This is a genomic window from Flavobacterium sp. (genome assembly GCF_031422135.1).
GTDB lineage: Bacteria > Bacteroidota > Bacteroidia > Flavobacteriales > Flavobacteriaceae > Flavobacterium.
Window position 1 is genome coordinate 115,343 of the sequence record NZ_JANOQD010000030.1, and the last position, 57,671, is coordinate 173,013.

Genomic DNA, 57,671 nt, shown 5'->3' on the forward strand with positions numbered 1-57,671 from the left:
TGGATCAATATCAGTAATTAATGTGTTGATGATGTCATAACCATAAGTGGTCATTGCCTCGTTTAATTCACGTTTTACGGCAATGGCAATATCATCTTTTCTTTCAAAAACATCATCTAATTTTAGTTTTGGAACTTCGGCACGAACAACATCAAAAACGTATGCAGTAATCTGATCGTGAGGATATTCTAGTTTATAAAAGGCATCATATACATTATCTTTAATAACAGAAAATTGAACTGAAACTTTTATTTTTACGAAAACATTATCGTGCGTTTTGGTTTCGATAATTACATCAAGTTGTTGTATTTTAAGATTGATTTTACCCGCAATTCTATCAACAATTGGAATTTTGAGTTGCAATCCAGAATGACGAATGCCTAGAAATTTTCCGAATCGTTCAATAATAACCGACGTTTGTTGTTTGACTGTAAAAAAAGAAGACATAAAAATAAAAAAAGCGATGCCAATAAAGACATACAAAAAGAAATTTTCCATAGTTTTTAGTTTTGTTTATAGTAGTTGTACGTAAAAATTATAAGATTGTTACAATAAAAATTGTTTTGTGAATAACATATAATTTCTTTCAGCTTGTTTGCTAACTAATTTTAGTTATTTAAGCTCACTAATTTTATTTATAAATTGTTATTTCCTTCACATTAGCTTAATCTTTTTGATAACCAATAAAATTAATTTTACCCAATCAATTAAAGTTAATAGTTATGAAAAAGATTTTGTTTTTACTTCTCTTAATAAGTTTTAATGCAAATGCTGAAGATTCGTTTATTATTAAAAACGATGGATCGAAAGCCAATATAAAAAGTAATTCTTTTCGTGTGGATCAAAATAAAAAAATTATTTATTATAAACTTACTACGAATGATTCTGAAATTAAAATGAGTTTTAACGATTTTAGTTCAGTAGAATTCGGCGTAAACAAATTCAAAATATACAAGCTTAATAATTCTAAAGAAGTAAAAGGCTATTTTATTTTAACCGAAACTAATGACAAAACCTTGATTAGCATTTCAAAACCCGATGAAGATGAGGACAGTAAAAAAGTTAGCTACGAATTTCATATTCTAGACAATAAGAATCAAGTTCTTGAAAGTCATTTTTTTAACAATTCGGTAAATCAAAAAAATGCTGATTTGAGAGGTGAAATTTACTTGAAAATCAGGTTTTATTTTTCTGATTGTTTTGAATTATTGAAACGATTGGATATGTATGATAAGAACAATTCGGATATAAATAATACTACAATTCTAAGATTTTTTAATTCTCCAGTCTATCAAAAATGTATTTAAATTTCTATAATAAAAGCAAAAGCCTCCAATTTTGGAGGATTTTGCTTTTTATAATGTATTTATCGCTTTTTCAATCCTTTTAATACTTTCTTCTTTTCCAATTATTTCTACAATATCAAATAGATGTGGACCTTTAAGTGCTCCTACTAAACTCAATCGGAACGGTTGCATAACTTTTCCCATTCCAATTTCGTTTTGAGTCATCCAATCTTTTACAATGGTTTCAATATTTATAGAAGTAAAATCTTCGATAGAATTCATAACCAGTATTAATTGTTGCATTAAATCAGGTGTGTCTTCTTTCCAATTTTTTGAAGCTTTTTCATCATAAGATGTTGGAGCAACAAAGAAATAATCAGATAAACTCCAAAACTCATTTACAAAATGAGCACGTTCTTTAATTAAAGAGGTGATTTTTGTCATAACCGCCTTGTTTGTCATTTCGACGTAGGAGAAATCTCTTGACTTAAGATTTTGAACAAATGCTTCCGCTAAACTCTCATCACTTTGTTTTTGCAAATACTGATGGTTAAACCACTTGTTTTTCTCTGGATCAAACTTTGCACCTGCTTTGTTTACTCTTTTCAAATCAAATTTTTCCACTAATTCATTTAAAGAGAATATTTCTTGTTCTGTACCATCATTCCAACCCAATAAAGCTAAAAAATTAATCACAGCATCTGGGAAAAACCCTATTTCTTTGTACCCTAAAGATGTTCCTTCGTCTGTTTTCCATTGCAATGGAAAGACAGGAAATCCTAATTTTTCCCCATCACGTTTAGATAACTTTCCATTCCCTACAGGTTTTAATATCAAAGGTAAATGAGCAAACTCAGGTGCTTCCCAGCCAAATGAGCGATACAATAAAACGTGTAATGGCATTGAGGGCAACCATTCTTCACCACGAATTACATGTGATGTTTCCATCAAATGATCATCGACAATGTTAGCCAAATGATAGGTTGGCATTCCATCGCTTTTGAATAAAACTTTATCATCTAAAAGACTGGTTTCAAATTTTATATCGCCACGAATGATGTCTTGCAAGTGTAACGTTTCACCAACAGGTGTTTTAAAACGTATCACATAATCTTCGCCAGAAGCTATTCTTTTTTGAGTTTCCTCTTCTGAAATATTCAATGAATTGTCTAATGTTCCACGTACAGAATGATTGTAAATGAAAGTATTTCCAGCAGTTTCTGTTGTTTTTCTTAAGTGGTCTAAACTTTCGGCTGTATCAAAAGCATAATATGCGTTTCCTGAAGCAATTAATTCATCTGCATATTGCTTGTACAAATGTTTTCTTTCGCTTTGACGATAAGGACCAAACTTTTCGTTTTTCTCAACGGTTTCATCTGGTGAAATTCCCAACCATTCTAAAGCATCCAAAATATATTTTTCTGCTCCAGGTACAAAACGATTTTGATCGGTATCTTCTACTCGTAAATAGAAAACTCCGTTGTGTTTTTTAGCAAATAAATAATTGAATAATGCAGTACGAACACCACCTATATGTAAAGCCCCAGTTGGACTTGGTGCAAAACGCACACGAACTTGTTTAGACATTTTTGTAAATTTTGATGTAAAGATACAAATTCGATTTTTCGATTGCTTGATTTTTTGATTTTTCGAACATTTGAATAATCAAACATTCGAACAATCTATTTCATATCCACAGGAACTCTTTTGTTCATTATTGCAAACCATAAAGGTGGAATAAATGACATTACCATACTGGTTGGATAGCCATAAGGCATTTGTGGTGATATGTCGTGGTATTCTAAAATTTGATATTCTTTTTGAGATTTATAATGATGGTCACTATGGTGAGTCAATTCATACAATACAATTCGACCTAATACATGGTTTGAATTCCAAGAATGTTTCTCTGACACACGTTCAAATCTTCCAGAAGGTAAAAGATTTCTTTTTAATCCATAATGTTCTATATAATTCACCGTTTCAAGAACTAAAAACCCTACAATTCCTGCAAATAAGGCAACAATTGTTCCATTAATTCCAAAGAAATTATAAATTAAAATCATATAGCTTATTTGAATGATGGTAAACCAAAACATATCACTTTTGATGGAATAAAAGGTTTGTTTTTCCATTTCGTTTAGTCGGTTTTGTATTTTCCAAGCTTCTTTATATGTGCCTGTAACGGTTTGCCACCAAAACGCATATAGTGTTTGATTGTATTTTGCTGTCGATGGATCGTTTGGAGTGGAAACATGCAAATGATGTCCGTGATTGTGTTCTATAAAAAAATGAGTGTAATGACTTGGAATCAACAAAGTTTTCCCCAAAATTTTCTCAAACATCATTTTTCGATGTCCCAACTCGTGTGCCACATTAATTCCGTTGGCACCAAGAATAACACCTAGACTGAATATAATTCCAGCTATTTCAACATAACTCAAGTTATTATGTGTTACTATGTACAAGGAATATAGCAATGATCCATATACAATAGGCACATTTAAATACAACAAGAAATCAAAAAATTTGTTTTTCAGGCGACTTTCTATTTCTTCCTCAGAATAATTATCAGTATTCAATGGCATTACTATTTCTGCAATGGGAATCATTACAAAAGCATAAATCATTGCTGACCAACACCAAAATCCTTGATAATGAATGCCTAACATCCCAATTATTGGTACGGAATATGCCCATAAATATTTCATAGTTTTATATTTTTAAATAAAATTACAAAACTTTTTTTAATGTTTTCATATTCAACAAAAATTGTAACTTTATAGGTCATAAATTAAATAGATTTATTTTGGATTCTAAAGCAGCCATTTTTTCAAAATTAGAAGGATTTGTAAGGAAATATTATACTAACGAGTTACTTCGCGGAACCATTTTCTTTGTAGGTTTGGGATTGATATATCTTTTTGTAACCAGTTTTATCGAATATTTTCTTTGGTTGAAACCCAAAGGAAGAACTTTTCTTTTTGTTTTGTTTATTTTGGTTCAAGTATTCTTGTTGGCAAGATTTATTGTTTTTCCAATATTCAAACTCTTTAAACTTCAAAAAGGTATTGATTATAACGATGCTTCAAAAATTATTGGCAATCATTTTTCAGATGTAAATGATAAACTGACTAATTTTCTTCAGCTTTCTTCGGATGTAAATCAATCAGAATTGTTGTTAGCCTCTATAGATCAAAAAGCTAATTCATTGCAACCTATCCCTTTTGCGAATGCTATCGATTTTAATAAGAATAAGAAATTTCTGCCTTTGGCAATACTTCCAATATTATTTTATTTTATTTTAATTCTTTCAGGACGACAACAATTTATTACAGAAAGTATGAATCGTGTGGTTAATTACAAACAACAATTTTTGCCACCAGCACCATTTTCTTTTAAGATTTTGAATAATAAATTGCAAACAGAACAGAATAAAGATTTTATTTTAAAAGTTAAAACCGTAGGAAAGGTGTTTCCTGAAAAGGCTATGATTTATATTGATGATGAAAGTTATTTTATGGAACCAAAAAAAGCAGGAGAGTTTCAGTTTGTTCTTACTAAACCACTAGTCGATGTGAATTTTCATATTGAGGCCAATGAGGTTTCTTCAACGGATTATACTTTAAATGTGATTACTGTTCCAGCTATTTCTAACTTTGAAATGATTGTAAAGTACCCTAATTATTTGAATAGAAAAACAGAAACCATTAAAGGAACTGGGAATGCTATTGTTCCAGAAGGTTCAAAAATCACTTGGAAAATCAATACGATTGCCACTCAAAATATTAATTTAATTGAAAACAGCAAGGCTTTTTCTTTTGCTAATTATGGAGGTCTTTTTAGTTTGTCTAAAAATATTTTTCAAAATACCGAATATCAAATTTTAACATCGAATAATGCCATTACGAATTATGAAAAATTAAATTATGCTATAAATGTGGTTAAAGATCAATTTCCAACCATTAAAGTTTCCGTTGCGGCCGATAGTTTAAAAGGAGATAAAAACTATGTTTTAGGTCAAGTATCTGATGATTATAGATTGTCTAAACTGAACGTTATATATTTCCCAAAATCCAATCCCGAAGTTATTAAGAAAGGTATAATTGCTGTTAAGAAAGACAGTTTCGATCAATTTGTTTTTGCTTTTCCAAGCACCTTACCTATTGTTGATGGAGTAGCATATGAATACTATTTTGAAATTTTTGACAACGATGCAATTCACAATTATAAAAGCACTAAGTCCTCTTCTTTTTCTTATCGTGAATCAACAATCGAAGAAAAACAAGAAGAAAGTTTGCAACAACAAAACGATAACATCAACAGTTTGGAGAAATCTTTAAATGCTCAAGATAAGCAAATGTCGGAACTTGATAAATTACAGAAATCAAACAAAGAAAAGAAAAATCTAGATTATAAAGACCAACAAAAAATAGATGACTTCTTAAAACGTCAAGATCGTCAGGACGAAATGATGAAAGATTTTTCTAAAAAAATCAAAGACAATCTAGAGAAATTTAAAGCCGATGAAAAAGATCCTGAAAAAGAATTACTCAAAGAACGTTTAGAGAAGGCGGAAAAGGATTTAGAGAAAAACCAAAAACTTTTAGAGGAGTTAAAGGAACTAAATAAGAAATTAGAAAACGAAGAACTGTTTGATAAAGTAGAGAAGTTTCAACAGAAAAGTAAAAACCAAAAGAAAAATTTAGAACAATTAGTGGAATTAACCAAGCGTTATTATGTAGAAAAGAAAGCCGAACAATTGGCTGAAAAACTAGCAAAACTTTCAGAAAAACAAGAAGAATTAGCTAACGAAAAAATCGAGAACACCAAAGAGAAACAAGATGAAATCAATAAAGAATTTGACAAAATTCAAAAGGAGTTAGAAGAACTACAGAAAGAAAATGACGAGTTAAAAAACCCTTTAGACATTCCTTCGGATAAGGATAAAGAGAAGAGTGTAAAATCTGACTTGCAAGAATCGTCTAAAGAGTTGCAAAAAAACCAAAAGGAAAAAGCAGCTCCCAAACAGAAAAGTGCGGCTAAGAAAATGAAAGAAATGAGTGAGTCTATGGACGCTGGTATGGAAGGTGGAGAGAAAGAACAAATGGAAGAAGATGTCGAAATGATGCGTCAAATTTTAGACAATTTACTAGCTTTTTCTTTTTCTCAGGAAGCGTTGATTAAAAACTTCAAGTCTTTAAACAGCAACGCTTCGTCTTCTTTTTCTAAATATTTAAAAAACCAACAAGATTTAAAACAACAATTCAAACACGTTGACGACAGTCTGTTTGCAATGTCTTTACGCAACCCTAAAATTAGCGAAAAAATAACGGAAGAAATAGGTAAGGTATATTATAATATTGATAAGAGTATTGAGTCATTTACCGATAATAACATTTCCAGAGGCACGTCAAGTCAGCAATATTCCCTTACAAGTGCTAATAACCTAGCTAATATGTTAAGCGATATTTTGAACAGTATGCAAATGTCTTTGTCAGGAATGGGTAAAGGAGGGAAACCAAAACCGGGTAAAGGAGAGGGTATGCAACTTCCAGACATTATTAAAAAGCAACAAGGCTTGGGCGAAAAAATGAAAGAAAGTCAGAAAAAAGGAAACAAACCCGGAAACAAGCCGGGTGATAAATCTGGAGAAAAACCAGGTGAAGGGAAAGACGGAAAATCCGGTAAGGATGGTAAATCTGGAAAAGATGGCAAGTCAGGTAATGATGGTAAATCTGGTCAAGGTGGTGAAGGAGGCAAAGATGGAGAAAACGGTCAAGATGGAGAAGGCGATGCAAAAGCGGTTTTAGACATCTTAAAAGAACAGCGTCAATTGCGTGATGCGCTTCAAAAAGAATTAGAAAAAAACGGATTGGGTGGTGCGGGACAAAATGCATTAGACCAAATGAAGCAAATAGAAAGGCAGTTAATCAATAAGGGATTTAGCAATGATGCTATTCAAAAAGCACTGAATTTGAAATATGAATTATTGAAATTAGAGAAAGCCATTCAAGAACAGAATCAAGACACAAAGCGTCAATCGAACACAAACAAAAAAGAATTTCAGAATACTGCTTCGCCCCTACCACTGAAGCTACAAGAATATTTGAATAGCATTGAAATTTTAAACAGACAAACACTACCTTTGCGCTCGAATTTTAACCGCAAGGTTCAAGAATATTTTAAAGAAAATGATTAGTTTTAATTACGAATTGGATTTTGAAATACCAAACGAAGAACAATATTCTTGTTGGATTTCAAATGTCATTTTATCCGAAGAGAAATCAGAAGGCGAAATAAATTATATTTTTTGTGATGATGACTATCTTTTAGATTTGAATCAAAAACATTTGAATCACGACACTTTAACCGACATTATTAGTTTTGATTATTCATTAGGAAAAGAAATCCACGGAGATGTTTATATTTCTATTGAAAGAGTTCGTGAGAACGCAGAAGATTTTAAAGTATCTTTCGACGAAGAGTTAAGGCGCGTGATGATTCACGGCATTCTTCATTATTGTGGATTTAAAGACAAAACAGTGTCTGACGAACAATTAATGAGAACAAAAGAAGATGAAAAAATCAAAATGTTTCACGTGAAACAAAATTAATCACGACTCGATGGCGTTTTGCTCGAACAAGTGAAGAAATTTAAAATTACGAATTACGACTCTGTTCCACGTGAAACATTAATTCGTTATTCGCTATTCGTGATTTTTTAAATTAAGTTCCACGTGGAACAAACCATAATTTGAATTGCAATATCGGTTTTAAATCGTAATTCGTAATTCGCAATCCGCAATTAAAAAGATGTTTTTAGAAGAATATGATGTTATAGTAGTTGGTGCAGGTCACGCAGGTTGCGAGGCTGCCGCTGCTTCTGCAAATTTAGGTTGCTCCACCTTACTCGTTACAATGAGCCTGCAAAACATTGCACAAATGTCTTGCAATCCTGCAATGGGTGGAATTGCCAAAGGTCAAATTGTTCGGGAGATAGATGCGATCGGTGGCTATTCGGGAATAGTTTCCGACAAAACCGCTATTCAGTTCAAGATGTTGAACAAATCGAAAGGGCCAGCAATGTGGTCACCTAGAGTACAAAGTGATAGAATGCGTTTCTCGGAAGAATGGCGCTTGATGCTAGAAAGAACTCCAAACCTTGATTTTTATCAAGAGATGGTTTCAGGAATGCTTATCGAAAACAATAAAGTTTTAGGTATAAAAACTTCTTTAGGATTAACTATTCGAGGCAAATCAGTTGTGCTAACCAACGGAACATTTTTGAACGGATTAATACATATTGGCGACAAACAATTTGGAGGTGGTCGTGCAGGCGAAAGTGCTGCTTATGGAATTACAGAAGATTTAATTAAAGTAGGTTTTGAATCTGGAAGAATGAAAACAGGAACGCCACCACGAGTTGATGGTCGTTCATTAGATTATTCTAAAATGAATGTAGAATCTGGTGATGCTCGTCCTGATAAATTTTCGTATTCTGATGTTACAAAACCTTTAGCGCATCAAAGAGATTGTCACATGACTTATACTTCTCCTTTAGTTCACGATTTGTTGCGAGAAGGATTTGATCGTTCACCAATGTTCAACGGTAGAATAAAAAGTCTTGGACCAAGATATTGTCCATCTATTGAAGATAAAATAAACCGTTTTGCCGACAAAGACCGTCATCAATTATTCATCGAACCTGAAGGTTGGGATACTTGCGAAGTCTATGTCAACGGATTTTCAACATCACTACCAGAAGACATTCAGTTTAAAGCATTGCGTTCTGTAGTAGGATTTGAGAAAGTAAAATTCTTTCGCGCAGGTTATGCTATTGAATACGATTACTTCCCTCCTACACAACTCAAACATACTTTAGAAACTAAATTAGTAGAAGGGTTGTATTTTGCAGGACAAATAAACGGAACAACAGGATATGAAGAAGCCGCTTCTCAAGGATTGATGGCTGGAATTAACGCAGCATTGAAAGTCCAAGAAAAAGAACCAATGATTTTAAAGCGTGATGAAGCCTATATAGGTGTTTTAATAGATGATTTGATTACCAAAGGAACCGAAGAACCGTATAGAATGTTTACCTCTCGTGCTGAATTCAGAACCTTATTGCGTCAAGACAACGCCGATTTTAGGTTAACACCAATGTCTAATAAAATTGGTTTGGCATCTGATACTCGTTTACGACGAATGGAACACAAATTGAACGAATCAGAAAAAATGGTAGCGTTTTTTAAAGAAACCAGCATTACTCCTTCCGAAGCAAATCCTATTTTAATTTCTAAAGAAACTGCCGAAGTCAATCAAACAGATAAAATATTTAAGATTTTTTCTCGACCACAAATTGAATTACAAGATGTTTTAAAATTTGATAGTGTTGCTCAATATGTTTCCAAAAACGATTTAGATCAAGAAATACTAGAACAAGCCGAAATACAAGTTAAGTATTCAGGTTATATCGAAAAAGAAAGAAACAATGCAGAAAAGCTAACAAGATTAGAAGACATCAAAATACCCGAAAGTTTTGATTACGATAAACTAAAATCATTATCATACGAAGCTCGTGAAAAATTAAAAAAAATTCGTCCTGTAACTATTTCTCAAGCATCAAGAATTTCTGGAGTTTCTCCAAATGACATTTCGGTGTTACTGGTGTTTATGGGAAGATAATTTAATTGTGAATTCCAAATCACGAATTTCAAATCACGATTGATAATTATTCGCAATTAAAATGTTCCACGTGAAACGATAGTTACAAATACTTAATTCCTTAATAGTTCAAAAAACAATAATAAATCAAAAGTTAAATGGATTTTTCTACAAAACCAACATACATCAAAGTAAAAGATTTTACAGTATCCAACGAAGAGTTTGAATTAATTATCGACGAAGAGTTGCAATTATTAAAAACGTACCCACAACCGTCACCTGTTAATCTTCCTAAATATTACGAAAGTGAAGATTACATTTCGCATACTGATGGAAAACGAACCTTGTTTGAAAAAATGTATCAATTTATAAAAACACATTCTTTAAATAAAAAACTAAATTTAATAAATTCCCTTCTTCCACAAAAAGGGAATTTATTAGATATTGGAACAGGAACAGGTGATTTTTTAGCTTTAGCCAAAAATGCAGGTTGGAAAACCACAGGAATAGAACCAAGTCAAAAAGCAAGAGCTATTTCAATTTCCAAAGGAGTACCTTTTGTGGAAAATGTATCAGATATCAAAAAAACTACTTTCGATGTCATTACAATGTGGCACGTTCTAGAACATATTCCAAACTTAGAACAACAAATTTCAGAATTAAAGCGAATATTAAAACCAAATGGGACCATAATTATCGCTGTGCCAAATTTCAAATCCTACGACGCAAAACATTATGGAACTTTTTGGGCTGCTTATGATGTTCCAAGACATTTGTGGCATTTCTCTAAAACCGCTATCGAAAAATTATTTGCCAAACAAGATTTGAAACTTATTAAAACACTTCCAATGGTTTTTGATAGTTTTTATGTTTCCCTTTTGTCTGAAAAATATAAAACAGGTAGAATGAATTTTTTTAAAGCATTTTATATAGGATTAAAGTCAAATATCAAAGCCAAGCAAAATTTTGAATATTCGTCTCACATTTACGTCATAAAAAATAGCTAAAATCGGTTTTAAAACGATTTAAAGAAAGGTTTTACGACAAAACAGACAAGTTCATTCAAAAAAAGAAATTTTAGCTTAAAACGAGCTTAAAAAAGCACGTTTTAATAATAAAAAACAATAATAATTTCAAAAACTATTGCATTTAACTATAATCAAGAAAGCATCTGCAAAAATCTAGTTTTCGTAAATCGAATCAACAAAAAATCTAAGGACCTAACAATCCAACTAATCTAAAATTTATTACTTTTACCAAAATTTAAAAATCAACAAAAAATAAAAATGAAAAAAATCGTATTATTAGTAACAATTGCATTAACTATAATTTCTTGTAACGAAACTCCAAAAGCAAAAGATTTTAAAACGGCTTATGTGGATACAGGAAAAATGATGGAAGAATATACCGAAGCAAAAGAATTGGACGAAAAATATAAAACCAAAGGCGAAGTAATGGGTCGTGAGCTTGAAGTAGCCGCCAAAAACCTAAAATCCGAAATGGAAGGTTTCCAAAGAAATGCTATGGCAAAAGGGCAAGCTTGGGCACAACAAAAAGGAGCCGAATTACAACAAAGAGAGCAACAATTACAATACGCACAGCAAGGAATGTTGCAACAATTGCAACAAGAAAGCGGGAAAGAAATGGACACCTTGGTAAAATCTGTAAAACAATTAATCAAAGACTACGGAAAAGAAAAAGGATACGATTACATCTACGGAACTGGCGATGCTGCAACCGTTTTATATGCAAAAGACAGCTACGACATAACTAAAGATGTGGTAAAAATGATCAATGATAAGTATGCTGCAAAACCAAAAACAGACAAAAAAGAAGAAAAAGCAACAGAGAAAAAATAATTTTTTCTCAAACAAGATTATAAAACCTTTATCTTTAATTAGTTAAAGGTTTTTTTGTGCATTATTTTGTCATTTCGACGAAGGAGAAATCTCACTTAGTCATTCAGATTCTGAGATTCCTCCTTCATCGATATGGCAAACCGTGCGTTCCATTTTTTATTCAATTCTTTTTTGTAAAATAAATTCAATATTTTTGCCAAATAAATAAAGCCAAAATGGAAAAAATATCAGCCGAAGCCAATTACACATTACAATTCATCAATCAAACCCAGCGAAACATATTTCTAACTGGAAAAGCTGGAACTGGAAAAACTACGCTTTTAAGGGAAATTATTCAAACCACACACAAAAACTGTGTTGTTGTAGCTCCAACTGGAATTGCAGCTTTAAATGCTGGTGGTGTCACCATTCACTCTATGTTTCAGTTGCCTTTTGGCGGATTTATTCCAGACAATAATGTTCCACAATTCTCCGAATACATCAAATTTGAATCCAAAGCGACTTTAAATCGGAACTTTAGAATGAGCGGACTCAAAAAATCCGTAATCAAGAATATGGAACTCCTCATCATCGACGAAGTCAGTATGCTTCGCTCTGATTTGCTCGACGGAATCGATTTTATGCTACAATCCATTAGAAAGAAAAAAATCCCTTTTGGTGGTGTTCAAGTACTTTTCATAGGCGATTTGTTGCAATTACCACCCGTAATTCGGGATGAAGAATGGCGAACACTCAAAAATTATTACAAAGGAAAATTCTTTTTTCACTCGCACGTAGTGCAACAAAATCCACCGTTGTATATTGAATTATCCAAGATTTTTCGACAAACTGACGAAGTTTTTATTGCCATTTTGAACAATTTACGAAACAATCGAATTTCTCCAGAAGACATTCAGAATTTGAACCAATATGTAAAACCAAATTTTGACTTGAAAGCCAACAAAGGCTACATCACATTGACCACACACAACGCTAAAGCTGATGGAATGAATGCCAAAGCTTTGGAAGAGTTGGAAGGAAAACAATACCAATACAAACCAGAAATTACAGGTGATTTTCCAGACAAAATTTATCCGATTGACGAGAATTTGCAACTCAAAATCGGGGCACAAGTGATGTTTGTAAAAAACGATTTATCATTAGAAAAACGCTATTTTAATGGTAAAATGGGTGTCATCAAATCATTATCTGAAGCTGAAATTCTAGTTCATTTTCCAGAAGAAAACACCACCATTGAAGTCGAAAAATACGAATGGCAAAATATTCGATATTCGGTAAATGGCGATACCAAAGAAATTGAAGAAGAAACTTTAGGAACTTTTGTCCACTACCCTATCAAACTGGCTTGGGCGATTACCGTTCATAAAAGTCAAGGTTTGACTTTTGATAAAGCGGCACTCGATGTTTCACAAGTTTTTCAACCAGGACAAGCCTATGTGGCGTTGTCACGTTTGCGAAGTTTAGATGGTTTGGTTTTGCTTTCGCCATTGCAAATGAATGGCATTTCGAACGATATTGATGTAATGGATTATGCCGAAAACAAAGCATCGGAAGAAAATTTAGCCAAATCGTTGCAACAAGAAACAAAAAAATTCTTGCATAATTACCTAAAATCAAGCTTCGATTGGCATGATTTGTCCCAAGAATGGCGCAATCATCAATACAGTTACAATGAAAAAGGAGAAAGTTCAGAAAAATCCAAACATTATATTTGGGCAAAAACTCAAACCGATGTCGTAGCAGAAATACAAGAACCAGCAAGAAAATTTTTGAATCAATTAGATAAACTTTTTAACGCTGAACCTTTTGACATTCAGTTTATTAAGGAAAGAGTTGATGCAGCGTATCAGTACTTTTTCAATCAAATGGATAAAGTTGTTTATGATGTTTTATGGAAAATAGAGGAAGTAAAACGCATCAAAAAAGCAAAAATGTTGTTCGAAGATTTATCGGTTTTGGAAGAATTGCAAATCAAAGCCGTTTTACGATTGATGAAATCGAAATTATTAGTAAAAACAATAGCTTCAGGCGATGTGATTTCTAAAGAAAATTTGAGTTCCCAAGAAATTAAAGCTTACAAAATCAATAAAGTAGATGCCATTCAACAAGAATTCAAACGATTAAATATTTCCCTTATCGATGATGATCTTGATGTGGAACGATACAGTAAGAAAAAAGGCGAACCCAAAGAAGCCAAGAAATCGACCGTTCAGGAAACCTATGAATTGTGGCAGCAAAAAAACACCATTAAGGAAATTGCAGCCATTAGAAAACTCACGCCACAAACCATTGGTGGACACTTGGCAAAACTCATAGAATCTGGAACAGTAGCTATTACCGATGTGTTGCCAGAAGACAAAATAGCGGCTTTAGCGGAAGCTTTTTTTGGTTACAAAGAAGAAACGCTAAACCCTTTAAAAGAAAAATATGGTGACGAATTCACTTGGGATGAGTTAAAAATGTACAAATCGAGTTTGAATGCTGGTTAATATTAAACGATTTTTTTTAATGATTTACTTAAATTAAAACCTTAGCTTTTGTATATTTACTTCAAATTTAGATCTTATGAATGTAGAAACACAACGTAGAAATATTGTACATAGAATTTTAGATCTTTCAAACACAAAAGTATTAAATTCTATTGAAGCATTACTAGACAATGAGGCTTATACCTACTCAACTTCGGGAAATTCCCTTTCGGTAAAAGAGTTTAAAAATCATTTAAACAAAATTATGACCGCTTCAGACTCTGGAGAAAAAGGGTTTACTACAGACGAAGCTAAGAGAAAAATAATTAGAAAATGAAGCCAGTTATTTGGTCAACGGATTCAATCAAATCAATTCAAGATATTTACGATTATATTTCTTTTGAAAGCCCTCAAAATGCAGACTTAGTTATAGATACACTATTTGACATTGGTGATAAATTGAATATTCTACCAGAGAAAAATCCAGTGGAACCTTTGTTCAACTCTAATTTGATTCGCTTTTTCCCAAAATGGAATTACAAAATAATCTACAGGATTGAAGCAGAAAGAATTTACATTCTTGATGTTTTTTCGACTAAACAAAACCCTAAAAAATTCAGAATATAAATTCAACTGATAACCAGTTTTAATTGCAATTCAAAATAGCTTAAAAAAACAAAACCCATTCAATACGAACAGGTTTTGTTAAGAATTATATTGGTTGTAATTACTTTAAAGCTAAATATCTCAATATACGAGGTTGAGGTTGGTTAAACGGATTAGCATTAAGTACACCATTTATCCAAAGTGAAACATTATCACCACCAGAGGAATTACTTTTTCCAAGCACATACACATTTCCGTTAAACACTGCAACATCCTGTATGTATGTAGCTCCAGACAATACTGTTGGAGTAGTATCTGACCATAAAACAGCTTCACTTACTGAATTTATTGTCCTGCTTCCTAAAGTATACACAATACCGTTTTGTTCGTCCACAGCAATTGCTACTGCTCTACCTGTTTGCGTAAAAGGAGTTAAATTTAGAGAAGTAAGCACACCTGTAGTTAGGTTTTTTGACCATCTCATCGCTTTATATGTACCATTGCTTCCTAATATGTAACCAGAAACATAAACGATATTGTTTAGTATAACAATACCAGTACATTTTGAACCAGGTAAGTTTGATAAAGTGGTTACAACTCCGTTTACCCATAGTGCAGGAAGTCCATTTTTGAATCCCGCAATACAAACATTAGATCCTTTTACGGATAGATAACTTCCAACGAAATAAGTATTTGTATAACCAGGATTTAAAATTATAGTTTCTACTCCATTTTTCCAAAGAGATGATGGACGAGAATTGTTAGCAGAAACTCCAGATATTTGGTTCCCTGTTAAAACATAAAAATCTCCATTTTCTATTACCATCGAATTCCCTATTCCAGTACCATTTGGGTTAGTTGAATTATATTGAGCATAAAGTAAACCATTTTTCCATACAACCGCAGGTGCTCCTCCTTGTGGAGCAAGAGAACCTACAACATACACGTCATTTCCAGATACATAAACATCCGAAGAGATTTGATCGTATTCTGTTGCTGTTTCAAGAGGCACATCAACACCATTAAGGGTACATCCTCTTTCTGTATTGTCATTTGGATTCTGTCTTAAGGTGTAAACTGAAGTGGGTAAAGCACCAAGAATAGGTGCGGCACTAACTGTTCTAGCACCCTTTAAATTGCTTTTGTCTGTTACTATTGTGGTTTCTTCAACATCGTTTGAACAAGAAGAAAAAAAAGCAATAAAACCGACAAGTAAACCTAATCCTAATTTTGAATTTTGAATTTTGAATTTTGAATTTTCATAAAAAGTTTTTTAATTTTTGCAAAGATAGCGGTTTATTGTTAATGCAATATTATGTTTACTTTTTTATATGACTTTCTGATATTAAATACCTAATGTCAAAAATATCCTATCTACTAACTCAACCAATACACACCCATCAAAGCTGGAATCAAATAAATCACAATGGTTCTTGCACCATCATAATCTTTAGCAATTCGTTGTCCAAAAAGTAGCATTAACAAAGTGATGCAAGACATAGAAGCGCCATATTTACCAAAAGCAGTACCACCACTAATGGAAATTTCGATTAGCCCAACCACACACAATATACCTGCTACAATCTCGAAAGCAAGTAGTACTTTGAGTGCGATAGCTACTTTGTTACCGAAGAAAGTTCCAGCAAAATGTTCCGTAAGCCAAGAAACATTCGAATTCCAATCGGTAAACTTATCGTATCCAGACTGTAAAAAGGTAATGGCTAAAAAAACCAATACAAAAAGTGACGCTAGATTTTCCATAATTTTTTTATACTGTTTATAATCAATACTATATAATAAAAGTTTCTATACTAAATTAGAAAATTTGCATTGAAAATTTATTTTGTATGAATCAATCGTGTTAATTTTATTGACAAATCGGTTAAAATTATTTTAGCATTTCCATTACGTTCTATATGATAGATCGCTGTAGAAAGTTCGGTAAAAATAGCATGAATATTGTTTCCGTTCACAAAAGGAGCAAATTTTTCAAAATTAAAACCAGAATCAGCGGGTTCAAAATACACTAAATTTTTAGTTTCATAATTTAATAAGAGTGCTTGACGAAACATCTCGACACAAAAATAAAGGAATTTTTTTTGAGTTTCTCGACCCAAAGCGGCAATTTGTTCACTCCAAAGAATCAGATCTTGAATGGCAGCTGCATTGCCTTTGGCTCTAAAAGCAGCACGAACCCAAGTGATAAACCATTCTTCGAAAGGTATATCATCGTTGGTATCATAACACAACTGCAAGGCTTTGTTGTAATTTCCTTGGGCTTTGTGTGCTGTTTTTTGCGCTTTCTTTGCATCCATATTTTCATTTGCAACTAAAGCTTCGGCAATAGCTGTTTCTGACAATGCCGAAAAATGCAACACTTGACAACGGGAACGAATGGTTTGAATCAAATCTTCTTCATTTTCAGTAATGAGAATAAATAGGGTTTTATCTGTAGGTTCTTCCAGTAGTTTTAATAATTTATTGGAAGCCGCAACATTCATTTTATCAGCCATCCAAACAATCATAATTTTGTACCCACCTTCATAGGCTTTTAACGAAAGTGATTTTAAAATTTCCTGCGCATCTTCTACCCTAATTTCTCCTTGTTTGTTTTTTACATCGAGTAGCGTATACCAGTCAAAAATACTTCCGTACGGTTTCTCGACAAGGAATTTGCGCCAATCTGTTAAGAAGTCAATGCTTTTGGGCTTGGTTTTCACTTCATCTGTGGTTACTGTTGGATATACAAAATGCAAGTCAGGATGTGAAAACGAATTAAATTTTAAATTACAGGCTTCATTGCCTCCCGTGTTTTCGGTGGTTGTGTTGTTGCACAAAATGTATTGTGCATAGGCAATAGCAGTAAGTAAAACCCCAGAACCTTCAGAACCAACAAACAATTGTGCATGCGGAATGCGACCAGTAGTGGCGCTTTGCACCAAATGATTCTTAATATGAGTGTTTCCTATAATGTGATTAAACTGCATACAGCAAATATATAGGAATAACCCGTTTGGTGCAATTATTCTAAATTAAGAATTTAAAAAAACCATAAAGAACCACAAAAAACAGGAGTAGAATGGATGTAGAACAGGGTTGTTGGCAACGAATTAAAAGTAGAAAGCTATAGGAAAATTCATTTTAGCACATAGAATAATAAGATATATTTAAAGCAAAGCGCTTTTATAGGTTTCATATTTATAGTTTAAATCGATTCACTTCATTGCATTTACTTTTCAGCATCTAAAAAAATTACTACGAATTTGATTCGCCAGTCGCACTTTCAGGCTCTAGTCACTAATTTCCATAAATTTATTCGTGGAAATTAGTGTAATTCGGAGTAAATGCTCGTTTTTACTTAGCAGCTTCTTTTATTTTGCTACATTTCCAAAAAATATTTGGTTTTAAATATATTTATTTGACTAAATCATTTTTTAATAAAAAAACGCAATAAAAATAGTAATTTAGAAAAAAAAACACTTTTTTTGTTATAATTTAACAAACTAACCAATTAAAAATAAATAGTTATAAAGATTGTTTTAAAAAATAATTTTAGCATTTGTTTTAAAACCAAACGTCTAATTAGTACGTATATTTAAGAATAGTTCAAATTTTTTTTGTAGTAAAAAAGAGTTTACTATTCAATAAATTTGCTCAAAATTAGGAAGTTATATAAATATTGATGTATATTTGCCTCGATTAAAAACAAATTAAAACGATTAAAAACAGAATAATTTGTTTTTTTTATTTAATTTTAGGGTTTAAAAGTTTTTTGGCACGCTTTTAGCATAGGTGTTTAAAAATACAAATGCATTTATTTTTTATTACTGCTTTTATTTTAAAAATACAACGTTTAGATAAAAACTTTATAAAAAAGTTATCAAAAACTTGTTAATTCAATTTAAAGGTATATTTTTGAACTATTAAAACTTTTTAACTAAAATTTTAAATTAATTATTATGAAGAAAATTATTTTTTTAAGCTTATTCCTAATTGTTTCATTCAGCAATGTAAACGCTCAGGCAAAAAGAACAAGTATCATTAGCTTAAGTGCATCAGTCAAATCATATCATGAGAAGTCACAATTAGAGGCAATGCAAAAAGGACCGTTGTTGGAGTTATATGTAGAACGCATCAGAGTGTTAATAAATACATTGCCTTACATCGCATTAACAACGAAGCCAGGTGTAACAATTCAAGATGTTGGAATTCCTGATAACTCTGAAAACAATAAAATGTTAGCTTTACAAGCAGAAAACACAAAAACGTTTCTTGAAACTACAGTAGCGTTTCAGAGAACAATGATGCCTTATTCAGACAAAGGAAACATTATCACATCAATTCTATATTACGAATCTATGTTGAAAGAGTTGAACCAAATGAATGAGTAATTGAATTAAATTATAGTATTTACATTAAATAGCTCCCCCTATGAAAAATCTTACCCCAATAAAATGGTTCTTACTCTTAGTAGTATGTTCTGTTACAGCACAGCAAGAAAAAGGTATTGTTGGTTCTACCAACTGGTTGACTAACTGGACGGTTTTTAAACCAAGCGAAGAATCGTATAACGAAACAAATTCTATTTTGTATGGTAAAATAGATGTAAACACTACGTTATTCAAGAAAAACACCTATTTGCTTCAAGGCCCTGTATATGTTACTAACAATGCAGTGTTAACCATTGAGGCTGGAACTGTAATAAAAGGAGATTTTGAAACCAATGGTTCGTTGATCATTACCAAAGGGGCTAAAATATTAGCCGAAGGTAAAGAAACAGATCCTATTGTATTTACCTCCAATAGACCTTCAAAGAAGTTTGGAGATTGGGGAGGAATAGTGCTACTAGGAGATGCGCCAATCAATAAATTTGGAGGATCATCCTCATTAAATTTTGATTTAGATGCTTCACAAACCATATATGGCGGAACAAATTTGCAAAGCAATTCTGGAATTTTACGTTTTGTGCGTATTGAATTTGCGGGTAAAAAAGTAAAAGGATTTAAAGATTTTAACTCTTTGTCTATTGCAGGGGTAGGTAACAAAACAGTTATCGAAAATGTAATGTGTAGTTTTGCTGCAAACAATTCTTTTGAAATTTTGGGTGGTGATGTGGTTTTAATCAAGATGGTTTCTTTACGATCTAACGGAAACGATTTTAGATTTACGCAAGGAACGCAATGTAGAATTGACAACTCCTTAGCGGTTAGAAACTCGTATTACTCCTCTTCTACAAGATCCCGTTGTTTTGAAGTAGCTTCCTATGATAAAAAAGAAGAAGCTGATTTGTCTAAAAGCTTAACTCAAGTAGTAGCGACCAACTTTACAATGGTAAACGACAGTAAAGATTTAAGTGGAGATCTTGCAAAAGGATTGGTTAAAGAAGCGGTTTTTGTACACAACAACACTTCATTAACACTTAAGAAAACAGTAATATCAGGATTTATGCCTGCTATAGTTCTGGACGACGACACAGTTATCGATGATAAAAATCTTAAAAAATTACGATTTGAGGAGGTATATTTCAATAATTGTAAAGGAAATATTTTTGTAGAAAACTCATCAAACAATGAAGATTTAGAAAACCACTATGGTACCACTTCTTTCTTTAACTGGTTTGAAAACACACCAAACAAAGATTTCTTTATTGACATATACAATCAAAAAGACAATCCAGATTTCAGAATTCAAATAGGAAAAATAACAGCTTCAAACTCTAAGTAGCTGAATAACAATAAAATCCATTAAAAATATACGTTTTTAATGGATTTTTTTTGGTTTACAGCTGTTTTTTAGTATTAATATAATTATGTTTGTAATGTCTCTCTTTTTATAATGTGAATTAAATAGGTGAATTATGCGAAGTAAAATTACTAGTTTTTTAAAGACACACACACTTGCACTATTATTGCTTTTGGTTTCAGCACATTCTTTGAGTGCACAAACGATAAGTACACCAACTAAAGGGGAAAATGTTGGCAACTTTTACACAAAAATATGTGATTTTTATGTCCAGCCTACAACACCACCCGACCCTCCTGCTATTGAATTTACACATAAATCAAAATTTACCGCCACAGGATTTACCAATCCTGCAAATCAGTTTATATTAGAAATGTCCGACAAGGACGGTAATTTTAATAATTTAACTAATATTGGAGCTAATGTTTTAACAGCTTCAGGAACATTTACATTCGACATTCCTACAAATGTAGTGGGTGGTCAAAACTTTAAGTTGCGAGTAAGAAGCACAAGTCCAGCAATTATAGGGCCAGCAACTGGTGGTTTTCCTATATATTATTTAGCATTTAAAGATTCTTTTAGTATAAACGGAAATATCTCTACAGCTTTATTATGTAGCGGAGAATCTTTAACTTTAATAATTGATACAGTAGCACCTACCCCTATATCGATTCCTTCTCTAAAATACAAATGGTTTAGAAACGGTATATTGATTTCGGGACAAACAGGTACATCCTGTGTTGTAAACACTACTGGAGAATATCAAGTTAAAATAGACTATGGTGATTGTACAGATATAAATGACAGTTATAGTTCAAACAAAATACAAGTAACTGCTGGCGTATCGGGACAAACCTATGCCCTATCGTCCTCATTGCCCAATCCAGTATGCCCAGCTAACCCAACAGTACTTTCGGTGGTGGGTTTGCCAGCTGGAGTGTTTACTTATAGATGGTTTCGCAATACGGTGGAAATTCCAAATGCCACAAGCGCAACATACAGTGCTGGGGTTACAGGAAGTTATACCGCTATAGTGAGTAATGGGTGTGCCGCAACAACTTCAACAATCAATGTTGCAGCCTTCGATATTTTAGCTTCATTAAATGTGCCTGAAGTGCCGCTCATTAGTAAAATTGTACCTACGCAAACAAAAACTATTACAGTAACGACTAACGCTGTTAACCCTACATATCAATGGTTTAAAAACACCGTCATTGAAGCAGAAACCACAAGTACTTATGTGGCTACATCAGCGGGTAATTATTCGGTTATTGTTACACAAAACGACGCGTGCATCATAAATAAACAATTATTTTTTGATTTAGAAGAAGGAGCATTAGCAGTAAAAATACCTAACATTGTAAGCCCAAACAACGATGGTAAAAATGATTTATGGATTATACCTGACAACTATTTAACAGGAACCAACACCGAAGTTTTAATCATAAACGAACAAGGTAAAGTAGTATTAAAAACCAATAGTTATCAGAATGATTGGCCTAATACTTCCATCGATTTTAAAAACGTAAATCCTATATTTTATTATATAATTACATCAGGGCAAGAAACTAAAAAAGGCACAATAACCGTTATTAAATAATATGAAGAAAGGATTATTTTGTAGTGTAGTATTATTTTTATGTCAGGCATCATTTTCTCAAAAAGAAGATGGAGTTGTATCGTTTGATATTCCTGCAAAAAATTCTTTAAAATTCAATAAATTTTTAATAAATCCTGCCTTCAGTTTTGTAAGAGAAGACGAATCATTTATTTCAATTTTTAACAAACGCCAGTGGTTGGATATTGAAAACGCACCTGTAAATTATTTTGGAAGCTATTCTTCAAAATTCAGAGACAATAACGGAATCGCTTTCGGAGTATTCAAGAAAGATTATGGTATACTCACTTCGTTTGGAGCTATTGTAAATTTCGCACACAATGTCTCTATTTCAAACGAAAACAATTTAACTTTTGGAGCCAATCTAGGCTATGTTAGCTCAGGACTAGATAACGGAAAAGTGCTACTAAACGAAGCAGACCCTTCCTTACAAAACATACCTAAAAATTCAGCACTATCTGTAAGCCCAGGAATCAATTATGGAACAGGAGCTATGGATTTTGGTCTAACGGCAAATAACATTGTGTATTATAGTTTTGCATCATCAAGTATGGTTTCTGATGATCCAGCACAAAGTTTTTCAGGACACCTTATGTATACAGGATATGTATACAATGGTGGTTTTTTTGACAAAGCTAAATTTTCAACACTCATTCGCGGGGAATTAGCAAAAGACCAAACTATTTTTTCAGGATCAGTACTAATAAATGTGCCAAAAGGATTTTGGGCACAAGCAGGTTACAATACTCTTTACGGGGCTTCAGGTGGTGTAGGTTTTACACTAGCAAAAAAAATATCCTTAGGATACACCATAGAAAAAGGACTGGGAAATTTAGCTAACTTCGGGCTTTCGCACGAAATTACTATAGCGTACAAACTTCGTGGTTATGGGGATTATGAAGATACAAAACCAATAGTAAAAGCGAAGAGCACTCAAAAATCAAATGCGGCAATTGCAGCTTCTAAAAAAGCAGCTATTCAAGCCAAAGAAGATGCGATAACTCAAGCGAAATTAGACGCCATTGCAAAAGCGTTGGCAGACAAAGACAAACTAGAAGAAGAAAGATTAAAAAAAGCACAAGATATTGCGGATGCAAAAGCCAAAGCGGAAGCCGAATTACTAGCAAAAGCGGAGGCCGAAAAAGTACGTTTAGAAACAGAGAGATTGGCTAGAGAAAAAGCGATTGCCGATGCTAAAAAACCTAAGGTAGATCCTAAAGTTGTAGCGGAAGCAGAACGCTTGCGTTTAGCAAAAGAAAAAGCAGCTGCAGACGCAGAACGTTTGCGTTTAGCGAAAGAAGCAGCGGATGCCAAAGCTAAAGCCGCTGCAGATGCCGAACGTTTAAGAAAAGCCGATGTAGCGACAAAAGCCGAAGCAGAGCGAGTGCGTTTAGCCAAAGTTGCTGCCGATGCAAAAGCTGCTGCTGATGCGGAAGCCGAACGATTGAAAAAACTAGCGGAAGATAAAACCAAATCAGATGCTGAAAAAGCGAAAGCTGAAGCCGAACGAGTTCGTTTAGCCAAAGAAGCAGCAGATGCAAAAGCCAAGGCAGATGCCGAAGCCGAACGTTTAAGAAAAGCGGATGCAGCCACAAGAGCAGAAGCGGAACGAGTGCGTTTAGCGAAAGAAGCTGCTGATGCGAAAGCGAAAGCGGATGCGGAAGCGGAACGATTGAAAAAACTTGCTGAGGATAAAACCAAATCAGAGGCGGAAAAAGCCAAAGCTGAAGCCGAACGAGTTCGTTTAGCCAAAGAAGCAGCGGATGCAAAAGCCAAGGCAGATGCCGAAGCCGAACGTTTACGAAAAGCGGATGCAGCCACAAGAGCGGAAGCCGAACGAGTTCGTTTAGCTAAAGTAGCTGCGGATGCTAAAGCAGCAGCCGATGCTGAAGCGGAACGATTGAAAAAACTAACAGAAGACAAAGCCAAAGCAGATGCGGAACGCGTTCGTTTAGCGAAGGAAGCAGCGGATGCCAAAGCCAAGGCAGATGCGGAAGCCGAACGTTTAAGAAAAGCGGATGCCACTGCAAAAGCCGAAGCGGAACGCGTTCGTTTAGCTAAAGAAGCTGCGGATGCAAAAGCGAAACAAGAAGAAGAAAAAGCAAGAAAAGAAGCGGATGCAAAAGCAAAAGCGGATGCTGAAAAAGAACGTTTACGCTTACTAGAAGAAGAAAAAGCAAGAGCACTTGCTGCTAAAACAGAAGGAGATAAGGAAACGGACTATCTGAAAGAACTTTTGGTTGATTCTAAGAAAAACCAAACAAAATCACTGTCTAGATTAGACTCTATTGCCGCTGCAAAAGCGCGAGATTTACAAGACTTGAAAGACGAGAACGAAAAAGGGATTGTTAAAGAACCGAAAGCGTTCCAAAGTACAGTAGCTGCAAATAAAGCATTGGAAAGTCTGAAAAAAGAAATCTCAGACAATGCTAAAACACAATCAGAATTTATAACACAATACGAAGACTTATATAAAAATAGATTAAAAACAGTACCAAATAAAAACGATTTGGTTAATCAAAATTATCTCAAAGAAATCGAAAGATTAAAATCTGAAAAAACGTTGAGTGACAAACGAAATACAGATTTAATTACGAAACTTGAAGAAATAAAGATAGAGACAGAAATCGAAAGGAAAAAAAGAATCAAACGTGCTGCTTTTGATGATTCAGGCGCAAAATATGCTAAAGATAGAGCGACTCTAAAACAAATTAAAGAAAGCACAATACGAAGTGCCACGCCATTAAAACCTGAAGATTTTGATTTTGGAGATAACGATCAAGCTACAGGAACTCAAATTGTAAAAAATATTGATAATGTCGATAATGGATATTATATGGTAGTTGCAGTTCACAAAGAAGAAGCCAAACGAGATGAATTTTTAAGAAAAGCAGTTGCTGCTGGACAAACAAATATTGACTTTTTCTATAACGTAAGTACGAGTACGTATTATATTTATTATGAAAAATTTGATGAAATTCAAATCGCAACAAAAGCACTTGAATCTAAAGGAAGTAAACCATTTAATGGTAAAATGACAATTGTAAAAGTAGAAAAATAAGCAGACAAATATAAAGTTAACGAATTAATAATAAGATTTTTATCTTAAAAAATTGTTAAGTCATAAAAAATAAATAACTTCATGCCCCAATTATCCTAAAAATAATGATTATGAAATTTAAGAACTACCTACTGACCGTAATTTTATTACTAAGTTTTTTTGATGTTTTAGGACAAAATTTAAAACCGTTTACACCACGATTTGATCGTGATGTTAACGGTGATATGTTACTCATAGGGAATAACATACTAAATAGGGATGGAAGAAGAAGCGACCCCAACGATCCCTATAATGGAGGAGGTGTAAACGGTGATTTTGATATGCAGTATATCGATATTGATACTGATGCTTCTACATTTTCTTCCAGTAGTGCAAATCTAGATGTTCCCAATTACCCAGATGCTGCAGGCAATAGTTGTTATAGAATTATTTATGCAGGATTATATTGGGGAGCTATTCTTCAAGGTAATGGAAGCAGAGCTGATATAAACAAAGTTAAATTCAAATTACCTACTGGAGGATATAATGACATAGTTGGTCAAATTGTTCACGATACAAACCTTACGCCTATAGGTGGAGACAATAACAAAGCATATGCTTGTTATGCAGATGTTACCAGTTTATTAAACCCTACAAATCCTGAAGGAACCTATACAGTAGCTAATGTTTTGTCTAGTACAGGAAGTAACGGAGGTACAGGTCTAAGCGCAGGATGGACATTGTATATAGTCTATGAAGATCCAACGGCTACAAGTAAATCTATTGTTTCTTTTGATGGTTTTAGTGGGATTGATGCTTCAAACAATTTAGATATTAATGTAACAGGTTTTAGAACCATACCAGCAGGGCCTGTAAATGCTAAGTTAGCCTTTTCTGCTATTGAAGGAGATCAAGATTATTTTGGAGATTATCTTCAAATTAATGGTACTTTACCTACCGTGTCATCTCCAGGTAGGGTGGCTAATAATTTTTTTAACAGTAGTGTGAGTACCCCTACAGGACCTTTTTTAAACAGAACCCCAAATAGCACAAATACACTAGGTTATGATGCAGGAGTCATTAATATTGACAACCCCACAAATAGCGTAATAGCGAATGGGGCTACTTCGGCTGTAATTCGATTGGGAAGCAATCTGGATTTTTACTTTTATTTTTTCAACGCGTTTGCTGTAGATATTATAGCACCAAAAATTTTATTGACAAAACAAGTACGTAATACTGCTACAGGAGTTCTATTGGCACAAAATGGAACAGTTAATTTAGGCGATTACTTAACCTACGAGATAGGGTTTCAAAACACAGGAAATGATGACGCTACTTCTTTTACTATTAGAGATATTTTACCAATAAACGTAACGTTTAATCCATTAACAGATTTAACACTTCCTCCAGGAGTTACTTTAGATCCAGCATTTTTACCTTATAACCCTGTAACTCGAACGCTAGGGTTTATAATAAACAATAGCTTAGTTCAAGACGGCGACCCTCGTTATCTTATCCAAATACGAGTACGAGTAGTCACTGATTGTAATCTTTTGAGTGATGTGTGTTCCAATTTAATTCAGAATCAAGCTTTTGCTACCTACAGTGGAACAGTAAATACAAGTGTTTTTTCTGACGAAGGGAGTATTGCGTCCTTTGGAAGTTGTAATATTGCAGTGCCAAATTCAACCAATTTTTTAGCAAATATTGACAACTGTGTTTATGCACAAAACGCGGTAATCTGTGGGAATGCAGGAGTGCAGCTAACAGCAGCTAATGGATATACGAGTTATGCATGGACGGGTCCATCCGGAGCAGTTTTTACGCCTAATGCAACCAGTCAATCTGTAAATGTAAATATTGCGGGAGTATATACAGTTGTGAATACAGCTGCAGCACCATGTAGATCCATAGTGGAAACGTTTACGGTAACACAACTAAACCCTTCGCTGCCAAACCCAGTAATTGATGATGCTGATATAGTAGTAAACTGTGTTAATGACAATGTACCATTACCTCAAATATTTTTGTGTGGCGCTGGCGCCTTTCGAGATATTGATGTTAATATAACGGGAGCAATAAGTATTGTATGGCAAAAACTAAACGAACCCTGCACGGTGGTTCCACCAACTCCTTTGAGTTGTGCTAATACGAGCGCAACATGTTCTTGGACACAAATAGCCACTGGAGCAAACTATACCGCCACAATAGCTGGGCAATATAGAATATTAATTACTTTTGCTGGAAATTGTGTTGTGCCATTTTACTTTAATGTGTATCAAGACATATTAAATCCTACCGCAACACCTACTGATATTATATGTACTACACCGGGTCAAATTATCGTGAACGGTGTTCCTTCTGGATATGAATATAGTTTATCCAGTCCTACAGGTGTTTTTCTAGGAAACGGTAGCTACGTTCCTGGTAATGTATTTAATCCTATTAATGTTCCTGGTAATTATACTGTTTTTATTAGACAAACAGGAATCACTGGAGGTTGTGTGTTTCAAATTAATAACATAAACATTCGTTTGCGTGATTTTAGTGTAACCGCAACACCTACGCAGCCCCTTTGTAATGGCGGAACTGGATCAGTGCTATTTGCTGTCAACAATGTGGAACCACAATATACCTATATGTTGTATCAAGGTACAGTTTTTGGTGGACCTCTTGTAAATCAAGTGGTAGCAAGCGCAAACAATACCGCAACCTTTACACCATTAAACCCAGGGAATTATTTCTATGTAATTACAACGGATGAAGGCTGTAGAGCCACAGGAACATTTACGATAAACAATCCACCAGTTCTAACCATAACTGCTGGAATAACTAGACCACTAACACCGTGTACGGTTGGAGAGATAACAGTTTATCCCGTGGGAGGAACACCAGTGGCTGGAACACCGCCGTATTATTTTTATTATGTAAATAGCACGACACTATTTCAAACTTCACCTATAATTTCGGCACCTACAGCGGGTAATTACTCGATATATGTAGTAGACGCAAACAACTGTAGATCCAATACAGTAGTAATTAATGTGCCAAACAACCCACCTCCAGTATTTGCTCCAACCAGAACCAATGTGTTGTGTTATGGAAATAATACCGGTCAAATTAATTTTAATGTATCCAATGCGAATGGGTACAGTTTAGAATATAGTATTAACGGCGGTATTACATATACAGCAAATCAACCTATATTTTCTAATTTAATAGCAGGAACGTATTCGCTTATTATTCGATACACCCTTTTAAACGCCGTTTGTCTAACAACTCCACAAACATTAATAATTACGCAACCTTTCGAAGCACTAACTGCTTCTGGTGGAATTGCTCAAGTTGCATGTGCTACCAATGGCGGTAATGCTATTGTGAGAATAACCAATGTTCAAGGTGGAACACTACCCTATCAGTACAATTTTGGAGCAGGGTATCAAGCCTTAAATACAGGACAATTGCCTCCTGGTGGTCCTTATACAATTTATGTAAGAGATGCAAATTTATGTGTATTTCCAATGACGGTTACCATTGATCCAATTCCAGCGCCACCTACCATAACGATAGCACCACCTTCGTTTAGTTGTAATGGTTCTGCAACAAGTACAGTCACAGTCAATAATATACTTCCAGGGCAATACACATATAGTTATGCACTTGATGGTGTTTTGAATACTCCTCCTACGAATAATATTTTTACAAATGTCCCTTGTGGTCCTCATAATATTGATGTAAATTATAATTTAGTTGCTCCACCAACGTTTAGTAATTTATTAAATGAAACTTTTGGTTCAGGTGCAAACACAACAACACCGGGTATTGCTGCGGCATATTGTTGGAACAATCAACCCTATGCACCAAATCGACCTTGTGGAAATAGCAGACCAGCTGGCTTTGTAGGAACACCTCCGTGTAATGATTTCACTATCGAAGACAATGAATATGATGTGACTAGTGCAATAAATCCAAACAATTGTGCTTGGTTTGCTTTTAGAGACCACACTTCCAATGCAACAGATCCAAACGGACGATTTTTAGCAATAAATATTGGTTCTGCAGCAGGAGCGAATGGCGTTTTGTATAGTAAAGTAATAAACAATATACTTCCTAATCAACCTGTTATAGTTGAGGCTTATGTAGCTAATTTATTTAGAGCCAACCATGTAGGTGGTGTAGATCCAAGTTTTTCTTTTGAATTAGTAGATGGTTTAGGAAATATATTAGCACAACAACCACCTATTCCGCCAACACCGAATCCAACAGGGATTCCGCCAATTCCAACAATCCCTCGTACTAATACTTGGCAATTAAGATCGGTAAGTTTAAATCCAGGTAACAACACAACGTTAACTTTCAGAGTGCGTTCAGGAAGTATACTCTTTAATGGAAATGATGCATTAGTTGACGATATAAGAGTTTATCAACTACCAGCAACTTGTCTTACAACAAGAGTATTCCCTATAGCCATTCCATGTAATCAAGCTTTTACGGCTCAAGTTACAGGTCATAGAGACGTTTCTTGTTTTGGAGCAAACGATGGTACTGTAACCATAGCCGCACAAAATTTTAATGTTACTAATGGGTTTCAATACAATGTGGGTAATGGTTGGGTAACCTCATTGGTTTCTCCAGTTACTGTTCCTATAAATCTTGCAACATATACTCCACAACAAGTTCAAATACGTTACGATTCAAACCCTGCAAATGCAGCTTGTATCGTTACTATTCTTCAAGTAATTTTAGTGCCTTCAGCTATTGTAGCTTCAGCATCAGCAACAGCTGCAACGTGTTTAGTAGGCGCAACCGTTACAGCAAGCGCTACAGGTGGAACAGGAGCCTATCAATATCAATTAACAGGAACTACCAATCCTGTTACTGTTCCGATTTCAATAGGATACCAAAATTCCCCTACGTTTAACAACATTGCACCAGGAACATATACCGTTAACGTTAGAGACGCTAATGGTTGTATAGATCCTATAAATACCCCAATAGTAATCGCACCAGTGGGTAACCCAACCCTAAGTTTAACAGGTTCTAACTTATGTATTAATCCTTCAGGTCAAGCATCCATTGTATTAACAGGTTCTGGAGGTTCAGGAACAGGGTATGTGTATGCTGTGGTGTTAGCACCTGGCCCATTACCCTCCCTTTCAGGTTATATTTCGACAAATACATTTCCAATTACTGTAACAGGAACTTATTTAGTATCTGTTGCGGATTCAAATGGTTGTATTTCAACGGCTACATCGCAAATCATTAGACCACCATTATCAGTAAGCACTGTTCTTACCAACGGTATCGATTGTATTGCTCCAACAAACGCCTTAATTTCTGGAACAATAACTGGAGGAGCTGGACCATACACCGTTACACCAAATACGGGAGTTACGGTAACAGGAAGTACGTTTACCTTTACAACAAATACAGGTGGAAATTACCAATTTACAGTTACAGATGCAGTAGGGTGTACCGTACAATCGATAGCTATTCCGGTAATTAATTATGGCAATCCTACAGCTACACAAATTACAACACCAGCCAGTTGTGTAGGATTCAATACAGGTAGTGCAACGGTTACTCCTAGTGCAGGCTTAGCACCGTATACCGTTACTCTAAATGCAATTACTGATGCAACTTCTCCATTTACTTTTGTAAATTTAGGAGCAGGAACCTATCCATATACCGTTACAGATGCGAACGGTTGTACTTTTTCAGGAAGTGCTGTTGTGGCAGGACCAGCTCCAATAGTGGCTATTGCGAATATTACAGTTCCTTATTCTTGTGACAATGGCGCAACCATTGTAACTCAAGGGACTGCTACTTTAGGAAGTCTTGTAACTGGAGGAACGGGAACTTACAGTTATTCCTTATATTTAGGGGCAACTTTAGTTCAAGGACCACAATTAAGCAATCCAGTGTTTACGAACATACTAACTCCCGGAAGTTACACGATAAGAGTAACCGATACGAATGGTTGCTTAATGACTACAAACGCAGTTGTTATTGATCCTTTGAACGGCCCTACAGATTTGACTTTTACTACAACAGGCACTATAACTTGTCCAAGTAATACGATTACAATTAACGTGGCTTTAGCTGCTGGCGGACTTAATCCTGTAAGATTTCAAATTATTTCCCCTTTTGTAAGTACTCCTCCAAGTGCGAGTGGTGTGTTTATGGGATTGTCTCCAGGAACTTATATATTTGAAGTTACAGATAGAAATAATTGTAAATATCAAGAATCATATACGATTAATCCACTTCCTACATTGTCAGTAATTGGAAACACAACGGCTAACATACGTTGTAAAGGCGAAGCAAACGGTTCAGGAACATTTACAGTATCAGGAACTACAAACTACACCTATACCATAGCTCCTTTTGCAGGATATGCAGGAGTTACCAATGTTCCTTCTACACTAGCTACTATAAATTTAACTGGCTTAATTGCAGGAACATACAATATAACAATTAGGGATGTTACGACCACTTGTACAGCCACAGGATCATTTACAGTAAATGAACCAGCAGTAGCTTTAGCATTCACGGCACCAACTATTGTACCGATACAATGTTCACCTAGTTCTGGAAGTGTTTCCATTAATACTGTGGGTGGATGGCCAGGAAGTTTTACCTATACAATGACACAACCTAATGGAATAGTAATCGTTCAAACAGGAACTCCTCCAACAGCAAACACCTTTAATAATTTAACACAAGGAGGTACTTATACTATTTCTGTTCGTGATTTTAATGGTTGTACAATAACGAGTACGTTTCCACTTACAGCACCAGCAACTCCTTTAGTCGTTATTTCACCATTATCTGATTTATGTTTTGATAGTGTGGGGTTAGCTTCCATTACAGCAGTGGCTTCAATTGGTGTTGCACCCTATACATTTAGTTTGAACGGTGGTGCTTTTGCAGCAGGATCAACCGCAACAACGATTACTTATAATGGTTTAGCAGCCAATACAACATATACTATTATTGCAAGAGACGCTTTTGGATGTCAATCCATAGCCGCAACACAAACTATTAATCCACAATTGACATTAACATTTGGTGTTACCAAACCGTTAGATTGTAGTGCATCACCAAATGCAGTAATTAACGGAATTATATCAGGCGGAACCGCCCCTTATTTTGTTACAAATACTGGAGTTGGAACATTAACGTTGTCTGGAAGTACCTTTACTTTTTCAACAGCAGTCGATGCAAACTATAGTTTTACAGTAACCGATTCTACAGGAGCTACATTAATTCCTATCGGAACGCCTTGTACCGTCACACAATCAACAGCAGTTTCACCTAGAATAGTTCCAGACATTGTTTCTGCTGTACAATCAGCTCCAATATTATGTAATGGTGCTTCTACAGGATCTTTAACTATTGTTGTGAATTCAGGATTGCCTTATGTTTTAAATGTATTTAATAATACAACTAGCTTTAATTATGGTTCATCAACTACTGGATTGCCAGCTGGAAATTATACTATAACAGCGACAATACCTGCTCCTAATTCTTGTTTTGATACACAAACAGTCACTATTGTTCAACCTGACCCTATAACTTTTACAGGTGGTGTAGTACAAATCATTTGTCAGGCTGGCGGATTAGGAAATAGTGTTGGAGAAGTAACCGCAACAGGAGTTGCGGGCGGAACTGGATTGTATACCTATACTTTAATAAATAATGCTACTGGACTTCCAGCGGGTATAGGTACATCTGGACCAACTGCAGCTACGAGTTATAGTTTTGTGTTGACAAATACTGCTTTTGGAAGTTATACTATTAGAGTTTCAGATGCTAATGGTTGTAGCGCAAGTAGCATACAAATCATTGCTAGACCAGTAGATGATATTATTACCACATCGGTTTTACCTTCAAATTGTACTACAGCTTCACTAAAAGTTTGTGTGTCAGCACTTGGTGGACCATATTATTTCGCAATATATACTGGAACTATAATTCCTTATCCTGGACCTCCGGGAACTTACCAAGTATCTGATTCTCCTATTCCAGGAAATCCTGATTACTTGTGTTCTACATTTACTGGATTGTTGCCTGATACTTTGTACTCTTTTGTAGTATACGATGATGCCACAAAATGTTATTACCAAGAAGCAGCTGATACACCAACACCGACTTCAAGTACAATGACAAGTGTGGTAACACCAAAAGACATAACATGTAGTGGAGCAGCCAATGGAGATGTATCGTTTGTTTTTTCAAACAATTATCCAATAGCAACAAATGTAAACTGGCAAGTTTTTAATGTGTCAACAACACCAGTCTTGCCAATATTAACAGGAACAGTAACAGGTTTGTTATCAACCCCATTACCAACAACAATTATAAACACTACGGTAACTAGTTTGGTTCCTGTGAATACACCAGGACCATTAGCACCAGGAACTTATTACATTCAGTTTACTGAAATAGGTGGAGCAAATCCAGGTTGTATCAAGAATTCTGCACCATTTACCATAGAGCAATCATTAGCACCACTGACTTTAAGTGCTGTTGAAACGACTAAAGACAGTTGCGAAACGAATGACGGTGTAATAACGGCCACTGCACAATTTGGAACGCCTCCTTATTTATACCAAATCGCTCCTGATACAGGAGTAGCAGGTGTTGTTGATGGAACAGATGTAAATCTTTCTGTGGTTTCTGCTTACAATGCTTTTTCTGCAACGTTTTCGGCGCCTGCAAATCTTCCAAGTACTTTTAATCAAGAATCAGGAAATTATATTGTTTATGTGAAAGATGCAAAAGGCTGTATTGTTTCTGATTTTGTAAATCTTGGTCTTTTCTTGGATCCAGCAATTTCAGCGGCTTTAGTTAACCCTTGCGTTACCCAAAATAATTTTTCAATCACAGCGACAATCACATCTGCATTAGGAGTTCCTCCTTATAGCGTCACTTTAGATAGTGGAGCGCCACAACCTATCGGTTCAACAGTAGGTTCGACATTTACATTTAATAATGTGTCGTCATTAACGTCGCCTCATTCTATAACAATTAATGATTCTAATGGTTGTGGAAACACAGTTCCAGTTGCCATTCTAAATCCATTAGCGGTTACTGCTTCGTTTACGACACCACCAACGTGTGCTAATCCTAACGGGGTTATTACACCAATAATTACAGCATTGACAGGAACACAGCCATCGCCAGCGATAGCATTGTTTAATCCTACATCAGTTCCAGCATTAACTTTTTCAGGAAGTACGTTTATAAATGTGCCTCCAGGAACTTATGTTATTACAGTTACTGATCCAGGGACAGGTTGTCCAGCATCTACCACAGTTTCTTTTGCAGCACCAACACCAGTTACTTTTACTGCAGCTAATGTTGTGGTAACAGCACCAAATTGTGCTGCATTGCCAGGAGATATTAGTAATGGTACTTTAACAGTTAACTTACCAGCGGTAAACAACAATCCTGTTTATACCTATACGGTAACACAAACATTTGCACCGTTTACAGTCTATGGTCCGCAGAGCTCTAATTTCTTTACAGGTTTAGTTGCTGGAACATATAGTGTTAGAGTTGATTCAGGAACATGTACATTAACAGTTCCAGTTACTATTCCAGCTGCACCAGTATTAGGTGCATCAACTCTAGTTTCATCTCCAACATGTTCTCCAACAAACACCCTAGTTCCTACAGAAGTTTCTGTGTTCGGTTCAGGTGGTTCAGGCACTTACTTTTATAGTACAACAGGAGCGGTAGGAACTTATTTTGCTACCAATATCTTTTATGTAATTGATACAGGTGCGGTTCAAAATTTAACCTATTTTGTTAAAGATTCTAATGGCTGTGAAACTACAACGACTGCGGTAGTAAACCCATTCCCTAAATTAATTTCTGCAATTGCAACACAACAAACAAGAATTACATGTGATAATGCTGGAGAAGTTGTTTTAGTAACTGTTGCTGGTGGTTCTACACCATTAAGTTATACTTGGGAAGTAGCAACTAACGGAGCTGCTTTTACAGGAATTGGTACAACTCCATTCAATACGTCAACATTTACATATCCAATACCAACAGCAGGAACTACAACGTATCAGTTTCAAATAGTCGATGTTGCTACAGGTTGTAGTATTTTGTCAAATGTTTATAACGTTCCAGTATTTAATACCTTAGTGGCTACAGCCAATACCGTTTCTCAAGTGGATTGTTTTGGAAATAGTACAGGTACAATAGCATTAAATGTTACAGGTTATACAGGATCTTATACGTACCAAGTTTTAGATAGTTTAGGAAACCCAGTTCTAACAGCTGGTGCTTCAGGAAGTTCAAACACTTCTGCGAATCCATTCCTTATTCCTGCTGGATTCCCAGCGGGTAGCTATACCGTTTTTGTTGACCAAGGGCTTAATTATCCTAATTGTGATGTAACATCAAATAGTGTTACAATTGGTCAACCTGCAGCGGCAACGACTATAGGTATTGTTTCTAATACAAATGCAAACTGTAATTCAGGAGCCATTGTAACAGTTCAAGGAGCTAATGGAACACCAGGATATGGCTATGCTTATGGACCAACAGGATTCGTTCCTTCAGGCCCAGGTGCTTATTCGCCATTAAGCAGTACTCCTTTTCAGGTAACTATTGCAACAGCAGTTATTACACCTGCTTTTGACGGTTATGTTTTCTGGGTAAGAGACAGCAATGGTTGTGAAAACAGCATTCCTGTTCAAGTATCAAGAGATCCTGATCCAACGATTTCGCTTAATCCAGTTACAGACCAATGTACTTCAAACGGAAGTTCTTACACCTTTACCGTTTCTGGAACGGGTGTTGGACTATTAACGTATGCTATTACAGCTGTAAACGGAACTCCAGTTGCAAATCCTTATACAACATCTACTTCATTTACAGTACCAGGTTCAGGATTGTATACGGTTTCTGTTAAAGATGGAAATGGTTGTATTGTTGCGAGTTCAACAAATGTTGATATCAAACCACCTTTAACCATTAATGCAGTACTAACTACCGAAACATCTTGTATTGTTGGAACTAATGGTGGTGCTACTGGCGGTGTAATCACTGTAACAACAACAGGTGGTTCAGGTAGCTATAGCTACATTTTAAATCCTCCTACTGCTGGGGTTATTCCTGTTGCACCAAACACCTTTACCAATGTGCCTTCAGGAAGTTATACCGTTACGGTTACCGATTTAGTAACGTTATGTCCGCTTACATCATCAACAGTAGTTGTTGGTGCTCCAACACCAGTTACATTTAATCCAGCAACCATAGCAAATGTTATTTGTATTGGCGATACTAATGGAACAATTCAAGTGAATTTAGCTCCTGGAAATAACAATTTATTATACACCTATACTTTATTAATTGGTGGTACGGCTACACCAGTTGTAACCACTAATAACCCAAACAATTTTGGATTGTTTACCGGATTAGGACAAGGTACATACGATGTTACAGTTACTTCTGGAAGAGGTTGTACGGCTGTTCAAACAGGAATTACAGTTGGGCAACCAACGGCAATTATACTTCCTCCACCAACTGTAACGGAGTTTGGATGTAACCCAGGGACGAATACTAGAAACAATGCTACCATTGTTGTAAACGGAGTTTCTGGTGGTAATGGTGCGCCATTTACCTATCAGTTATTAGATCCATTAGGAAACGTTGTTTCAAGTAATGCAGCACCAAATAGCTTTACTATTTCCAATTTACTAGGAGGTATTTATTCCATGACTGTTTTTGATCGATTGGGTTGTCCAGCACAAATAAATGTTCCTGTTAATGCATTTATTAGCTTAGACGATATAAATATTGCCATTACTCCGATAACTTGTCTTGCAAACGAAGATATAAGTATCACTGTTAGTACTACTGGAGGAACACCTGTATCCTTAGTTTACACAGTAATAGCAATTGCTCCAATTACTAATACTTACAATCAAACGATTACCACAGGAGGTCCTGGTGTATTTACTGGATTACCTATTGGAGATTATAACATTACTGTGACTAATCCAGCAACAGGATGTACTATTAATGATATTCATTTTGTATTCGATCCAAACACACTTGATGTAAATGTTGTTAAAGTAAGTGATGCCATTTGCGTAGGCGATGCCAGCGGAAGCGTTACATTAACGCTAGTTGACAACGATTTAAACCCAACTAACGATGCAGGACCATTCACGTTTGCTTTCTTCTTAGCAAGTGATACTACATTTTCTACTCCTCTTTTCCCTGGAAGTAGTCCAAATGCAGGACCAACACCACCAATAACTGGTTTTGTTGCTGGGTTGTATAATGTGAGAGTTATATCACCAAGTCCATTGAGTTGTCCTGTTATAAGCTCATTCTTGATTGACGAACCGTCAACACCATTGAGTTTAAATTTAGACCAAACATTGATTACTTGTGCTGTTGGAAATACTGACGGAGCTATTTCTGCTGTAGGTCAAGGTGGTTGGACAACTGCGCCTTATGAATATCAATTGACTTGTACAACAAATCCACTAAACAATGTAGCTTATTCTCAAAACGGAAACTTTACAGGATTAGGTCAAGGAACATACATTGTAACGGTTCGTGATGCTAAAGGATGTGAATTCCCATCGTTGCCAATTGTTTTAGCTGAACCACTTCCAATTGGGGCTACTGTAACTCCAGGCACAAACCCATTGTGTTTTGGTGGTACAAGTTCTGTAACTATTGATAATATATTTGGTGGACAAGGAAGTAATTATGCCTACACCATTAAAGGACCTATTAATAGTAATTCAGATGGACCAGTAGTTATTGCTGGAACAGGACCAGTTACTATTAATAATTTAGTAGAAGGTAATTATGAGGTCTTAATAACCGATGGTTGGTTGTGTGTAAGTAATCCTTACCCATTCACTATAAACGCACCTGACGTAGTTACTACTGCTATTTCAACAACACAAGTTCAAGATTGTGCTGGTAATGCGACTATAACATTAACAGGTTTAGGCGGAACAGCACCTTATTCATTCAGTACAACTGCTACTGGAGTTTATACACCATTTATTTCTGGTACAACAACAACATTTAACATTGTGGCTACTAACGTACCATTCCAATATTTTGTAAAAGATACAAATGGTTGTGATGCGTTAAGCTCTGCTTCTATTACTGTAGCGCCGTTAACACCATTTAGCACAAGTGCTGTTTCGAACAACATTGCTTTAAATTGTGTTGGCGATTCTAATGCTACCATAAATGTAAGCGCATTGGGTGGTTTGGGTAATTATACTTTTACTTTATTACAAGGCGTTACCCCAATTTCTAACAACACTACTGGTTTGTTCACAGGTTTGGGTGTAGGAAATTATTCAGTTGTAGTTACAAGTGGAGCCGGTGTTGCAGCCTGTCCGCCATTAACAGAAATAATTGTAATTAGTAATCCTGCAAATCCGTTCCTTGTCGATGCTACGCCTTTTGATGTTACTTGTAATGGTATTAATGACGGTAATATTGTACTTGTTATTTCAGGCGCTACTTCTAGTACAGTACAATACCAAATTACAACTTGGGCTGCGGGAAATCCTGATTTTACCAACCAACCAACATACAATTTAGTTAACAATACCATTACAAATCTACCTCCTGGTACTTATGCCATTAATGTTCTAAATGGAACAGCGGGTTGTCCAGTTGTAATTACGGGTCTTGTTATAAACGAACCACTTGCTTTAGATTTGCAAGTTGATCCATTAAGTATTAATCAAGAAATATGTTCTGAAGATAATGATGGAGCGTTTGACATTTTGGTTGCTGGAGGTATATTGCCTTATAGTATCAGTATTGATGGTGGAGTTTTAATAGTTGGAAACGCCACTCAAACCCTATTCCAATTCTCTGGACTTGATGGTGGAGATCATATTATAAAAGTAGTTGATGGTAATCTTTGTGATTCAGCCGAATTAAAGGTTCCCCTTAACCCTGCAGCAGCTTTCAAACCAGAAGCTCAAGTCATCTTTGAATGTGGACCAACCAACAAACCTTTTGTAAGAGTCGTTGTTTTGGATATAAACAATCCTGCACCTTTTGATTTTGTCCCATTAGCAAATTATGAATTTGCCTTGGTTGTAGGCGGAGTAGTTGGAACTTACCAACCAAGTAATGTGTTTACATCAGATATATACCCTGTTTTATTGACTCCTGGGATTTATTCGATTTCAGTGCAAAACACAAATACATGTACAAAAGCAACACAAACATTTGAAATATTTCCTACTGATGTTGACGAGTTAACTGTGGATTTAGTACAATTAACTAGTGGATTGAATGAGATTATTGCCAATGCAAATGGTGGTTCTCAAGGATACACCTATACTTTCAACGGTATTGATAATGGTTCAGATAATACTTTTGTTTATACTTACACCGGCGATTACACTGTTGTTGTAACGGACAGTTCTGGTTGTACCGCTACTGATACGAAACCGTTTGTATTTATTCCATTGTGTATTCCTAATGTGTTTACACCAAATGGCGATGGTCAAAACGATGGTTGGACACCTGGTTGTTCGTCAAATTACAAAGATTTGAAAACCTATATTTACGACCGTTACGGACGTAAAATAGTAACACTTAGTGAAGGAGAACTTTGGGACGGAACCTATAACAATCAAGAATTACCATCTGGAGATTACTGGTATGTTATAAAAGTGAACGAAGGCGATGATCGTGAATATGTTGGACATTTTACTTTGTATAGATAATTTTAATTCACGAACTATGAGAACTCTAAATAAAAGATATACATTGAAAAAATTAGTTTTACTATTTTCAGTATTCGTAATATATACAAGCAATGCTCAGGAACTTAATGTTCCTGTAGCAACGCAGTATTTAGCTGACAACCCATTTGTAATGTCAGCAACATTTGCAGGAATTGGAGATAATGCTAGAATACGTTTGAATGGCTTTGCCCAATGGGTAGGTATAAAAGATGCTCCAAACAATCAAGGTTTGTATGCTGATTTTAGAATTGCAGATCAATCTGGAGTTGGAATATCTTTATATAATGATAAGAATGGGAATACGAGACAAACAGGTGGAAAAATTTCGTTTGCACACCACATTATTTTGGACTATTATTCCAAACAATATTTATCTTTTGGTATTTCATACAATTTGAACAACTTTAGAATCGATACTCAAGACTTTAATGTTATTGACTTTGGTATTATAAATGATAAGTTTACTTCCAATAACAACTTTGATGTTGGATTGCTATACCGATACAGAAATTTTTACACGAGTTTCAACGCTAGTAATATTCTGAATAAAAATTTAGATAAATTTTACAAACTAGAACCAAATTTATTAAGAAACTATCAAGTATATACGGGATACGTTTTTAAAGGAGATAGAGACAGTAGATTTGAAGTAGAACCATCTGCTTATGTGCAATACTTTCAAAGTGACGGTCGTTCTAGTACGGATTTAAATGTTAAAATGCGTTATTTAGATTACCAAAGAACAGGGTATTACTGGGGAGGCGTAACGTATCGTTTCTTAAATGACCAACCTTTAAAACCGCTTACAGTTGGACCAATGGGAGGTATTAAAACGTCTAATTTTTATTTTGCTTATTCCTACCAGCTCACCTTAGACAAACAACTTTCTGGATTCAATTCCGGAACACACATGATAACTCTTGGATTGGATTTCTTACAAGGTATTAGCGATTGTCCTTGTACAAAAACCGAAGTGAACTACTAATATACAAGCCAAAAAACAACAATGAAAACCATTTTCGATATCAATTTCAAAGACAAGAAAGCCTTAATACGAGTAGATTTTAATGTTCCTCTAGACGCCAATTTTAAAGTAACTGATGCAACACGCATCGAAGCTGCAAAACCTACTATTGATAAAATAATAGAAGACGGTGGTAGTGTAATTTTGATGTCCCATTTAGGCAGACCAAAAGGAGTTGACTCTCAGTTTTCGTTACAACATATTGTATCAACAGTTTCTGAAATACTTGGATTGCCTGTTCAATTTGCCTCAAATTGCATTGGAGATGTTGCGCAAAATGCAGCCTCGAACCTTAAATCGGGTGAAATACTGTTGCTTGAAAACCTTCGTTTTTATAATGAAGAAGAAGCAGGTGATGTTGATTTTGCTTCTAAACTGGCAAAACTCGGTGATGTATATGTCAATGATGCATTTGGAACAGCGCATAGATCACACGCATCCACAACAATAATTGCTCAATTTTTTCCTCAAAACAAATGTTTTGGCGCTTTGCTAGCCAAAGAGATAGAAAGTTTAAATAAAGTTCTTAAAAACAGCCAAAAACCCGTTACAGCGGTTTTAGGAGGAAGTAAAGTATCTTCAAAAATAACTGTTATCGAAAACATTCTCGATAAAGTAGATCACATGATTATAGGTGGCGGAATGACATTTACTTTCGTAAAAGCACTTGGTGGAAGTATCGGTAATTCTATTTGTGAAGATGACAAACAAGAATTAGCATTAGAAATTCTTCGTTTAGCCAAACAAAAAAATGTTCAAATTCACATTCCAGTTGATGTTGTTGCCGCTAATGCATTCGCAAATGATGCACAAACACAAATAGTTGATGTGAAAAACATACCTGATGGTTGGCAAGGACTTGACGCAGGACCTAAATCGTTAGAAAATTTCAGAAAAGTTATTTTAGAATCAAAAACGATACTTTGGAATGGTCCATTGGGTGTTTTTGAAATGGAAAATTTTGCCAATGGAACCATTCAATTGGGTAATTTTATTGCCGAAGCTACTCAAAATGGCGCTTTTTCATTAGTAGGAGGCGGTGATAGTGTTGCTGCGGTAAAACAATTTGGCTTTGAAGACAAGATGAGCTATGTTTCCACTGGAGGTGGCGCTATGCTAGAAATGCTAGAAGGAAAAATTTTACCAGGAATTGCTGCCATTTTAGATTAGAATTACAATTTTAACAATTTTTTTTATCAAATATCGTTATAAGTTGTATATGTTTGCAACCCAAATGCAACTTATTGATTAACAAAGTTTTAAAAAACCTACAATTATGATAAATAAGAATTTAGCCTTTATACTGTTTCTGTTTTCACTACAAACACTTTTTGCTCAAGATTTAGTTTCATTAGATACTATCAAGAAATCTGAAATCAAAGTTTCCTTTTTAGACTCACTCAAAAGTACTTACGTTAATTATAAAGCACTCGATAAAACCGATGATTTGTGGGCGAAAGACCTCAATAATTTAGAGGTTTACAATGATCTTATTAAAGACATTGAAACTATAAATCCAGATACACCAGTAGATTTTGAATTGCCAACCGAAGTTTTCAAAGAAAGATTACGTTTACTTGACGAAAAATCAGCTTTTAATATCGAATATAATGTAGGATTGGAGAATATTGTAAAATCTTTTCTAAAAAATAGAAGAAGATCTTACGAACGGTTAATGGGACTTTCTCAATACTATTTTCCAATATTTGAAGAAGCAATGGCAAAACACAACATCCCTCTTGAGATCAAATATTTAGCCGTTGTAGAATCTGCATTAAAGCCCAAAGCCGTTTCGAGAATGGGAGCAACAGGATTGTGGCAGTTTATGTATCATACGGGAAAACAGTACAACTTGAACATTGATACTTATGTTGACGAACGTAGCGATGTGTTAAAAGCTAGTGATGCTGCTGCTCGCTATATGAAAGGGATGTATACTATTTTTAACGATTGGGATTTAGTTTTAGCTTCTTACAATTCAGGTGCTGGAAATGTATCTAAAGCCATTCGTCGATCTGGTGGATTGACTAATTATTGGAATATCAAAAAGAATTTGCCTCGTGAAACACAAGGATATGTACCCGCTTTTTTGGCCACAATGTATATTTTTGAGTACCATAAAGAACACGGTATTAAACCAGAAAAACCACTAATAAATCATTATCAGACTGATACCATTGCCATTAAAAAGCAAATGACTTTTAAACAAATATCTGATTTGTTAGACATTCCAGAGTCTGAAATTGAATATTTGAATCCTTCATATAAACGAAATGTAGTGCCTGGTAAAACAAATACATTTAATTTCTTACGATTACCAGTAAACAAAGTGGCTCTTTTTACATCAAACGAAAGTAAAATGTATGCCTATGCAAATTATGCGTTTAACAAACGAGAAAAAGTAATTGTAAAAGCTAAAAAAGTAATAGATACTACCAAGTTTAAAGGCAATACAAACACAATACTAGCACAAGCAAATTCAAAGGAAAATACATTTGCTAAAACACAATACTACAAGGTTAAAAAAGGCGACAATTTAAGCGATATTGCTCAAAAATACGGAGTTGCATTGTCTGATATGAAACGATGGAATAACATACGAAGCAACACGGTTCAACTAGGAAGAAAACTCAAAATCCAATCGAATCAAGAAGTAGTTGTACTTGACATATCAGAAAATGAAGCGGTTAAAAAAAGCGTTTCTAAAGAAAATAAATTAGAAATAGTCATTGAAAAACCTTTAGTTTCCAAAGAATATACCGTTCAACCTGGCGATAATTTATTCAGTATTGCTAGAGAAAATAAGATAGCAGTAGCCGATTTAAAACTTCGGAACAACATTACCGAAGAGAATAACAACGTTTACACAGGAGATAAATTAATAATAGCAGGAACCAAAATTCAAAAAGAAGTTCTTACGGAAACAAAAACTACTTATTATACCGTCAAAAAAGGCGATAATTTGTTCGAAATAGCGACTTCAAATAAAGTTGCAATGACAGATTTAAAGGAGTGGAATAACTTGAAGGATTCGGACGTTAGAGTAGGAGAGAAGCTCAAAATTATATCTACAACAAAAGAAGGCATAGCTTCCATTACAAAAAACGACAAAAAGCTAAAAACATCAAAGGAGACCTCTAAAACATATACCGTAAAAAATGGTGATTCTTTGTTTAGTATTTCTCAAAAACACAACACAACCATTGCCGAAATTAAGAAATTGAATGGCGGTAAGGTAGACAACTTACAACCAGGAATGAAAATAAAGATTTAAGTTATAATCTTGTTATAAAACAAATCTAAAATTATAAATTTGTGCGTCAAGTAATTTACTTGGCGCCTTTTTTATTGAAAATAAACCAAGACCAATGCAACTTCAATTTCAAATAAAGCCTTTTAACGAACTTTCTACACAAGAACTGTATTCTATACTCAAATTGCGAAGCGAAGTCTTTGTTGTAGAGCAAAATTGTGTGTATCTTGATCTTGATGGCAAAGACCAAAAAGCAATTCACGTTTTGGGTTATTATAATTCAGAATTAGCAGCCTATTGTCGTTTGTTTGATGCAGGTGATTATTTTGAGAACGCTTCTTTAGGACGTGTCATTGTGGCTCAAAAATACCGAGACAGAAAATGGGGCAACGACTTAATGCTTCAAGCTATTGCAGGAATCGGAAAATACTTTGGTACAATTCAAATCACGATTTCGGCGCAATTGTATTTGCAAAAATTTTATGAAAGCCACGGTTTTGTTGTTACTTCTGAACAGTATTTAGAAGATGATATTCCGCATATTGAAATGAAGAAAGTGTAAATAATGAAAAATTGATATTAAATTTGAGTAATAAATAGAATATTTTAAATTTAGGTGTGCAATTGAGATGCGTTCTTTCTAGAAATTAGAAATCCTATTCAGTAAAAAATATTTTGTATGTGTTAAATTGAATTATGAAAAAACTCCTAATATTATTATGTGCATTTTACCTATTGTGTGATAAAAAAACAATGAATTAAATCTATGTGTGGTAAAAACGGAGTATAAATCTCTAAAAGCTAATTTGATCCCATCAAATATAATCATAACTATTGATGGAAACGATAAGAATACAATAGCAAAGATTGAGGCTGGAAAACTAAATAATGTAATTTTATATTCTATAAAGAAAAAATATAGAGATTATTTTATACTATATGAACCTAAAGAAAAAAATAAGAACCCAAATTGTATAAAATTTTAACTAGTTTTTCGATGCAAACAAGAGCTTTGAGAATGATAGTATAAAACACATTTGGACACATCAAGAAATTGAAAAAAATTTAATAGGTGATATAGGTTTAGTTTTTACTAATGATACTATTAATGTTAGTATGTGTAATAGATAATAAAAAAAGCGTTTTATTTTTTCAAAATCTTATTATACTCTCCTAAATTATTAAGTAATTGTGTAGCTTTTTTGATTTCAGAATTGTTTTTGGTGTAATAGGAAAACAAACCTTCTTTGTACTGAAAACGTTTAATGATTTCATCTTTCAATAAGTCTAGAATTCTGACTTTATTTTTATCAACTTCAGCATCTTCAGCTTTTTGGACAGAAGTCATTAAGGCATCATAAGAAGCTTTTATTGAAGCATCTATTTTTTCTTTTTTAGCTTGCTCTAAGGTTTCTTTGAGAGCCAATTCGGTCTTAGTGTCAAACGAAATATTTTGAGTTTTGATGAGTTTCTTGAAGTCTGCAAAATCGGTATCAGTCAAGTTAGGGATTTTGTCCCCAAGAGCAAGATTTTTGTAATAATATTGCGTTCCAAAATTGAAAATCGCATCATTTCGAACCAACGCGTCTACAATATTGTTGGATTTTGCTTCTTCCAATTCAATATCGGGTAATACGCCTCCTCCATCAAAAACAGGACGCCCTTTTCTGGTTTTAAAAGCATTAAAGTTTTTAGCATCGGTTTTTGTAGCTTTACCATTTGCGTCTTTTTTAGAATAATCCAAAGCTTGAATACAACGACCAGAAGGCGTGTAATATCTTGAGATAGTTACCTTAAGTTGTGTTCCATAAGTCAAATCGATGGGGCGTTGGACCAACCCTTTTCCAAAACTACGACTGCCTATAACTACAGCTCTATCCAAATCTTGTAATGCTCCAGAAACAATTTCGCTTGCAGAAGCACTTTTACCATCCACTAAAATAGCCAATGGAATTTCTAAATCATAGGGTGCTTTAGATGTTTTGTACGTACTGTTGTGCTTAGCAATATGGGATTTTGTGGTTACAATAATTTCATTATTTGGTACAAAAAGATTGCAAATATTTACCGCTTCGCCTAACAATCCGCCTGGATTTCCTCGCAAATCAAGTATAATCTGTGTGGCACCTTGTTCTTTAAGACTTTCTAAAGCTTTTCTGGTTTCCTGCGTGGCTTTTGCATTAAATTTATCTAAAACAATATAACCCGTTTTATCATCCACTTTTCCAAAATAGGGAACCGCTTTTACATCCACTTCATCAAGTATGAGTTGTGTAGTTTTAAGTTCGCCATTTCGTTTGTATTTCAGCTCAATTTTAGCATTTTTACTTCCTTTGAGAAGCTGCGTGGCATCGTCTTTAAAATCAATTAAATTCACATCGCCAATTTGAATTATTTCGTCACCTGCTTTTAAACCTGCTTTGTCAGCTGGATAGTTTTTGTAGGGTTCGCGTACTATTAATTTTCCTTCTTTGCGAGTTACCATTGCTCCAATTCCAGTATATTCGCCCGTATTGTTTATTTTAAATTTAACAACATCTTGCTCGTTAAAATAGTTGGTATAAGGATCCAGTTCTATCAACATACTCTTGATGGCTTTGTCCATCAAATCGCCTGGATTGGTCTGGTCCACATAGTTCATATTGACGGTTTTGAATAGCGTGGTAAAAATTTCGATTTGTTTGGCGATTTCAAAAAAATCTTCTTTGAAACTAGCTCCTACAAACAAAAATCCGCTGGCAACCACTGGAATTATATATTTTTTCTTAAAAAACTGTAACATCTTATTGGGTTTTTTTCTTGAATTTTCTTTTGATAAAGATAAAAATTAAAATCGATATAATAAGAAATGGCCAAATACTGATAATTCCTAATATAAAACGCGACAAACCGTTGAAACCCGATTTTATTTCGTTCCAAATTTTTCCTCCAAAAGAAGAAGTTGTTCCACTCTGTGAGGCATCGTTCGTATACATTTCGATAGTCACAGTACTCATCGAAATTTGATTTTTTAAATATCGGAATTGCCCTTCTTTGGCTTCGATTTCTTCTCGAATTTCGGCAAGTTTACCTTCAATTTCTATTATTTCCGTAACTTTATTGGCTTTTTGAAGGAGTTGTAAGTAACGTTTTTCTAATGTTTTTTTTGAAAGCATTCTGGATTCTAAATCAATATATTGTTCCGTTACATCTTGTGATGAAATTTCTTTTCGATCAAAATGATTGACGCCTTTGCTAATTTCGTCTAGAAACGGAATAAAACTAGTGTTTGGAATTCTGATGGTTAAATTCCTAAATGTGGATCCATAATCTTTACCCGAAGCATCGTTTTGCAATGTTCCTTTGTGTTTTACGATTGCTTTTTGGATGTTTTGATACGAATCAGTTAAATTATCGGTTTCAAAACGCAAGTTGCTGGTTCTAATGATTTGGGTTTCGGTTGGAGCAGTTTCTTCAACAGTTGCATCTACCATTTTGTCTTTATTCTCCATTGGAGCAGCCATCGATACTGAAGCAACTTCTTCTGAAGCAACCGCCTCTTTACAACCTAAAACAATGATGAGCAAACAAATACAAGCAAATAATTTTTTCATAATTTAAAAGGATTAAAAATCATTAAGACGTTAATTTCTTATCAAAAATGTAGCCAAAAGGGAATAATTTACAATATATAATTGAATTAATAGTCTAATTTTCCAATGTGTCTCATTACTTTTACGATCTTATTTTTTCTTTTATTGACATACGATGATGAGTTTGTTGCTTTATATTTTCTAGGATTTGGAAGGATTGCAGCAATAGCTGCAGCATCATATTTAGTTAGGTTTTTTGCGCTTTTATGGAACCAATATTTTCCAGCTGCCTGTGCTCCATAAACTCCATCTCCCATTTCGATACTGTTCAAATACACTTCCATAATGCGTTCTTTGCCCCAAATGATTTCGATTAGAACGGTGTAATAGGCTTCAAATATTTTTCTAATATAACTGCGACCCTGCCATAAGAAAACGTTTTTGGCGGTTTGTTGCGAAATCGTGCTTCCTCCTTTAATTTTTTTTCCTTTGTTGTTGTTTTTAAATGCTTTTTGCATTGCTGTAAAATCGAAACCATAATGATTTAGAAATTGTCCGTCTTCACTAGCAATTACTGCTTTTTGTAAGTTGATTGAAATGGATGAAAGTGGAACCCATTCGTGACTACACACCATATCTTTCCCATTACTATGGTGTTCCAGTGCACGCATCGCCATAAGTGGCGTATACGGTACAGGTACAAATTTGAAAAGCACGACTAAAAATATAGAGATAACATTAAACCAAAGAAACAATTTCCATAGTATTCTTTTGGTTTTTCCCCAGAAAGTGCTTGGAGGTTTTTTTTTTGTAGGTTTTGGTTTTACTGGTCTCTTTGGTGCCATTATATTAAATCTGCTAATTCCTGTCCTATTAAACTTCCTATGGCTACGCCCATTCCGCCTAGTCGAACACCACAATACACATTGGTTGATAATTGTTTAACTATTGGACTTTTATGAGAACCTAATCCCATTATGCCGCTCCAACGGTGGGCAATTTTAAATTCTTGATTGGGCAAAATAACTTCTTTGAGAAGATGGTCTAAATGGTCTTGAATATGTTGTGTTTGTCCAAATTTTGAAGTGTTTTCACCTTCAAAATCTAAATTTCTACCACCACCAAATAAAATCCTATCGTCTATGTTTCTAAAATAATAATACCCTTTATCGAGATGAAAAGTCCCTTTAATGTCTAAATTTTTAATAGGTTCGGTAATTAAAACTTGAGCACGAGCGGGTTTAACTTCGTGATTGGTCAATTCGCCCGCAAAACCATTGGTAGCAAACAATACTTTTGATGAAGTAAAACTGAAATCATTCACCTTTATATCTACAGAATTACCATTGTCTTGAAAAGCCGAAACATTTTGATTGTTTAATATCGAAACACCTTTCGAATACGCTTCTTTAAGTAGTGTTTGCATCATATTTCCAGTATCAATTTGCCCTTCATATGGGTTGAAAATGCTGTATTCGTGAATGTTGTTAAATCCAAACCGATCAATGTTTTTCTCAAACATTTCTGCTTTGAAGATGGGTTTTAAAAGATCGTTTATGAAAGGTAGTTTTTGCAAACATTCATTGTATGTGGATTCATCATCTTTTAAAAACAATTCATAGCCTCCGAAAGGCTTGTAATCGATAGCTTCATCGCCTAGTTTTTTTCTTAACAATTGCAATCCGTTATATCTCTTTTGAACAAGTTGGATTACTTCTTCTTCTGAATGTGATTTTAAATCATCAATAATTTCAGACAAACTTCCAAAGCAAGCAAAACCAGCATTTTTGGTGCTTGCGCCTTCGGGTAACATCCCTTTTTCGAGAACCAGTATTTTGCTTTGAGGGAATTTTTCACGCAATCTAATGGCACAATGTAGTCCAACAATACCACTTCCTACGATGGTATAATCGACGTTAGTAAACCAGTTTTTGATTTCCCAATAACTTAAATTCATCTCTTGTAACTTATTTGTATTGTTGTTCCTTTATCAACTTCTGAATGCAACACTTTTATTCTTCCTTTATGGTATTCTTCCACTATTCGTTTGGTTAATGAAAGCCCTAATCCCCATCCTCTTTTTTTGGTAGTGAAACCAGGTTCAAAGATAGTTTTAAATTGGTTTTTTGGAATTCCTTTTCCAGAATCGGTTACTTTAATTTTGGTTACAGCACCATCGTCTTCAATAATTACTGAAACAGAACCCCTTCCTTTCATAGCATCAATGGCGTTTTTGATTAAATTTTCAATACACCAACTGTGCAATGTTGGGTTTATCATAATAGGGATTTCATTTTCTGTGGCTTTGAATGCAAAAATAACATTTTTAGAAAAACGAGATTGCAAATATTCGTACGCATTTTTAGTTTCTTCAACCAAATCTTTTAATTCTAAACTAGGCTCTGAACCTATTTTAGAAAACCGGTCTGTTATGTTTTGAAGTCTGTAAATGTCTTTTTCAATTTCTTCAACAGTCGTTGGATCCACATTATCCGCTTTCATAATTTCGACCCAACCGATAAGTGAGGATAGTGGCGTACCTATTTGATGTGCAGTTTCTTTAGCCATTCCGGCCCAAAGTTTGTTTTGCCCTGCTATTTTTGAAGTTTTATAAAAATTGTAAACTAATGCGCCAAACAAAAATATAATTAATAACAACGCAATAGGGTAGTATTTCAATTTGCCTATTAATGGCGAATCTGCATAGTTTACAAATTGAAACTGACCTCTAGTTAATTCCATTTTTACAGGAATGTTTTGATTTCTGAATTTTTTCAGTAAAGATTTTGCTTGGATTGTGTCTTGCATAATTTCTTCATCAATATTTGCAAAACTCAAAACAACGTCTTTTTCATCAGTTAAAATAAGCGGTATTGAGGTGTTGTTGGTAATAATCTGAAAAGGCAAATCGACATCGGTATCTGCTTTTGCATTGTTTATCGATTTTTGAGCTTGTGCAAACAATTCCATTTTCATTCGCTCTTCATTCTTGTAGATTTGCAAAAAAGTAAAGGTATTCCATAAAATCAACAATGTGATTAGGAAGGAAATAACGATTAAAACCCAGCGCGTGGTAGTGCTTCTATTTGAAAATTGCATACTTTTTCTTGAGGTGTAAATATATAAAAAATTGATAGTAATGAAAATCAAATATGTTACTTGAAATAAAATCCTTTTCTTACTTTTGTTAGAAATAAAAAATGATGCTCAGTATAACACCAAAAGACATTCCCATAGCACAATTACAAGGCTATTTGCAAGGCGCAGTAAGTCCAAGACCTATTGCCTTTGCTAGTACAATTGACGCTAATGGAAAACCAAATTTGTCACCATTTAGTTTTTTTAATGTGTTTAGCGCCAATCCACCCATATTAATATTTTCACCAGCCCGAAGAGTTCGTGGCAACACAACAAAGCATACTTTAGAGAACGCAAAATCGACTAAACAAGTGGTTATTAATGTTGTCAATTATGATATAGTGCAACAAATGTCGCTTTCAAGTACCGAATATCCTGAAGGCGTAAACGAATTTGTAAAATCAGGTTTAACACCAATTCCTTCTGATATTGTAAAACCTTATCGAGTGGCTGAATCACCAGTACAATTTGAATGTAAAGTCAACGAAATTATTGAGTTAGGAACCGAAGGCGGTGCTGGAAATTTAATTATTTGCGAAGTAGTAAAAATTCATATAAATGAGGCCGTTCTTGACGAAAATGGGAATATCGATCAATATAAAATAGACTTGGTGTCTAGAATGGGTGGCAATTGGTATTCCCGTTCCAATCAAGGGTTGTTTGAAGTGCCGAAACCAATTTCAACATTAGGAATTGGTGTTGATGTCATTCCAGATTTTATCAAAAAAAGCCCTGTTTTTGATGGAAACGATTTGGGTATGTTAGGGAATATTGAAGCCTTGCCTAGTGAAGAAGAAATTGTTATATTTGTAAACGAAAATTTTGCAGTAAAAGGTGTTTTAAGTTCAGATGATGAGCAAAAAGTGCATCTCAAAGCAAAAGAATATTTGAATAATCAAGACATACTTTCTGCCTGGAAAGTATTATTAGCTAAAAAATAAGTTATGGAAGTTACAGGAAAAATTAAAATGGTTGGCGAGGCCAAAAATGTAGGAAGTGGAAGTTTCTTAAAAAGAGAATTAGTAGTTACTACTGATGAGCAATATCCGCAACACATTCTAGTAGAATTTGTTCAAGACAAATGTGATTTGTTAAACAATTATCAAGTAGGTGAAGCGGTAAAAGTGGCTATCAATTTAAGAGGAAGAGAATGGGTTGATCCACAAGGAGTGACTAAATATTTCAATGCGATACAAGGTTGGAGAGTAGAACGTTTGGCGCCAAATGCACCAGCGCAATCATCACCACCAATGCCAACAGCTGATACATTTGAACCAGCTGCGAACTTTAAAGAAGAAGAACACGACGACTTACCGTTCTAAAACAACAGCCTCGCGAAAGCGAGGCTTTTTTTTGCATTAACAAATGTTGACTTTTATGCAATATCTTACCTCAAAACTCTATTTTCCGCCTGTATCACTAACGACACCTCAAGGGATTTTGGCTGCTGGTGGCGACTTGTCTCCTGAACGATTGCTTCTTGCCTATGAAAATGGAATTTTCCCTTGGTTTGAGGACAATGATCCCATATTGTGGTGGTGTCCAGAACGACGAATGGTTTTGTTTTTAGACGAGTTAAAAGTTTCTCATAGTATGCGAAATGTTATAAACAAAAAAACTTTTAGGGTTACATTCAATCAAGCTTTTAATGAAGTAATGCAAGCTTGTCAAGCTATAAAACGAGAAGGACAACACGGAACTTGGATTTCAGACGAAATGATAGATTCCTATTGTAAACTCCACGAGATGGAAAAGGCTATGTCGGTTGAGGTATGGCAAAACAACGAATTAGTAGGGGGCTTGTATGGCATCGATTTGGGACACATTTTCTGTGGTGAAAGTATGTTTTCTAAAGTAAGTAATACTTCAAAAATAGCTTTTATAGCATTAGTAAATTACTTAAAAGAAAGAAATTATAAGTTATTAGATTGCCAGATTTATAACGACCATTTAGATAGTTTGGGTTGCCGAGAAATTTCTCGAAATGACTTTTTAAGAATATTAAAAAAATAAGTTTTATTCTTGGTTTAAATAGTCAATAGGATTTAAATAAAACATTTTCTTCCATCCTTGTTTCTCGTTATCAATTTTCCAAATATATGGAATTAGTGTAACAATTGAATAATGAAGATGAGGTGATTTTCCAACGGCATTACCAGTTGCACCGACCGTTCCAATGATTTTTTTTGGATTTACCCACGAAAATTTTGAAACTTCGATTTCTTTCAGATGCGCATAATAATGCAATCGCCATTTTGGACTTAATATTAGAACTACGTTTCCGCCTACATTTATTTTTCCAGAATATAGTACAAATCCATTTGTTGCAGAATGTATTTTTGTTCCTTGTTTTGCAAAAACATCAACTCCCTTGTGTGTCACTGATTTTCCCCAAGGATAATACCAAAATGATTCTTGATTGTAACTTAATTTTGTCGCATTCTCAACAGGCATCGAGAAGTTTTCGGGAAACAAAAAACCAACGATTAGTACAGTGATAATAAGAAGTGTTATTTTTTTTCTTTTTTTCATAATAGATAAAGCTTTAAAGCCTTGTCCAACAATCTAAAACGTGATCGTTTACCATTCCTGTAGCTTGCATGTGTGCATACATAACGGTAGAACCCACAAATTTAAAACCTCGTTTTTTCAAATCTTTACTCAAAGCGTCAGAAACTGGAGTTGTTGCAGGTACTTCTGACAATGATTTCCAGCTATTTACAATAGGTTTTCCCTCCACAAAACCCCAGATGTAGTTGCTAAAACTTCCAAATTCTTTCTGAATTTCCATAAACGCAACAGCATTAGTAATAGTAGCTTTTACCTTGAGTTTGTTTCTGATAATCCCTACATTTTGAAGCAATTCGTCTTCTTTTGCAATCGAATAAAGGGCTATTTTTTTATAATCGAAATTATCAAAAGCAGTTCTGAAATTTTCTCGTTTGTTTAGAATGGTAATCCAGCTCAAACCAGCTTGAAAGGTTTCTAGAATTAAGAATTCAAAAATTGAAGCGTCGTCATAAACAGGCTTTCCCCATTCTGAATCATGGTATTCTTTGTATAAGTCCGATGATAAGCACCAAGCACAGCGGTTTTTCATAATTTTTTTTGAATTAAATTTTAGTAATGAAAAATACTAAAAAATAGTGACTTTTAATTTTTTTAATTTTTGACAGTATATTTACTATCTTTCAAATCTTGAAAACAAGAATACAAGTTGTCCTAAACCTTCTAAATGATTAAAGAAATTTTCAAATACACTATGCTCATAGGAATTATTCTTGGAATAATTTTTATAATCTATACTAGTTTTACAAAGAAAGGAAAAGATAAATCGATTATTTATCTCAACTTATTTGTGCTTTTTCTTACACTAAACAATCTTCAAATTACGTTAGTAGACAATGGGTTAGTAGTAGTTGATTTCTTTGTCAGGAAATTGTTAATCCCTTGGTATGCGCTCATAATTCCTTCCTTTTATACTTTTGTTACCTATTACTTAAAGCTCGAAAAACGAGTCACCTCCTTTGTGTCATTATCTATTGCTTTATTTTCATTAGAATTGATGTTTAGAATAGTGTTTTACATCTTTTTTTATGAAGATACTTATGTTGTAGCTAAGTATGCCCAAATTGAAGAAATTATTAATGTGATTTTTACGATATTCCTGTTTTCTAAAGTAATTGTGATATTTTTAAGACAATCTAAACTCTATGCATTTGTTTTGACTTTTGACAATATGAAATGGTTGAAACAATTTTTGTTTTTAGGGGTTATCATACTGTTTTTATGGGTTATGGCAATCCTGTTTAATTTAGAAAACGTTATAAATCCAGAAATTTCTATATATTATCCTTTGCGTTTTTCGTCGTCTATAGTGCTATATTGGATTGCATATCAAGGGTTTTTTCATTATAATTTATTATCCGAACGAATAAAACTTCGCGAAGTTATATCAAACGAAATAGACGCATCGCCACCTAAGAGTCAAAAAATAGATCAAGATAATGATTTTATTTTCATTCAAAATCATATTCTAAAAGACAAAAAATATTTAGATTCAACATATACTATCGAAAATCTAGCATTAGAAACAAACATATCGTCTCGTAATGTGTCCCAAATTCTGCAAAAAAACACCAATTATAACTTTACGGACTACATAAATCAATTACGCGTTGAAAAAGCAAAAAAATGTTTAAGGAGCTCAAATTATTCCCATTACACTATTGTTTCCATAGGATTAGAATGTGGTTTTCATTCTAAATCCACTTTTTACAGGGCTTTTACAAAATTTACAAACAAAACTCCAACACAATACAAGCAAGAAAAGGGATTGTAAAAAGTGTCCCATTTTCTACAAATATGTCCCATTTTCTGGGTTTTACAGAAAATGGGACACTTTTTTTTAGGGCATATCCATCTTTGAAATGTAGAAATATAAATCTTAAAGTATGAAAAAAAGCTTTAATAATTTGATCTGTAATAATGCTACAAATAAGAAACTGGAGCATAAGAAAGTTAATAACACAAAGAGTACACTCATAAAAAAGAAAAAAAAATATCTTCTTCAAGATTCTTTAGATAAGATAAATCAAAATATTACCGCGTTATCAGTTTCTATTTGTGGTGATTTTACGTTTCAGAATCTTAGTTTACATTCTAAAAAAATCTATTTTAATGATTTCGAATTTTAAACAAGTTCTGTTTAAAAAAAACCTTTCACTTTCGTCTTAATTTATAAATTAAAAAACTATGAAAAATACACTTATCTACTTGCTATTATTTATTTCTTTACTGCAAAGCTGTTTTAGTTATAGGAGTATTGAAATTAAAAACACACCATTAGTCGAAGGAAAAAAATATAAAATACAAGAGAAAAATACATTTATTAAAGCTAAATTAGTAGACGTTAATGATACTATTGCAACTTTTAAGAAAGAAAAAATAAAAAAAGAAATTCGTGTTTCTGAAATAGCAATTATAAAAGTTAAGCAGTTTTCGTATTTTAGAACTATTAGTTTAGTTGCTGGAATCAGTATCATTGCACTACTTATGGATTTTTTAGACTCAAGCTTGGGTGGTGATTATTACAAGGATACTGGTAACTCAAATCCTATTTAAATAGAATCATTCAAAGTCGAAAAGCTCTTTTAGGTCTATTGCTAAAGCAGTTGAAATTAGTTTTAAGTTGGATAGTGAAGTGTTAACCACACCACGTTCAATTCTTGAAATTACAGACACATCAAAATCGCAATCAATGGCTAATTGCGCTTGGGTAATGTTTCTAGATTCTCTAATAGTTTTTAGATTTTTCCCAAAAACAATTAAGAAAGATGTATCTACTTTTTTTCGCACATACAAAAATGATTCTATATGCAAAAAATATTATAGGAGTTATAATCCCATAAAATAAATTATTTATCTTTGAAAATTAAATACTACAATTATGAAAAACACAATCTTACTATTATTAATCGTACTAACCTCTTGTAGCAAAAACAATGATGCGTCACCGATACAAGACCAACTTCCACCAATTACAACCACAGGTGCAAATACTGCTGGTTGTTACATAAATGGTAAGTTGTTAGTTCCTAAAAACGGAATTCAATCCATTGGAGGTTCACCTACTTATGGTCTAATTAAAATTCAAGGAAATAATTTTTGGCCCGACAAAAACGATTATTGGCAACTAGAAATTGCTAATAAAAAAGACATTAACGGTTCAGGAATTATATTGTGGATTAAAAATATGCAAAATGGCAATGGAGATTATATTGTAGGTCAGTCAAATGGGGAATTATATGCAGATGGTCCAAATAATAATCAGATAATTGCAGGCGTAACCATAAATGGGGTCAACAAAACTTATTTTTCGTCGCCTAATTCAGGAATCATAAAAATTTTACGTTCAGATTTATCTGTTGGAACATCTATCTATTCGGGTACATTCAATTGTTCATTATATAACAAAGACAATCCTTCTGAAGTTATCGAAATTACTGAAGGAAGGTTTGATTTTAATTCGCTAACTCTAAACAAATAAATTATGTAGGACTTCAAAAAATAGAGAAAGCCACTACTGGATGTAATGACTTCTCATAGCAAAAACTATCTCTCACAATAATTTTAACTAATACAAAAGTAATGAAAAATAATATTCTTAAAAAAAACAATTTAACAACAAAAAATTTGCAAAAGTCTTTTTTTTTTTTTGTTAAATTTGAAATAATTACACTTTTAAAATAAACGATTATGAAAATACTTATTTACATTTTATCTTTTATTACACTAACAGCTTGTAATAAAAATGACAACACAACACCACAAGTTATACAAGACCAACTACCACCAATTACAACAACTGGTGTAAACACAGCTGGTTGTATGATAAATGGCAAAGTGATTGTTCCAAAAAATGGCATTAACGGTACAAGTGGGTTTCCAGTTTATGGATTAAAATATGTTGTTGGGCCAAATTTTGGTTTACCAAATTTTAATGACACGTTTTCATTAACAATTACAAACTTAAAGGATAAAGGTGTAAATTATTGGATTTATATTCATATTAATGATATGACAATTCAAGATGGTATTTATAATGTGCTCCAAAGCAAC

The 57,671-nt window shown here is 34.1% G+C and carries 39 protein-coding genes (2 of these 39 running past the window's edge); 25 read left to right on the top strand and 14 right to left on the bottom strand.

From position 1 onward, the window contains the following. A protein-coding gene (locus RMO70_RS04915; RefSeq protein WP_310555300.1) for an SPFH domain-containing protein crosses the window boundary here: on the bottom strand, positions 1-498 show its 5' portion. The gene continues 495 nt to the left of window position 1, outside the view; only the first 498 of its 993 coding nucleotides appear in the window; it begins with the start codon at positions 496-498; the stop codon falls past the left edge of the window. Positions 499-722: 224 nt separating this feature from the next. Between RMO70_RS04915 and RMO70_RS04920 the strand changes: the two genes are divergently transcribed. Next, positions 723-1,307 (top strand): hypothetical protein, encoded by a 585-nt coding sequence (locus RMO70_RS04920; protein ID WP_310555301.1) that lies wholly within the window; start codon positions 723-725, stop codon positions 1,305-1,307. A 48-nt stretch (positions 1,308-1,355) separates the two neighbouring features. On the opposite strand, the gene gltX is transcribed toward RMO70_RS04920, so the two are convergent. Then, positions 1,356-2,873 carry a glutamate--tRNA ligase gene (gene gltX / locus RMO70_RS04925; protein ID WP_310555302.1) on the bottom strand — a complete coding sequence of 506 codons (1,518 nt, stop codon included), beginning with the start codon at positions 2,871-2,873 and terminating at the stop codon, positions 1,356-1,358. A 95-nt stretch (positions 2,874-2,968) separates the two neighbouring features. Beyond that, complete coding sequence (locus tag RMO70_RS04930) at positions 2,969-3,997, bottom strand: alkane 1-monooxygenase (RefSeq protein ID WP_310555303.1); 1,029 nt, start codon at positions 3,995-3,997, stop codon at positions 2,969-2,971. 98 nt (positions 3,998-4,095) lie between these two features. Between RMO70_RS04930 and RMO70_RS04935 the strand changes: the two genes are divergently transcribed. From RMO70_RS04935 to RMO70_RS04970, 8 genes are all read left to right on the top strand, one after another. Then, positions 4,096-7,488 (top strand): hypothetical protein, encoded by a 3,393-nt coding sequence (locus RMO70_RS04935; protein ID WP_310555304.1) that lies wholly within the window; start codon positions 4,096-4,098, stop codon positions 7,486-7,488. Continuing rightward, a complete protein-coding gene (gene ybeY, locus RMO70_RS04940) occupies positions 7,481-7,903 on the top strand; it encodes an rRNA maturation RNase YbeY (RefSeq protein ID WP_310555305.1) in 423 nt (140 codons plus the stop codon). The genes RMO70_RS04935 and ybeY overlap by 8 nt, the downstream gene beginning before the upstream one ends. A gap of 199 nt (positions 7,904-8,102) precedes the next feature. Further along, entirely contained in the window at positions 8,103-9,974 is a 1,872-nt protein-coding gene (gene mnmG, locus RMO70_RS04945) for a tRNA uridine-5-carboxymethylaminomethyl(34) synthesis enzyme MnmG (protein ID WP_310555306.1), read from the top strand. Between the two features lie 137 nt (positions 9,975-10,111). Continuing rightward, positions 10,112-10,960: a class I SAM-dependent methyltransferase gene (locus RMO70_RS04950; RefSeq protein ID WP_310555307.1), complete on the top strand. Its 849-nt coding sequence runs from the start codon at positions 10,112-10,114 to the stop codon at positions 10,958-10,960. A 279-nt stretch (positions 10,961-11,239) separates the two neighbouring features. Further along, complete coding sequence (locus RMO70_RS04955; RefSeq protein WP_310555308.1) at positions 11,240-11,812, top strand: OmpH family outer membrane protein; 573 nt, start codon at positions 11,240-11,242, stop codon at positions 11,810-11,812. A 215-nt stretch (positions 11,813-12,027) separates the two neighbouring features. Next, on the top strand, positions 12,028-14,301 hold the full coding sequence (locus RMO70_RS04960) for a helix-turn-helix domain-containing protein (protein WP_310555309.1): 2,274 nt from the start codon (positions 12,028-12,030) through the stop codon (positions 14,299-14,301). 76 nt (positions 14,302-14,377) lie between these two features. Next, positions 14,378-14,617: a hypothetical protein gene (locus RMO70_RS04965; protein ID WP_310555310.1), complete on the top strand. Its 240-nt coding sequence runs from the start codon at positions 14,378-14,380 to the stop codon at positions 14,615-14,617. Continuing rightward, positions 14,614-14,907 carry a type II toxin-antitoxin system RelE/ParE family toxin gene (locus RMO70_RS04970; RefSeq protein WP_310555311.1) on the top strand — a complete coding sequence of 98 codons (294 nt, stop codon included), beginning with the start codon at positions 14,614-14,616 and terminating at the stop codon, positions 14,905-14,907. Before RMO70_RS04965 ends, RMO70_RS04970 begins: the two co-directional genes overlap by 4 nt. 100 nt (positions 14,908-15,007) lie before the next feature. Here the strand turns inward: RMO70_RS04970 and RMO70_RS04975 are convergent, their stop codons facing one another. The 3 genes from RMO70_RS04975 to RMO70_RS04985 form a co-directional block, all read right to left on the bottom strand. Continuing rightward, complete coding sequence (locus RMO70_RS04975) at positions 15,008-15,898, bottom strand: hypothetical protein (RefSeq protein WP_310555312.1); 891 nt, start codon at positions 15,896-15,898, stop codon at positions 15,008-15,010. A 365-nt stretch (positions 15,899-16,263) separates the two neighbouring features. Then, positions 16,264-16,647: a DoxX family membrane protein gene (locus tag RMO70_RS04980; protein ID WP_310555313.1), complete on the bottom strand. Its 384-nt coding sequence runs from the start codon at positions 16,645-16,647 to the stop codon at positions 16,264-16,266. Between the two features lie 77 nt (positions 16,648-16,724). Continuing rightward, entirely contained in the window at positions 16,725-17,873 is a 1,149-nt protein-coding gene (locus tag RMO70_RS04985) for a DNA polymerase III subunit delta' (RefSeq protein WP_310555314.1), read from the bottom strand. A gap of 972 nt (positions 17,874-18,845) precedes the next feature. Here RMO70_RS04985 and RMO70_RS04990 point away from each other — a divergent pair. The 9 genes from RMO70_RS04990 to RMO70_RS05030 all read left to right on the top strand — a co-directional run bounded on the left by RMO70_RS04990 (position 18,846) and on the right by RMO70_RS05030 (position 44,902). Beyond that, complete coding sequence (locus tag RMO70_RS04990; protein ID WP_310555315.1) at positions 18,846-19,277, top strand: hypothetical protein; 432 nt, start codon at positions 18,846-18,848, stop codon at positions 19,275-19,277. Between the two features lie 40 nt (positions 19,278-19,317). Next, complete coding sequence (locus tag RMO70_RS04995) at positions 19,318-20,610, top strand: hypothetical protein (protein ID WP_310555316.1); 1,293 nt, start codon at positions 19,318-19,320, stop codon at positions 20,608-20,610. Positions 20,611-20,743: 133 nt separating this feature from the next. Then, positions 20,744-22,228, top strand: a complete 1,485-nt coding sequence (locus RMO70_RS05000) for a gliding motility-associated C-terminal domain-containing protein (protein ID WP_310555317.1) — start codon at positions 20,744-20,746, stop codon at positions 22,226-22,228. Position 22,229: 1 nt separating this feature from the next. Continuing rightward, positions 22,230-25,307, top strand: coding sequence for a PorP/SprF family type IX secretion system membrane protein (locus RMO70_RS05005; RefSeq protein WP_310555318.1), 3,078 nt, complete (start codon positions 22,230-22,232; stop codon positions 25,305-25,307). Between the two features lie 110 nt (positions 25,308-25,417). Then, complete coding sequence (locus tag RMO70_RS05010) at positions 25,418-40,042, top strand: T9SS type B sorting domain-containing protein (RefSeq protein ID WP_310555319.1); 14,625 nt, start codon at positions 25,418-25,420, stop codon at positions 40,040-40,042. Between the two features lie 43 nt (positions 40,043-40,085). Further along, a complete protein-coding gene (locus tag RMO70_RS05015) occupies positions 40,086-41,048 on the top strand; it encodes a type IX secretion system membrane protein PorP/SprF (RefSeq protein WP_310555320.1) in 963 nt (320 codons plus the stop codon). Between the two features lie 21 nt (positions 41,049-41,069). Then, a complete protein-coding gene (locus RMO70_RS05020) occupies positions 41,070-42,257 on the top strand; it encodes a phosphoglycerate kinase (RefSeq protein WP_310555321.1) in 1,188 nt (395 codons plus the stop codon). A gap of 106 nt (positions 42,258-42,363) precedes the next feature. Continuing rightward, positions 42,364-44,361 (top strand): LysM peptidoglycan-binding domain-containing protein, encoded by a 1,998-nt coding sequence (locus RMO70_RS05025; protein WP_310555322.1) that lies wholly within the window; start codon positions 42,364-42,366, stop codon positions 44,359-44,361. Positions 44,362-44,455: 94 nt separating this feature from the next. Next, the gene (locus RMO70_RS05030) at positions 44,456-44,902 is read left to right on the top strand and encodes a GNAT family N-acetyltransferase (protein ID WP_310555323.1); all 447 of its coding nucleotides are present in this window, start codon (positions 44,456-44,458) and stop codon (positions 44,900-44,902) included. Between the two features lie 582 nt (positions 44,903-45,484). Here the strand turns inward: RMO70_RS05030 and RMO70_RS05035 are convergent. From RMO70_RS05035 to RMO70_RS05055, 5 genes are all read right to left on the bottom strand, one after another. Beyond that, positions 45,485-47,122, bottom strand: a complete 1,638-nt coding sequence (locus RMO70_RS05035; RefSeq protein WP_310555324.1) for a S41 family peptidase — start codon at positions 47,120-47,122, stop codon at positions 45,485-45,487. A gap of 1 nt (position 47,123) precedes the next feature. Beyond that, complete coding sequence (locus RMO70_RS05040) at positions 47,124-47,933, bottom strand: DUF4349 domain-containing protein (RefSeq protein WP_310555325.1); 810 nt, start codon at positions 47,931-47,933, stop codon at positions 47,124-47,126. Positions 47,934-48,019: 86 nt separating this feature from the next. Next, complete coding sequence (gene mtgA, locus RMO70_RS05045; RefSeq protein WP_310555326.1) at positions 48,020-48,757, bottom strand: monofunctional biosynthetic peptidoglycan transglycosylase; 738 nt, start codon at positions 48,755-48,757, stop codon at positions 48,020-48,022. Further along, a complete protein-coding gene (locus tag RMO70_RS05050; RefSeq protein ID WP_310555327.1) occupies positions 48,757-49,869 on the bottom strand; it encodes an FAD-dependent oxidoreductase in 1,113 nt (370 codons plus the stop codon). Before RMO70_RS05050 ends, mtgA begins: the two co-directional genes overlap by 1 nt. Further along, positions 49,866-51,011, bottom strand: coding sequence for a HAMP domain-containing sensor histidine kinase (locus RMO70_RS05055; RefSeq protein WP_310555328.1), 1,146 nt, complete (start codon positions 51,009-51,011; stop codon positions 49,866-49,868). The genes RMO70_RS05050 and RMO70_RS05055 overlap by 4 nt, the downstream gene beginning before the upstream one ends. Before the next feature lie 104 nt (positions 51,012-51,115). Between RMO70_RS05055 and RMO70_RS05060 the strand changes: the two genes are divergently transcribed. Genes RMO70_RS05060 through aat form a run of 3 tightly spaced genes read left to right on the top strand, consistent with a single transcriptional unit; the run spans position 51,116 to position 53,063 of the window. Then, complete coding sequence (locus RMO70_RS05060; protein WP_310555370.1) at positions 51,116-51,991, top strand: flavin reductase family protein; 876 nt, start codon at positions 51,116-51,118, stop codon at positions 51,989-51,991. 3 nt (positions 51,992-51,994) lie between these two features. Beyond that, positions 51,995-52,372, top strand: a complete 378-nt coding sequence (locus RMO70_RS05065; RefSeq protein WP_310555329.1) for a DUF3127 domain-containing protein — start codon at positions 51,995-51,997, stop codon at positions 52,370-52,372. A gap of 55 nt (positions 52,373-52,427) precedes the next feature. After that, entirely contained in the window at positions 52,428-53,063 is a 636-nt protein-coding gene (gene aat / locus RMO70_RS05070) for a leucyl/phenylalanyl-tRNA--protein transferase (protein ID WP_310555330.1), read from the top strand. A 3-nt stretch (positions 53,064-53,066) separates the two neighbouring features. Here the strand turns inward: aat and RMO70_RS05075 are convergent, their stop codons facing one another. Then, positions 53,067-53,582 carry a M23 family metallopeptidase gene (locus RMO70_RS05075; RefSeq protein WP_310555331.1) on the bottom strand — a complete coding sequence of 172 codons (516 nt, stop codon included), beginning with the start codon at positions 53,580-53,582 and terminating at the stop codon, positions 53,067-53,069. Between the two features lie 13 nt (positions 53,583-53,595). After that, positions 53,596-54,150 (bottom strand): DNA-3-methyladenine glycosylase I, encoded by a 555-nt coding sequence (locus RMO70_RS05080; protein WP_310555332.1) that lies wholly within the window; start codon positions 54,148-54,150, stop codon positions 53,596-53,598. A 135-nt stretch (positions 54,151-54,285) separates the two neighbouring features. Here RMO70_RS05080 and RMO70_RS05085 point away from each other — a divergent pair, with 135 nt between their 5' ends. Next, complete coding sequence (locus tag RMO70_RS05085; RefSeq protein ID WP_310555333.1) at positions 54,286-55,392, top strand: helix-turn-helix transcriptional regulator; 1,107 nt, start codon at positions 54,286-54,288, stop codon at positions 55,390-55,392. A 413-nt stretch (positions 55,393-55,805) separates the two neighbouring features. Beyond that, positions 55,806-56,174, top strand: coding sequence for a hypothetical protein (locus RMO70_RS05090; RefSeq protein ID WP_310555334.1), 369 nt, complete (start codon positions 55,806-55,808; stop codon positions 56,172-56,174). A 6-nt stretch (positions 56,175-56,180) separates the two neighbouring features. Here the strand turns inward: RMO70_RS05090 and RMO70_RS05095 are convergent, their stop codons facing one another. Further along, positions 56,181-56,408 (bottom strand): helix-turn-helix transcriptional regulator, encoded by a 228-nt coding sequence (locus tag RMO70_RS05095; RefSeq protein WP_310555335.1) that lies wholly within the window; start codon positions 56,406-56,408, stop codon positions 56,181-56,183. A 91-nt stretch (positions 56,409-56,499) separates the two neighbouring features. On the opposite strand from RMO70_RS05095, the gene RMO70_RS05100 reads away from it, so the two are divergent. Both RMO70_RS05100 and RMO70_RS05105 read left to right on the top strand, forming a co-directional pair. Next, positions 56,500-57,099: a hypothetical protein gene (locus RMO70_RS05100; RefSeq protein WP_310555336.1), complete on the top strand. Its 600-nt coding sequence runs from the start codon at positions 56,500-56,502 to the stop codon at positions 57,097-57,099. A gap of 209 nt (positions 57,100-57,308) precedes the next feature. Beyond that, positions 57,309-57,671: the 5' portion of a DUF5025 domain-containing protein gene (locus tag RMO70_RS05105; RefSeq protein WP_310555337.1), read on the top strand. It continues 246 nt past the right edge of the window; only the first 363 of its 609 coding nucleotides appear in the window; its start codon is at positions 57,309-57,311; its stop codon lies off the right edge, out of view.

Coding starts and splice junctions, on each gene's coding strand:
- mtgA (WP_310555326.1), bottom strand. CDS start 48,757: ATGGCACCAAAGAGACCAGTAAAACCAAAACCTACAAAAAAAAAACCT.
- RMO70_RS05035 (WP_310555324.1), bottom strand. CDS start 47,122: ATGTTACAGTTTTTTAAGAAAAAATATATAATTCCAGTGGTTGCCAGC.
- RMO70_RS05090 (WP_310555334.1), top strand. CDS start 55,806: ATGAAAAATACACTTATCTACTTGCTATTATTTATTTCTTTACTGCAA.
- RMO70_RS05030 (WP_310555323.1), top strand. CDS start 44,456: ATGCAACTTCAATTTCAAATAAAGCCTTTTAACGAACTTTCTACACAA.
- RMO70_RS05100 (WP_310555336.1), top strand. CDS start 56,500: ATGAAAAACACAATCTTACTATTATTAATCGTACTAACCTCTTGTAGC.
- RMO70_RS04985 (WP_310555314.1), bottom strand. CDS start 17,873: ATGCAGTTTAATCACATTATAGGAAACACTCATATTAAGAATCATTTG.
- RMO70_RS05050 (WP_310555327.1), bottom strand. CDS start 49,869: ATGAATTTAAGTTATTGGGAAATCAAAAACTGGTTTACTAACGTCGAT.
- RMO70_RS05060 (WP_310555370.1), top strand. CDS start 51,116: ATGCTCAGTATAACACCAAAAGACATTCCCATAGCACAATTACAAGGC.
- RMO70_RS04970 (WP_310555311.1), top strand. CDS start 14,614: ATGAAGCCAGTTATTTGGTCAACGGATTCAATCAAATCAATTCAAGAT.
- mnmG (WP_310555306.1), top strand. CDS start 8,103: ATGTTTTTAGAAGAATATGATGTTATAGTAGTTGGTGCAGGTCACGCA.
- RMO70_RS04955 (WP_310555308.1), top strand. CDS start 11,240: ATGAAAAAAATCGTATTATTAGTAACAATTGCATTAACTATAATTTCT.
- RMO70_RS04960 (WP_310555309.1), top strand. CDS start 12,028: ATGGAAAAAATATCAGCCGAAGCCAATTACACATTACAATTCATCAAT.
- RMO70_RS04965 (WP_310555310.1), top strand. CDS start 14,378: ATGAATGTAGAAACACAACGTAGAAATATTGTACATAGAATTTTAGAT.
- RMO70_RS04995 (WP_310555316.1), top strand. CDS start 19,318: ATGAAAAATCTTACCCCAATAAAATGGTTCTTACTCTTAGTAGTATGT.
- RMO70_RS05020 (WP_310555321.1), top strand. CDS start 41,070: ATGAAAACCATTTTCGATATCAATTTCAAAGACAAGAAAGCCTTAATA.
- RMO70_RS05085 (WP_310555333.1), top strand. CDS start 54,286: ATGATTAAAGAAATTTTCAAATACACTATGCTCATAGGAATTATTCTT.
- RMO70_RS04980 (WP_310555313.1), bottom strand. CDS start 16,647: ATGGAAAATCTAGCGTCACTTTTTGTATTGGTTTTTTTAGCCATTACC.
- RMO70_RS04920 (WP_310555301.1), top strand. CDS start 723: ATGAAAAAGATTTTGTTTTTACTTCTCTTAATAAGTTTTAATGCAAAT.
- RMO70_RS05005 (WP_310555318.1), top strand. CDS start 22,230: ATGAAGAAAGGATTATTTTGTAGTGTAGTATTATTTTTATGTCAGGCA.
- aat (WP_310555330.1), top strand. CDS start 52,428: ATGCAATATCTTACCTCAAAACTCTATTTTCCGCCTGTATCACTAACG.
- RMO70_RS04930 (WP_310555303.1), bottom strand. CDS start 3,997: ATGAAATATTTATGGGCATATTCCGTACCAATAATTGGGATGTTAGGC.
- RMO70_RS05040 (WP_310555325.1), bottom strand. CDS start 47,933: ATGAAAAAATTATTTGCTTGTATTTGTTTGCTCATCATTGTTTTAGGT.
- RMO70_RS05055 (WP_310555328.1), bottom strand. CDS start 51,011: ATGCAATTTTCAAATAGAAGCACTACCACGCGCTGGGTTTTAATCGTT.
- RMO70_RS05075 (WP_310555331.1), bottom strand. CDS start 53,582: ATGAAAAAAAGAAAAAAAATAACACTTCTTATTATCACTGTACTAATC.
- RMO70_RS05025 (WP_310555322.1), top strand. CDS start 42,364: ATGATAAATAAGAATTTAGCCTTTATACTGTTTCTGTTTTCACTACAA.
- RMO70_RS04950 (WP_310555307.1), top strand. CDS start 10,112: ATGGATTTTTCTACAAAACCAACATACATCAAAGTAAAAGATTTTACA.
- RMO70_RS04990 (WP_310555315.1), top strand. CDS start 18,846: ATGAAGAAAATTATTTTTTTAAGCTTATTCCTAATTGTTTCATTCAGC.
- RMO70_RS05000 (WP_310555317.1), top strand. CDS start 20,744: ATGCGAAGTAAAATTACTAGTTTTTTAAAGACACACACACTTGCACTA.
- RMO70_RS05010 (WP_310555319.1), top strand. CDS start 25,418: ATGAAATTTAAGAACTACCTACTGACCGTAATTTTATTACTAAGTTTT.
- RMO70_RS05065 (WP_310555329.1), top strand. CDS start 51,995: ATGGAAGTTACAGGAAAAATTAAAATGGTTGGCGAGGCCAAAAATGTA.
- ybeY (WP_310555305.1), top strand. CDS start 7,481: ATGATTAGTTTTAATTACGAATTGGATTTTGAAATACCAAACGAAGAA.
- gltX (WP_310555302.1), bottom strand. CDS start 2,873: ATGTCTAAACAAGTTCGTGTGCGTTTTGCACCAAGTCCAACTGGGGCT.
- RMO70_RS05080 (WP_310555332.1), bottom strand. CDS start 54,150: ATGAAAAACCGCTGTGCTTGGTGCTTATCATCGGACTTATACAAAGAA.